The sequence below is a fragment of the Clostridiales bacterium genome, assembly GCA_017961515.1.
Taxonomy (GTDB): Bacteria; Bacillota; Clostridia; order Acetivibrionales; family RGIG10202; genus RGIG10202.
Genome location: JAGCXC010000028.1, coordinates 1 through 57,671, shown reverse-complemented (window position 1 = coordinate 57,671; position 57,671 = coordinate 1). Strand labels below are relative to the sequence as shown.

At 33.1% G+C, this 57,671-nt stretch carries 56 protein-coding genes and 2 tRNA genes (1 of these 58 running past the window's edge); 8 read left to right on the top strand and 50 right to left on the bottom strand.

Features of this window, described 5'->3' with window-relative positions; genetic code table 11:
* The 5 genes from J6Y29_01885 to J6Y29_01865 form a co-directional block, all read right to left on the bottom strand.
* Positions 1–909, bottom strand: partial view of an alpha amylase gene (locus J6Y29_01885; protein MBP5426641.1) — the start only. 1,110 nt of this gene lie to the left of the window's left edge; only the first 909 of its 2,019 coding nucleotides appear in the window; the start codon lies at positions 907–909; the stop codon falls past the left edge of the window.
* A gap of 31 nt (positions 910–940) precedes the next feature.
* The gene (locus J6Y29_01880; GenBank protein MBP5426640.1) at positions 941–1,792 is read right to left on the bottom strand and encodes an ABC transporter permease subunit; all 852 of its coding nucleotides are present in this window, start codon (positions 1,790–1,792) and stop codon (positions 941–943) included.
* A gap of 2 nt (positions 1,793–1,794) precedes the next feature.
* Positions 1,795–2,673 carry a sugar ABC transporter permease gene (locus J6Y29_01875; GenBank protein MBP5426639.1) on the bottom strand — a complete coding sequence of 293 codons (879 nt, stop codon included), beginning with the start codon at positions 2,671–2,673 and terminating at the stop codon, positions 1,795–1,797.
* Positions 2,674–2,763: 90 nt separating this feature from the next.
* Positions 2,764–4,017 (bottom strand): extracellular solute-binding protein, encoded by a 1,254-nt coding sequence (locus J6Y29_01870; protein ID MBP5426638.1) that lies wholly within the window; start codon positions 4,015–4,017, stop codon positions 2,764–2,766.
* A 325-nt stretch (positions 4,018–4,342) separates the two neighbouring features.
* Positions 4,343–5,005: a YdcF family protein gene (locus J6Y29_01865; GenBank protein ID MBP5426637.1), complete on the bottom strand. Its 663-nt coding sequence runs from the start codon at positions 5,003–5,005 to the stop codon at positions 4,343–4,345.
* A 496-nt stretch (positions 5,006–5,501) separates the two neighbouring features.
* Here J6Y29_01865 and J6Y29_01860 point away from each other — a divergent pair, with 496 nt between their 5' ends.
* Positions 5,502–6,143 carry a LexA family transcriptional regulator gene (locus J6Y29_01860; GenBank protein MBP5426636.1) on the top strand — a complete coding sequence of 214 codons (642 nt, stop codon included), beginning with the start codon at positions 5,502–5,504 and terminating at the stop codon, positions 6,141–6,143.
* Between the two features lie 287 nt (positions 6,144–6,430).
* Here J6Y29_01860 and J6Y29_01855 read toward each other — a convergent pair whose 3' ends face one another.
* Positions 6,431–7,369 (bottom strand): magnesium transporter CorA family protein, encoded by a 939-nt coding sequence (locus J6Y29_01855; GenBank protein MBP5426635.1) that lies wholly within the window; start codon positions 7,367–7,369, stop codon positions 6,431–6,433.
* A 280-nt stretch (positions 7,370–7,649) separates the two neighbouring features.
* Complete coding sequence (gene ypeB / locus J6Y29_01850; GenBank protein ID MBP5426634.1) at positions 7,650–8,963, bottom strand: germination protein YpeB; 1,314 nt, start codon at positions 8,961–8,963, stop codon at positions 7,650–7,652.
* Positions 8,964–9,087: 124 nt separating this feature from the next.
* Between ypeB and J6Y29_01845 the strand changes: the two genes are divergently transcribed.
* A complete protein-coding gene (locus J6Y29_01845) occupies positions 9,088–10,230 on the top strand; it encodes a metallophosphoesterase (GenBank protein ID MBP5426633.1) in 1,143 nt (380 codons plus the stop codon).
* Between the two features lie 12 nt (positions 10,231–10,242).
* Positions 10,243–12,264 carry an AAA family ATPase gene (locus J6Y29_01840; protein ID MBP5426632.1) on the top strand — a complete coding sequence of 674 codons (2,022 nt, stop codon included), beginning with the start codon at positions 10,243–10,245 and terminating at the stop codon, positions 12,262–12,264.
* Positions 12,265–12,291: 27 nt separating this feature from the next.
* On the opposite strand, the gene J6Y29_01835 is transcribed toward J6Y29_01840, so the two are convergent.
* The gene (locus J6Y29_01835) at positions 12,292–13,419 is read right to left on the bottom strand and encodes a UDP-N-acetylglucosamine--LPS N-acetylglucosamine transferase (protein MBP5426631.1); all 1,128 of its coding nucleotides are present in this window, start codon (positions 13,417–13,419) and stop codon (positions 12,292–12,294) included.
* A gap of 302 nt (positions 13,420–13,721) precedes the next feature.
* On the opposite strand from J6Y29_01835, the gene J6Y29_01830 reads away from it, so the two are divergent.
* Positions 13,722–14,258, top strand: coding sequence for a DUF4364 family protein (locus J6Y29_01830; GenBank protein MBP5426630.1), 537 nt, complete (start codon positions 13,722–13,724; stop codon positions 14,256–14,258).
* A gap of 20 nt (positions 14,259–14,278) precedes the next feature.
* Positions 14,279–16,405, top strand: a complete 2,127-nt coding sequence (locus tag J6Y29_01825; GenBank protein ID MBP5426629.1) for an S-layer homology domain-containing protein — start codon at positions 14,279–14,281, stop codon at positions 16,403–16,405.
* 36 nt (positions 16,406–16,441) lie between these two features.
* Here the strand turns inward: J6Y29_01825 and murJ are convergent, their stop codons facing one another.
* From murJ to J6Y29_01765, 12 genes are all read right to left on the bottom strand, one after another.
* A complete protein-coding gene (gene murJ, locus J6Y29_01820; protein ID MBP5426628.1) occupies positions 16,442–18,022 on the bottom strand; it encodes a murein biosynthesis integral membrane protein MurJ in 1,581 nt (526 codons plus the stop codon).
* 12 nt (positions 18,023–18,034) lie between these two features.
* Positions 18,035–19,267, bottom strand: a complete 1,233-nt coding sequence (locus J6Y29_01815; protein ID MBP5426627.1) for a competence/damage-inducible protein A — start codon at positions 19,265–19,267, stop codon at positions 18,035–18,037.
* Between the two features lie 16 nt (positions 19,268–19,283).
* Complete coding sequence (locus J6Y29_01810; GenBank protein MBP5426626.1) at positions 19,284–20,144, bottom strand: YitT family protein; 861 nt, start codon at positions 20,142–20,144, stop codon at positions 19,284–19,286.
* 110 nt (positions 20,145–20,254) lie between these two features.
* Positions 20,255–20,328 (bottom strand) — tRNA-Gly (locus J6Y29_01805).
* A gap of 18 nt (positions 20,329–20,346) precedes the next feature.
* Positions 20,347–20,421 (bottom strand) — tRNA-Gly (locus J6Y29_01800).
* A 211-nt stretch (positions 20,422–20,632) separates the two neighbouring features.
* Positions 20,633–21,106: a hypothetical protein gene (locus tag J6Y29_01795; GenBank protein MBP5426625.1), complete on the bottom strand. Its 474-nt coding sequence runs from the start codon at positions 21,104–21,106 to the stop codon at positions 20,633–20,635.
* Positions 21,107–21,289: 183 nt separating this feature from the next.
* Positions 21,290–22,561, bottom strand: coding sequence for a GTPase ObgE (gene obgE / locus J6Y29_01790; GenBank protein ID MBP5426624.1), 1,272 nt, complete (start codon positions 22,559–22,561; stop codon positions 21,290–21,292).
* Between the two features lie 99 nt (positions 22,562–22,660).
* Positions 22,661–22,939, bottom strand: coding sequence for a 50S ribosomal protein L27 (gene rpmA / locus J6Y29_01785; GenBank protein MBP5426623.1), 279 nt, complete (start codon positions 22,937–22,939; stop codon positions 22,661–22,663).
* 41 nt (positions 22,940–22,980) lie between these two features.
* Positions 22,981–23,307, bottom strand: a complete 327-nt coding sequence (locus J6Y29_01780) for a ribosomal-processing cysteine protease Prp (GenBank protein MBP5426622.1) — start codon at positions 23,305–23,307, stop codon at positions 22,981–22,983.
* Positions 23,308–23,333: 26 nt separating this feature from the next.
* Positions 23,334–23,645 (bottom strand): 50S ribosomal protein L21, encoded by a 312-nt coding sequence (gene rplU / locus J6Y29_01775; protein MBP5426621.1) that lies wholly within the window; start codon positions 23,643–23,645, stop codon positions 23,334–23,336.
* Between the two features lie 117 nt (positions 23,646–23,762).
* Positions 23,763–25,127: an ankyrin repeat domain-containing protein gene (locus tag J6Y29_01770; GenBank protein MBP5426620.1), complete on the bottom strand. Its 1,365-nt coding sequence runs from the start codon at positions 25,125–25,127 to the stop codon at positions 23,763–23,765.
* Between the two features lie 107 nt (positions 25,128–25,234).
* A complete protein-coding gene (locus J6Y29_01765) occupies positions 25,235–26,416 on the bottom strand; it encodes a methionine adenosyltransferase (GenBank protein MBP5426619.1) in 1,182 nt (393 codons plus the stop codon).
* A gap of 223 nt (positions 26,417–26,639) precedes the next feature.
* Between J6Y29_01765 and J6Y29_01760 the strand changes: the two genes are divergently transcribed.
* Positions 26,640–27,233 carry a PilZ domain-containing protein gene (locus J6Y29_01760; protein MBP5426618.1) on the top strand — a complete coding sequence of 198 codons (594 nt, stop codon included), beginning with the start codon at positions 26,640–26,642 and terminating at the stop codon, positions 27,231–27,233.
* A gap of 5 nt (positions 27,234–27,238) precedes the next feature.
* Here the strand turns inward: J6Y29_01760 and J6Y29_01755 are convergent, their stop codons facing one another.
* The 21 genes from J6Y29_01755 to J6Y29_01655 all read right to left on the bottom strand — a co-directional run bounded on the left by J6Y29_01755 (position 27,239) and on the right by J6Y29_01655 (position 47,127).
* The gene (locus J6Y29_01755; protein MBP5426617.1) at positions 27,239–28,642 is read right to left on the bottom strand and encodes a nicotinate phosphoribosyltransferase; all 1,404 of its coding nucleotides are present in this window, start codon (positions 28,640–28,642) and stop codon (positions 27,239–27,241) included.
* A gap of 37 nt (positions 28,643–28,679) precedes the next feature.
* A complete protein-coding gene (locus J6Y29_01750; GenBank protein MBP5426616.1) occupies positions 28,680–29,342 on the bottom strand; it encodes a cysteine hydrolase in 663 nt (220 codons plus the stop codon).
* An 18-nt stretch (positions 29,343–29,360) separates the two neighbouring features.
* On the bottom strand, positions 29,361–31,550 hold the full coding sequence (locus J6Y29_01745; GenBank protein MBP5426615.1) for a topoisomerase IV: 2,190 nt from the start codon (positions 31,548–31,550) through the stop codon (positions 29,361–29,363).
* Between the two features lie 17 nt (positions 31,551–31,567).
* Entirely contained in the window at positions 31,568–33,535 is a 1,968-nt protein-coding gene (locus J6Y29_01740) for a DNA topoisomerase (protein ID MBP5426614.1), read from the bottom strand.
* A gap of 41 nt (positions 33,536–33,576) precedes the next feature.
* Positions 33,577–33,996, bottom strand: a complete 420-nt coding sequence (locus J6Y29_01735) for an ankyrin repeat domain-containing protein (protein MBP5426613.1) — start codon at positions 33,994–33,996, stop codon at positions 33,577–33,579.
* A gap of 71 nt (positions 33,997–34,067) precedes the next feature.
* On the bottom strand, positions 34,068–35,303 hold the full coding sequence (gene rpoD, locus J6Y29_01730) for an RNA polymerase sigma factor RpoD (GenBank protein ID MBP5426612.1): 1,236 nt from the start codon (positions 35,301–35,303) through the stop codon (positions 34,068–34,070).
* A gap of 60 nt (positions 35,304–35,363) precedes the next feature.
* Positions 35,364–37,232, bottom strand: a complete 1,869-nt coding sequence (locus tag J6Y29_01725; protein ID MBP5426611.1) for a DNA primase — start codon at positions 37,230–37,232, stop codon at positions 35,364–35,366.
* A 141-nt stretch (positions 37,233–37,373) separates the two neighbouring features.
* Positions 37,374–37,604 carry a hypothetical protein gene (locus J6Y29_01720; GenBank protein ID MBP5426610.1) on the bottom strand — a complete coding sequence of 77 codons (231 nt, stop codon included), beginning with the start codon at positions 37,602–37,604 and terminating at the stop codon, positions 37,374–37,376.
* A 36-nt stretch (positions 37,605–37,640) separates the two neighbouring features.
* The gene (locus J6Y29_01715) at positions 37,641–38,063 is read right to left on the bottom strand and encodes an ankyrin repeat domain-containing protein (GenBank protein ID MBP5426609.1); all 423 of its coding nucleotides are present in this window, start codon (positions 38,061–38,063) and stop codon (positions 37,641–37,643) included.
* 118 nt (positions 38,064–38,181) lie between these two features.
* Positions 38,182–38,658, bottom strand: a complete 477-nt coding sequence (locus J6Y29_01710; protein MBP5426608.1) for a cell division protein FtsL — start codon at positions 38,656–38,658, stop codon at positions 38,182–38,184.
* Positions 38,659–38,685: 27 nt separating this feature from the next.
* On the bottom strand, positions 38,686–39,627 hold the full coding sequence (gene rsmH / locus J6Y29_01705; protein MBP5426607.1) for a 16S rRNA (cytosine(1402)-N(4))-methyltransferase RsmH: 942 nt from the start codon (positions 39,625–39,627) through the stop codon (positions 38,686–38,688).
* A gap of 59 nt (positions 39,628–39,686) precedes the next feature.
* On the bottom strand, positions 39,687–40,118 hold the full coding sequence (gene mraZ, locus J6Y29_01700; protein ID MBP5426606.1) for a division/cell wall cluster transcriptional repressor MraZ: 432 nt from the start codon (positions 40,116–40,118) through the stop codon (positions 39,687–39,689).
* 298 nt (positions 40,119–40,416) lie between these two features.
* Positions 40,417–40,962: a uracil-DNA glycosylase gene (locus J6Y29_01695; GenBank protein ID MBP5426605.1), complete on the bottom strand. Its 546-nt coding sequence runs from the start codon at positions 40,960–40,962 to the stop codon at positions 40,417–40,419.
* 32 nt (positions 40,963–40,994) lie between these two features.
* Positions 40,995–41,624 (bottom strand): radical SAM protein, encoded by a 630-nt coding sequence (locus J6Y29_01690; protein ID MBP5426604.1) that lies wholly within the window; start codon positions 41,622–41,624, stop codon positions 40,995–40,997.
* A 12-nt stretch (positions 41,625–41,636) separates the two neighbouring features.
* Complete coding sequence (gene queD / locus J6Y29_01685; GenBank protein ID MBP5426603.1) at positions 41,637–41,996, bottom strand: 6-carboxytetrahydropterin synthase QueD; 360 nt, start codon at positions 41,994–41,996, stop codon at positions 41,637–41,639.
* A 16-nt stretch (positions 41,997–42,012) separates the two neighbouring features.
* A complete protein-coding gene (queC, locus tag J6Y29_01680) occupies positions 42,013–42,690 on the bottom strand; it encodes a 7-cyano-7-deazaguanine synthase QueC (GenBank protein ID MBP5426602.1) in 678 nt (225 codons plus the stop codon).
* A gap of 13 nt (positions 42,691–42,703) precedes the next feature.
* Complete coding sequence (locus tag J6Y29_01675) at positions 42,704–43,471, bottom strand: 2-hydroxyglutaryl-CoA dehydratase (GenBank protein ID MBP5426601.1); 768 nt, start codon at positions 43,469–43,471, stop codon at positions 42,704–42,706.
* A gap of 4 nt (positions 43,472–43,475) precedes the next feature.
* Positions 43,476–44,459 carry a 2-hydroxyacyl-CoA dehydratase gene (locus J6Y29_01670; protein MBP5426600.1) on the bottom strand — a complete coding sequence of 328 codons (984 nt, stop codon included), beginning with the start codon at positions 44,457–44,459 and terminating at the stop codon, positions 43,476–43,478.
* A gap of 86 nt (positions 44,460–44,545) precedes the next feature.
* On the bottom strand, positions 44,546–44,860 hold the full coding sequence (locus tag J6Y29_01665) for a hypothetical protein (protein MBP5426599.1): 315 nt from the start codon (positions 44,858–44,860) through the stop codon (positions 44,546–44,548).
* A 327-nt stretch (positions 44,861–45,187) separates the two neighbouring features.
* Positions 45,188–46,822: a chaperonin GroEL gene (groL, locus tag J6Y29_01660; GenBank protein MBP5426598.1), complete on the bottom strand. Its 1,635-nt coding sequence runs from the start codon at positions 46,820–46,822 to the stop codon at positions 45,188–45,190.
* 20 nt (positions 46,823–46,842) lie between these two features.
* Positions 46,843–47,127, bottom strand: a complete 285-nt coding sequence (locus tag J6Y29_01655; protein MBP5426597.1) for a co-chaperone GroES — start codon at positions 47,125–47,127, stop codon at positions 46,843–46,845.
* 317 nt (positions 47,128–47,444) lie between these two features.
* On the opposite strand from J6Y29_01655, the gene efp reads away from it, so the two are divergent.
* Positions 47,445–48,002 (top strand): elongation factor P, encoded by a 558-nt coding sequence (gene efp, locus J6Y29_01650; protein MBP5426596.1) that lies wholly within the window; start codon positions 47,445–47,447, stop codon positions 48,000–48,002.
* Between the two features lie 31 nt (positions 48,003–48,033).
* On the top strand, positions 48,034–48,483 hold the full coding sequence (locus J6Y29_01645) for a hypothetical protein (protein MBP5426595.1): 450 nt from the start codon (positions 48,034–48,036) through the stop codon (positions 48,481–48,483).
* A 97-nt stretch (positions 48,484–48,580) separates the two neighbouring features.
* Here the strand turns inward: J6Y29_01645 and J6Y29_01640 are convergent, their stop codons facing one another.
* The 9 genes from J6Y29_01640 to J6Y29_01600 all read right to left on the bottom strand — a co-directional run.
* Entirely contained in the window at positions 48,581–50,200 is a 1,620-nt protein-coding gene (locus tag J6Y29_01640; protein MBP5426594.1) for an ankyrin repeat domain-containing protein, read from the bottom strand.
* Between the two features lie 202 nt (positions 50,201–50,402).
* Positions 50,403–50,867, bottom strand: coding sequence for a hypothetical protein (locus J6Y29_01635; protein MBP5426593.1), 465 nt, complete (start codon positions 50,865–50,867; stop codon positions 50,403–50,405).
* Entirely contained in the window at positions 50,837–51,466 is a 630-nt protein-coding gene (locus J6Y29_01630) for an ankyrin repeat domain-containing protein (GenBank protein ID MBP5426592.1), read from the bottom strand. The genes J6Y29_01635 and J6Y29_01630 overlap by 31 nt, the downstream gene beginning before the upstream one ends.
* 125 nt (positions 51,467–51,591) lie before the next feature.
* Positions 51,592–52,974 carry a hypothetical protein gene (locus J6Y29_01625; protein MBP5426591.1) on the bottom strand — a complete coding sequence of 461 codons (1,383 nt, stop codon included), beginning with the start codon at positions 52,972–52,974 and terminating at the stop codon, positions 51,592–51,594.
* Between the two features lie 110 nt (positions 52,975–53,084).
* Positions 53,085–53,804 carry a hypothetical protein gene (locus J6Y29_01620; GenBank protein ID MBP5426590.1) on the bottom strand — a complete coding sequence of 240 codons (720 nt, stop codon included), beginning with the start codon at positions 53,802–53,804 and terminating at the stop codon, positions 53,085–53,087.
* Positions 53,785–54,999: an alanine racemase gene (gene alr / locus J6Y29_01615; protein MBP5426589.1), complete on the bottom strand. Its 1,215-nt coding sequence runs from the start codon at positions 54,997–54,999 to the stop codon at positions 53,785–53,787. Before alr ends, J6Y29_01620 begins: the two co-directional genes overlap by 20 nt.
* 70 nt (positions 55,000–55,069) lie before the next feature.
* Entirely contained in the window at positions 55,070–55,822 is a 753-nt protein-coding gene (locus J6Y29_01610; GenBank protein MBP5426588.1) for a L,D-transpeptidase family protein, read from the bottom strand.
* Positions 55,823–56,012: 190 nt separating this feature from the next.
* Positions 56,013–57,104: a tryptophan--tRNA ligase gene (gene trpS / locus J6Y29_01605; protein MBP5426587.1), complete on the bottom strand. Its 1,092-nt coding sequence runs from the start codon at positions 57,102–57,104 to the stop codon at positions 56,013–56,015.
* A gap of 225 nt (positions 57,105–57,329) precedes the next feature.
* Positions 57,330–57,671, bottom strand: a 342-nt coding sequence (locus tag J6Y29_01600) for an ankyrin repeat domain-containing protein (GenBank protein ID MBP5426586.1), incomplete at its 5' end; no start/stop codon positions are given.

The window sequence follows — 57,671 nt, the reverse complement described above, 5'->3', positions numbered from 1 at the left end:
TGTGGTTAAATGAAAATAACTTTCTATTAAATCCAATATGTTTTCACCTGTATTATTATGCCTCTCTATCAATTGCTCCCATTTGTAAGGGTCTTCATCTTTAGGACACATTCTAAACTGTTTCAAATAATTTTTAAGATCAGGCGTTTTATATAAATCATGCACTGTTTTTTCCGATACATCAACTTTTTGGTCTAAACTAGGTATCTTAAATATACTAAATGTATCCTTATACTTTAAATCTATCCAATAAAACCAATCCGGATGCTCTACTATCAAATCATTATCCCTTGCAACTGTTCTAAATACGAAGTCTACCATAACCCTTATACCCATGATATGACAAGCTTCAACGAAAGCTTTAAATTCTACTCCTAGCATTTCTTTATCCTGACCTAACAATTCCTCATGCAAGTTTTCATCAAGCTTATATATATTTTTTATCGAATATGGACTTCCTATCTCCCCTCTTTTATACTGATTACTGTACTCAAATACAGGTAACAAATATATTATATCTATATTATATTGCTTCAAGTATGGAAGCAAACATAAAGACTTTACAAAAGATCCTTGCAAAACTTCTCCACTTTTGTAATGATCCCATGCCGTAAACATTCTAGGAAGCATACTATATACTGTACTCTCAAACACATTAACTGAATTCTTTGCATTAACATCCAATGCTTTATCATATCTTTTTTTCTTATTTGCATTGCTTAATATACCCTGCTCAATTGTATATATCATAAAGTCATATGGATTAACTATTATCTCATTTTCTGCATTCTTGGCTGTCTTAAATTTATTATACCCCAATACGTTCCAATCTCTTGGAATATAATAATCTCTTTTAAAACCTCGTTTCCTACTTTTCAACTTATCTAGTATGGCAAGTAAATTTTCCACTTCTCTTCTGTCTCCTCCTAAGTTCTACTGTCTAACCTTTAACTCCACCCAATGTCAACCCACTTATCATAAATTTAGACAATGATATAAATACAATAATAACTGGTACCGCTGTTACTAAACTTGCTGCAGCAAAAACTCCCCAGTCTGTATTAAATTGCCCTGATAAATTAGTAAGTGCTATTGGCAATGTATACATAGAATCAGTCGTTAAAACTACTCTCGCTACAATATACTCATTCCATGCATTAGTAAATGCGAATAATGCTGCAACCCCTATTGCTGGCAACGACAATGGTACTATTATTCTAAAAAATATTTGTCTTAAATTGGCTCCATCTACATACGCACTCTCTTCAATTGATATAGGTACTGTATCAAAAAATCCTTTTAGCGTCCAAACACAAAAAGGAACTGCTGTCGCAACGTAAGGGATTACCAGCGACCAAAGATGACCTATAAAATGCAAATTTATAAGTAGTATAAATGTTGGCAATAGCAACATAGGCGCAGGAAATATCTGTGTTATCAAAAATGATGTTAATAACACTCCTTTTCCCTTAAATTTATACCTCGAAAATGCATAAGCTGCTGTAACTGACAGCAATATAGTAATAATAGTCGCAGCTAATGAAACTAATAAACTGTTTTTCAACCAATTAAAAAAATCTCTTTCAAATAATATTATTCTAAAATTCTCTAATGTTGCATTATCTGGTATTATCCTCAAACTCTTAGAATACAACATACTTCCAGGCCTTAATGCCACTGATAAAATATTCATTAAAGGGTATAAAGATATAAAACACATAAATATCAATATGGCATAAAAAAACACTATCTTACCTAATTTGTCATTTCTATTAAAATATTCACTTCTCATTTTTAATCTTCAACCCCTTTTCCTCCATTATTTGCCTTTATAAATACCGATGAAAATAATGCTAAAAACAAGAATATAACAACTGATTTTGCCGCTGCTGATCCATAGTTATAATAATTAAATGCTTCCCTATAAACTCTAGATACTAATATTTCAGTTTCAGCATTTTCTATACCAGCGGTCATGATAAATATTACATTTACCATATTAAAAGTCCACATTGTACTTAATATAATGGAAGGAACTAATACCGGCTTCAATAGCGGCAAAGTAATGTTTTTTAATTTATTCCACGCATTAACACCGTCTAACTCTGCTGCCTCATATATTTCCGCTGGAATACTCTGTAATCCTCCTAGTGATATAGCCATCATAAAAGGAAATCCTAACCAAATATTTGTAATTATCGCCGCGATAAATGTCCATCTTGGCTCTGATAACCAAGGAATTATTATCCCTATTCTTTCTAAGAATATCGAAATCGCTCCATATTGAGCCATAAACATATTCTTCCATGTTAAAACTGCTATGTATTGTGGTATTGCCCAAGGAACCATAAGCATTACTCTAAAAAAATTCTTCCCTGGAAGTTTCCTATTTAATACAAGTGCTAGAAATAACCCTATTGATACTGAAAAAAACAAATTTACAACGGTCCAAACTATTGTCCTTATAAAATCCTTATACAAGGTCACATCGGCTAAAACCGCCTTATAGTTCGCTAAACCATTAAAATTAGGCCTTTGCATCAAATTTACAAGATTCATATTTGTTAATGATATACCCACTCCATAAACCAGCGGATAACCTATCATCACTAGTAAAACTAACAATGCAGGTATCATCAATAAATATGGTTGCATCTTACTTCTACCTATCACAATCTAAAGCCTCCTTTTTTTGTCTTCATCTTTGTTAAAACTAAGTGTGGCCAAACTCTCCACACTTAGTTTTAATTTGAATTTTAGTTATTACTCTCCCAAGGCACGAGCCTTATCTTCTGCAGTTTTTTGCATCTCTTTAATTGCCGCAACTGAACTAATCTTACCTGACCAAACTTTTTGGAATGTAGGTGTCATTCCATCCCAAACTGCTCTCATCTTAGTTATTATTGGCATAGGAACACATTTATCAATTTGAACCTTTAATTGCATCAACTCAGCATTTGATGAATTTTCCAAATCTTTTATTGCTTCTATATTAGTTGGTAATTCATTTAGTACTGGCACAAACTTTAACTGATTTTCCTTATCACAAACAAACTCCACAAACTTCCTTGCCGCATCTAATTTTTCTCCTGTTAAGTGCTTATTAAGCATAAGTACCTTAGACGCTACATAAGGTGTTGGATAATCCTTGTTATCTACTTTTGGTATACATGTAATACCTAAATTTATACCCGCATTTTTATATTCTTCAAATGCCCAAGGTCCATTTATTATAAATGCAGCATTTCCTGTTTTGAATAAATTGCTTGCTTGATCATACGCACACTCGCTTGGCATTATTTTATGCTCACTCTTTAATGCATATAAATACTCAACTGTTTCTTTCATCTCTGATGTATTCAATGTAATATTGTTATCTTTATCAAATACTGATCCACCAAATGCCCCTAAGAACCCAATGTAATTATATGGAGCAGTCATATCAAAAACCAAACCAAACTTATCTTTTCCATCTGAAAAAGCTTTAGCTTTATCTACTAGCTCACTCATTGTCTTTGGCGCTTCTTTTACTATGTCTTTATTATAAAGCAACGCCACTGTATTTCCTGTTATGTAAGGTATTCCATATAACGTTCCATTCAACCTTGCACCATCTAACAGCTTAGTGTCTATTTTTTCTAAAAAGTCTTTTGAAAACACCTTATCCAAATCAGCTGCTGTTTTCGCTACACCAAAAATTCCAATATTATCATCTGGACCCGCTACTATAGAAGGACCGCCCCCTCCTATAACGGCATTCTGATAATTCTGCCTTAGTGACTCTATTGTCATATGTGACCTAGCCACTTTTATATTTTCATTTTTGGATTCGAAATCTTTTATTATTTCATCCCATACTTTATCTACATTCCCTGGATCATCCTCCTCCCAAAATGTAATCTCAACCTTCTTATTAACCTTCGAATTTCCGCAACCTACTGTCAAGACTCCCACTCCAGCTATAAGTGATATCACCAATAAAGGCAAACCTACTTTGTTCATAATTTTTCTGATCATCACTGCTTCCTCCTTCTATAAAAATAAGTTAAGACTTTTGGGGTTCTGTTATTTATCAAATCCTTAAGAATTCCTTCGTTTTCTAGAATTTGTTCACCCTGCATATTATGTTTTAACTTGCCTATACATACTAAAATATACTTAAATTACAATATTTTAATATGACGTCCTGTTCATTCTATTACATTTTACACTAAAATTCAATATTAATTTTAATTTTTTTTGTATATTTTTTTATATATTTTCACTAAGTAGTAGAAAACTTTTTTTATAGTCTTATTCAATTATTCTTTTTGCAAAAATTATTTATCTACCATGAAAAAAACTATCTATCATTGGTAATATCTCCATTCCCACTCACTGGTGTAATATCTCCTATGTATATAGATTTTGGCTTAAAAACACACTTTACAAAATCCTTATTTCTTGCCAATACTTCTCTTAACTCTCTATAAACGTCTCCAAAATATTGTCTTGAATCCGCATCAACTCCATACGCCTCTACTCCCAAACTGTTTGCTATATATAGAGCTCTGTATAAATGATATTTTTGCGTTACTATCACTATTTTCTTTGCTTTGAACACTTCTTTCGCTCTATATATACTTTCATAAGAAGAAAAACCTGCATGATCCATAAATATATCTTCTGACAAAACTCCTTTTCCTATAGCAAAATTTTTCATTATATTTACTTCATCGTATTCCGGATTTTTATGATCCCCACTCATTATCATTTTAGGTGACACATTTTTTTTATATAATTCTATTCCCTTTAATAATCTGTCTTCTAATATTGGACTTGGATAATCTCCCCATACTCCTGCCCCCAAAACAACAATACAATCAATATCCTTTAAATTGGAATAATCGTTACTGTTAATAATTTGTTGTTCCGTAGAATTTTTAACATATGAATTTAACATAACTGGAAGTCCCAATATTACAATTATCATAACTATTACTCCAAATTTCATAACTTTCTTCATAAAAACCTTTCCTTTCTTTCCCACAATGAAGTCCACCTTATTCCTTTGTTAACCTACTGTTTATTTTCATTTCTGTCATTATACACTAATATACTGATAATTTCAACTTATTGGGATCTATACTATTTTTCAGGGAAATTTTCAAAAAATATCGATTAAATATGTTTTAATTTTGTCTATTATGATTATTATCATTAAAATTATTTTCTGCTTTTCTTTTTTATGTTATTTTTTATATTTTTTTATTTTTTTACTAAAATCTATTTATAGCTGTTAAATACCAGTAAAAAACATACTTTTTTTCAATTCAATTGTTTATACTATTGACAAATTCTACAAGCACTGATATAATAACTCAAGAAAGCAAAAAATAGTCTAAATTTCATATCTTTCATATTTTATATGGATTTTTTTGACATTTATTGCAGGAAATTAAGCACTATCTTACTTAGATTCTTAAGTAGTGTAAATATTTTTATAAAGGAAGGCATCTTGTATGAATGATAAATTAACTACTTTAACAGCAAAACAAAAAGAGGCGTACTTGGCCATAGAAGCTTTTATAGCTGAAAACAAGATCCCACCAACTGTTAGGGAATTGGGGGAAATTTTAGGGGAGAAAACTCCTGGTGCCGTGCAAGGTATAATTAATCGCTTAGCAGATAAGGGCGTTATAAAAAAGGAATTAGGTGTGGCTCGTTCTATTAAGTTAGTTGAGTCTAACTCAATGTATCTAAGAGTTATATATGTACCTGAATTAAGACGTATCAATAAGAGAAATATAGATGATTTTTTAACTATTTACAATATAGTTGCATATCATCCTGTTTCTGCTGATATTTTTGGTGATGTCGCAAGTGAAAGTTTCTTTTTAGACTGTCCAGATAATAGTCTAACAAAAAGTCATTTGCAGTATGGTGATACTTTGTTAATACACTCTACAAACAAATTTCAAAATAAAGACATTGTTTTAGTTTTCTACGACAATCATCTTTTACTAAGATATTATTTTGATTGTCCAGATGATGAAAGTAAGGTTATTTTGAAGGCTGACAGCAACTTACTTAACAAGGAAGTATTTGATAGAGATGAGGTTGTTGTAATTGGAAAACTTATTTCTAAAATTCAATTGTTTTAATTTTTGTACAATTAGGATACTCAGCGATAGTATATCTATTGTTGGGTCTTTTTTTAGACAAACAAATGGTCAATCAAAATTTTATTGACCATTTATTGATATATTTTCATAACCTAAGAAGGTAGAAATTTCTCGTTCGTTAGCACAAACACATTTAAAGCACGAGCAAACCAATTTTTCGTGCCCCTCAGTTTTTTTACCATACCGACAAAAAACAAATCAAAACATGGTAATTTACCACATCACCAAAAGTTTTTAGTGTATTATTATTCAATTTTATATTTTTTTTAAAACATACCCTTCTTTACTAACCATCTCGCCGTTATAAGCGCAGTGACAATAGATATTATAATTACGTATGTAAATCCCATACTATTATACTGTAGTGGAAGCGTAACATTCATTCCGTACATACTATATATCATAGTCGGTATAGATAAAACTATAGTAACTGCAGTCAAAAACTTCATAACTATATTCAAATTATTTGATATTATAGATGCAAACGCATTCATCATACTGTTTAATATAGAACTATATATATTGGCCATCTCTATCGCCTGTTTATTCTCTATAATTACATCTTCTAACAAATCCTGATCCTCTTCGTACATACGAAGATGTTTCCATCGCAATAATTTCTCCATAACTATCTCATTTGACTTTAGAGATGTCCTAAAAAATACTAGCCCTTTTTCTAACTCTAGCTGTTTAAACACCTCTTCATTACCTGTTGATTTATGTAAACTTTTTTCTATTGCTTCCGTCTTTTTATCTATATGTTTTAGATCTTTCAAATAAGCCGATGCCACACTTTGCAAAATTTGCAATGTAAATCTTGTTTTCATAAATGTATACAAATCACGCACTTTTCTATTTTTAAAATCCTCTATTATTGGACTCTCTTTAAGGCATATAGTCAATATATGCTCATCTAACACCAATATACCAAGCGGTATTGTCTCAAACCTTAGAGCTTCCTCTGTATCGTATACTATGGGTATATCTACAATAATTAACTTTTGATCATCCTCAATGTCTATTCTTGGACGTTCTTCTTCATCCAAAGGGTCCCGCAAAAAATTAGGAAGAATATTTAGGGTCTCCTGTAAGTAGTTTAGTTCTTCCTCTGTAGGATCTATTAAATTTATCCAAGCTTTTTTTTCTAGTACATCAATCTTCTTAAGCGAATCTCCTACAGACCTTGTAATAAAAAATTCCATCATTTTTTGATCACTTCCTTTTGCATTCATTTTTTTACTCCATAAAGACTATTATATACGTTTTCGCTTATTGTGTAAAGACTAACTTTTTGGGAAATTCATCCCATCACTATAGAGTTTAAGAAAATTCTCGCCATTTTTTATTACTACTTTTTTTTTAATTTTATGGACATAAATTAAGATTACTCTCGCTAAATGTTAGATAAAAATTCATGGCCTAAAAAAAAGAATGTCTGCTTTTTTTCATCTATTAGGCATTCTTTTTCTCTTAAACTTGCAATGGTTACATTGTTAGCACTCCATTTGGTGTATCTATTATCATCAACACATTTTCAACCTCTCCAGTTTCAGTGTTTATGTACACTAAAAAATCATTTTCTCCCAATTTTCCCAAAAACTCATATGTTAACACCTCTGTTTTTAATTCAGTAGGAATTATTGCTCTTTTGCTATTCAAAATTTTCACATCCTCATTTATTTTTTCTCGAGCCTCCTCTAGTTTAATTTTACTTTCCTTTATATTCCTATCCATATGTGATGCGATATATCCTCCTGCCTCAAAACCAACCACATCACCTGTATCCAATGCTACTTTCACCTTAATTAAATCAGGATAGCATATTACATCATCTTTTTTGAATGCATAATTTATTGTTGCGACATTATCTTCATTTATATAGTAAGTGTCAACCATATCTTTATAACCTCTTTTTTTTAAAAAAGTTTCAGCCTTTTCTTTGGCTTCATCTATATTTAGCTTAGCTTTACGTATACTTCTATTGCTAATCATTGAATATATTTTACCACCAACTTTCGTAACGTCCACATACGTTATCTCATCATTTGGAGAATGTAATTCAAAATTATATGTTTCAACCCATCCCTTTGTTGTGCCAACGTATTTAATATCCTTGGCTTTATCACCCAAAAATTTTTTTACAACATCTCTTGCCCTATCTTTTGAAATTTTCTTTCCGACTAAACCCTTTGGCTTTATATTGTCCACATGATCAGAAAACGGTCCATCATATATTAAGGTTGGATAATCTTGAAAATTCTTTTGTATATCGCCCAAATAATCAACTGCTGGAACATTCTTATTCAATCTTCGTAAATTACTCCATCGAAATTTCCCATCATTTATATCTTGCTCCATCTCCTTTAAAGAGTGCATCAATACCTCTGAATATGTTTTTAATTTCTGTAATGTTTTTTGTTGATCTTGTGTTAAATCTTTTTTATTAAGACTTTGCTTGTTCAAAGAATATGCAAAATCCCCCACCTGATTTAAATACTTTGACGTTTTTTTTAATGTTGCTTCCTCTATGGGTATCATATTTAAATTTTCCTGTGCCATATTAGCTTTATGCCATATCTCCTCCAAAAAATTCGAGCTTTTAGGACATGTTTTAAAAACCACTGCCTTTGTCATTATAGTCTTTATGTTATCCACGTAACCCATCATATCGTAAAATGCCCTATTATAATTATTATTCAATTCGCCTCTCAATTTTTTTATATCCCTATACTCATACACTAAAACTCCCGACAATAAAGCTATAAAAATAGCTAATGTTGCTATAATTTTTTTGTTCATGTAAACCTACCTCCATGCAATTGATAACTGTTATTTTGTGCCATTTGCACAAAAATTATACTTGTCTATACTTCCATTTCATATTATAATTATTGTTGTAAACCTAAAAGGAGTGATTTTTTTAATGGATACAAAAGTAGTAAGAAAAATTAAATTTTTGCATTGTGCAGACATTCATTTAGATTGTCCATTCTCTTCGTTGCCTAGTACTTTGGCCGAGACTAGAAATCAGGCACTAAAGGATGTCTTTTCAAATATTATCGATATTGCCGTACGTGAGGAAGTGAATTGTTTGTTCGTATGTGGGGACTTATTTGAACATAAATATGTTACTATGTCAACCATAAATTTTATTAACGAAGGTTTTAAAAAGTTACCCAATGCGAAAATATTTTTAGTCTGTGGTAATCATGATCCTTTTATAAATAACTCACATTATGCAAGTTACGACTGGGAAGAAAATGTTGTTGTATTTAAAAAACATATAAGCTATGCATATATAGATGAATTTGATACATATATATACGGATCTAGTTTTTGTGATTTTGAAGAATCTGAAAGTACGGTACCTAACTTTGATCCATTAAACAATAAGGGTATAAATATTTTATTAACTCACGGAACATTTAATATGGAATTTGCTGAAACTAAATACAATCCACTCTACATGCCATATCTTGAGGAACTAAATATGGATTACATAGGTATTGGTCATTTTCACAATAAATTTATAAGTGGTAATGTGTACAATCCTGGTAGCCCGGATCCCTTAGGTTTTGATGAAGAAGGTGAACATGGCGTATTCCTTGTAACGATAGATAAAACATCATCTCTTAAAGTAGATGCGAAATTTATACCAACCAACGTATCGTACTACAAAAATATTGAACTAAACTTACCATTTATAGACAACGATATGTTTGTAATAGACAAAATAAAGAATTCTATCCTGCCTACACTCGAGAATCCCAAGGCTACACTGATGCAACTTAAGCTTCTTGGATTTGTTCCTCGCGATGTAGCACTAGATTCAGGATATATATATAATTCTCTTTTTTATGAATTTTTCTATTTTAATTTTGTTGATGCGACTACACCTGATTACGATTGGGAATCCTTGGCTAAAGAGCCTGGGCTTCGCGGGTTATTTGTATCTAAGTTACTAGAAAAAATCGCAGCTACAGAAGATGAAGCACAAAAGAAGATTCTTTTTTCTTCTTTACATTACGGTATCAGTGCTATTGATAATAACGATGTTGATATATAGGAGATGCTTAGTATGAGAATAAAAAAAATTGATATACACGGATTTGGTAAATTAAATAATCTTTCTTTGGAGTTTGATGATAAAATAAATGTCGTGTTTGGCAACAATGAGGCCGGTAAATCCACTCTTCAAACTTTTATTAAAGCTATGTTTTTTTCCATTAAATCTAAAGAAAGAAATACAAAAAACAATTTATCAAACATGGAGAAATATAAACCTATTGATAATTCTCCATATGAAGGAACTTTAACTTATTCCTTGGATAATCTTAATGAGTATATAATTGAACGTAATTTTGATAACAACACTGCAAAGCTCTATGACTCTAACCTAACTGATGTATCATCACAGTTTGATAAAGACAAAATTACTGGATTACAGTTTGCAAAAGAACATCTAGGTCTTGGTTTATCGTCTTTTGAAGAAACATGCTTTATTGGTCAATCCAAGGTTTTTATACCTGGGGCAAACGGAAAACGCATAATTGATGATCTTTCCGATCACAGCAGTGATTCACTGGATGTTATGTCGTATGAAAGTGCTAGAGAAGCCTTAATGAATACTCTAAAAACTTCTGTTGGTACAGATAGAACTAAAAAAAGTCCTATAAACATTGTAGAGAATAAATTATCCGAACTCTATGATGAGAAAAGGTCACTTGAAGCAAAAAGAGATTATTTTTTGAAATTTAGTAATATACTTCAAAATCCTAATTTCCAAAAAAATGATTTGTCTATTCTAATCGATTCTTGTGAGGATAATGAAGATTTAAAAAATGAACTACATGAATATATGACATCTATGGAAGAATACGATAACAAATTAAACGAACTAAAAAATGTTGCTGATGGGTTAGAAAAGCAATTGGCTACTTACAAACAGATGCTCATAGATTACCAAGATACATTAAATCTTCATAAAATATTTAGACGTTTTTCTCAAGGTACTGTTGATGATTTATTATCTTCAAAAAAGAGAATCTTAGATCTTCGTAACAAATCGGAAGAATTCTCTTTAGAACTTGCAAAACTTACAAAACCTAGTTCGGTTTCTAGATTTTTGTTTCTTATTTTGTTTATATTTTTTGTAACTACCACAATTACTTTCAAAAAATATTGGCTTATAGGACCTGCGGTTGCTTCTTTCTCGTTATTCTCATTTTCAAACAAAAAATATAGTGCTGAGAAATTTAAATTTACCGCAAATAAAGAATATTTAGAAAGTCGCAAATCTGGATGTGAAAGAGAAATTATTGATCTAAATGAAGTAATAACTTCAACTATCAGTCGAGCTAATACTTCGTCTATAGAAGAATTTGTTGCTCTAAAATCTAAGTATGATTCAACTCATACCCTCTACACTTCATCCAAACAGTCTATTATCAACTGTGAGGAACGAATTAAGTCCGTTAATGAAAGCATAAACGATTATCGTAAATTGACTGCTGACATTATAAATAATTTAAAAACTAAGTTTAATATATCAACATTTAATAAAGACCTATCTGAGCTAGGCCAAAAGATCACGTCTTGTGAAGAAGAAAAATCTTCTTTGGAAGGGAAAAAACTTGCTATTAAAATAGCGTTAGATACACTTGAAGAAGCCAACAATGAGCTTAGTAATAGTTTCATTCCCACTTTAAACAGAAAGCTTTCTGACATACTTGGTAAAATCACCAATCAAAAATACACTAAGCTTTCTTGCAACAACTCATTTGACATAAATGCAAAACATGTAGATTCTATGTACATAGTTTCACCGCAATATCTAAGCGGCGGTACAGTAGATCAAATTTATTTAGCTTTACGTATAGGTCTTTGTGATGTAATTTCTGAAAGTACATCTGAATCGTTGCCTTTGATATTTGATGAGATTTTTGCTTGGTACGATGATACTCGTACCAAACTTACTATCGATTACTTAAAAGAGTTATCACTAAAACATCAAATTATCCTATTTACTTGTAAACATAGAGAGTTAGAGATGCTACAAGATACATTTGGTAATTCACTAAACATAATAAAACTCGATTAATATCGTCCTAAGCCTTTCTACATAGGCTTAGGACGTCAATTTCTTTATAAGACCATATATATCCTTGCATGCGTTAGGTTTTGCAAGGACTTTTGTTATGCGCTTCATGTTATTATACCTTACTTCATTATCTAACACCTGACACAAAAAATCCTCCAACGAATCATGCTTATCCAAACATGCTGCAACCCCGCTATTAATCAAAAATGTAGCATTTTTTTCTTCGTGACCAGGTATAGGTGATATAACACAAATAGGAATTTCTTTAATTAGCGCCTCCGCAACCGTTAGCCCTCCTGGTTTTGTTATTATACAATCTGATACATCCATAAGTTCATTTATTTCAGCTACATAACCTAATATAGATATACTTTTTTTGATATGTATATCATAAATATATTTATCCAGCTGTTTTTTTAATTTATTGTTAGTGCCTGTAACAACAACTATCTGCAATGGACGTTGAACCTTAATTAGCTTTATAAAAATATTTTCTATATCACCAAACCCAAGACTTCCTCCCATTATCAAAAATGTTGTTACATCCTCAAATCCAAATTTCTTTCGTACCAAGTTCTTATCCAACTTATATAAAAATTTGTCTTCTACTGGAATACCATACGTATATATCTTATCCCTATCTATTCCTTTATTCATTGCATCATTTAATATAAATTCATGCGGTAATATATACGCATCTGCACACCCCTTAACCCAAAGTGGATGCACCGCATAATCTGTTACAACAGCAAGCAATGGTACGCAAAGGTTCAATTTTTTCTTCGCATTCCTTGCCATTTGTAATGCAAATGGATGTGTACATATTATGATATCCGGTGTAAACTCCTTCAGCAGCTTTTTTATCTTGAACAAAAATAATTTATTTATTCTATTGCTTAAACCATTTATATTCTCACCTAACCTGTGCCCCCCATTTGTTATATCATATAATTTTCCATATATCTTAGGTGTAGTCTTTAGCATATTTATATATACATTAATTACGATCTTGTCCACAAAAAAACTAGCATACTTTAACGTATCCACTTTTAGTATGCAAGATTCCTTATCCTGATGCTTTATATATTCACTAAGTGCCTGGGCTGCTTTTGTATGTCCCGCTCCTGTAGAAACTGAAAAAAATAACGCTCTCATGTCTATTAACAATTTCTTAAAAATAAAATTGTTACTATCCCCCTTACTTATTTTTCAATTCTTTATTGGTATTTCTGTTACAGTTTTTTATTATATCATATATGTCCCAGATTGGCAAAAAAAAATTATCATTCCCGATAATTCACCATTAAGAAACATTAAATTTTCTAGTTTGACAACCAAAAATAACTTTTAGGAAAATATATCCTAAGTTTTTTTCTTAGAATAAACATTTTGTTTGGAATTTAACTCTTATTGTGATATAATTCCATTATGAACTGAAATTTAGGGAGGATTTTTTTATGCTTGATTCTAGTAAACGAGTTGCTGAGCACAAACTCATTTTATTATATATAATTGATAATTTTGAGCTACCTCTTAGCAATATTGAGATAATGGAGATTGTATTAAAAAATAAGTTTATGAGCTACTTTGTATTTCAGGAAATTTTAAGTGAACTTTGTTCCAATAGTCTTGTTGTATCAAAAACTTACAACAACAAAACATACTATTCTACTACACCAGATGGAGAAAAGAGTTTGGATTTCTTCGGAAGCGTAATTCCCAAAAGTGTATTGCATAAAATTAATACATTGATTAATATCCAAAAAGAAAGTAAAAAATTGGATTCATTTATTTTCGCAAATTATGAAGATACAGAAAATGGCGACTGCAACGTTGTATGCCGTGTAAGCCATGATACTAAATTTTTAATTGACTTAAAACTAAATTTGACCGACACTAATATTGCTAATACTATATGTGCTAACTGGAAAAAATATTTTCAAGAGATATATCCCGAAATACTTGAGATTCTCACCAAAAAAAGGTCTAATTAATTTCCAGAAAGGATGATTTTATGTTTAAGAAAATTGTTTCTGCATGTTTATCATTAGTTGTAGTTTTGGGATTGTCATGTCAAATACTTGCCCACAGTGCTGATACAGGATTATCTCATGCTATACTCTATGTTAAAAATGTTTTTGACATTTCCGACGACTATATTGACCTAAACATATCATCAAGTGATTACGGATCTTATAAAAAATGGAATCTTACTTGGCATGGTTTAAAAACTGATATTAATGTCTGTGTCACCGGAAATGATACTATATTATCTTATAACAAAAGATCAACTACTCCTGAAAACAAATATTCTTTCAATTTCTCACCTATACTATCGAAAGAAAAATTTATTGCTTGTAAGCAACAAGCAATAAATTTTTTAAACAAAGTCCTTCGAGAAAATGAAAGTTTTTATTTTTATAACATGCCAAATACTTTCTCAACAAATTCTTATAATCCTATTTTTACTGGAGTTATTAAATTAAACGGAATCGACTCTGTATTTGATTTTTCTATAACTGTTAATCTCTCTGATACAGAAGTCATTTCTTTCTTAAGAGATGAGTTTATCGGATTAAATAATGATCCAATACCTAATAATTCACCTAATATAAACTCTTCCAACGCTAAATCTATTTTCATAAACGAACTTCCTGTAACTAATATAGAATACATATTAGATCCAAATAACCCAAGTGACACTGTGGCAAAACTTGTATATACTCTACCTGACTACTCTCGTCACTATGTTAATGCAGACAGTGGAAGACTTTTTTATTATAACAACTACTATCCTCTAAACAGAGATACTGTTGTAGATTCTCCAAAGTTAAAAACTGATGTAGATAATTCTTTAAGCGAAATAGAACTTGATGCTATAAATAAAATATCTGATGTATTGCCCAGTACTGAATTAGATAAGCTTGTTAAGAGTCAAAAAGAATTAGGCATTACTAAGTATAAATTATCTTCTTATACCTATGCGAAAACTTCTACATCAAAGGATATATTTTGTAGATTAGTTTACACTTCAGATAATGATTTTGAATCACTTGGTATGTTAAATAATGATAATGCCCTAGACACTACTATATCAAAATTTGTTCTTGTAAATGCTAAAACTGGCACCATTATTTCACTCTATACTTCATATCCTTATAGAAAATCAGAGCCTTATCATCCTATTGGGGCCACTACAGACTATCATATTGATTTTCTTAAAAGATCAAAAAATAGCTTTTTTGAAAAATCCAAACTTTTTAGCTTCAACGATAATAACTTTAAATATGTTCAAATTGTAAACAACTATTTGTTTAAGCAAAACTATCTAACCTTAAGAGTTAATAAATACACCGGCTATGTTGATAGTTTCAGCGAACATTGGGATGATTCTATAACTTTTGAACAACCAAATAAAATAATAAGCTCAGCTGATGCTACAAAAATTTTACAAAACAACAGTACTGCCAAGTTGTACTACATTACTGAAATTTTAGAGGACAAAAAAGAAACTCTATTACTCGCTTATTTACTACAATATCCTAAAATAGACGGCATTTTAGCAAAAGATGGATCTTTCCTAGCATTCAATGCTCCATCTTCTAAACCTTTCACATACTTAAACATTGATACCTGCTACGCTAAAGATCGTTTAATACTTCTTGGCGAGCATGGTGTTGGGTTTGATCACTCTAAAATATTTTATGAATCCAAAGAATTAACCCAACTAGATGCACTTATCTTATTTGCTAATACTTTGGGATATTCTTTTGACTCTCGCAATATTACCATAGACAACTTTAAAAGCATTTACAATATTGCCTACGCTTATAACATAATCACTCCTTTAGAAAAGGAACCCCTTAAACCTATTTCAAGATGCCAGTTCTTAAAAATGCTATTATCTTCTAGCTACAGCTATCTTGACAACCTAAAAAATTTAAGAAACATTTTAAAATGCAATTTTATTGACTGTAATACTATATCAGACGAATATTTTCCTTACATATGCATTGCTAACGGCTTTGGATTAATCGTAGGAAACGGTGATTCGCATTTTCGTCCAAATGACACCATAACTAGATTAGATGCATGCAATATTTTATATAATTTTATGAATTTTAACACAAGTAAAATTTAATATTTTAGAATGGGAAGCATGTATAATGCTTCCCGTTTAATCTACACGTAACTTAAATTTTCTCAATACCATAGCAATCAATTCGCGTACCTCTTCCACTCCAAGAAGCCATATCGATATAAAATAAACTGTAACTCCAACTACAATGTTTATAACCAAACTTATTAATTGCACTAGCTTGCTCAAACCGACATCAGGACATAAAAACTTTAATCCCAATATCGCTACTGCCATCAACACGCTCCCCAACACTACTTTCTGGCAAAACTTAAAGACACCCCAATCAATAAGTCCACCTGTTCTTTTGTTAAACACTATAAATAAAATTATCGCATTCACTGTACTTGCCACAGAGTATGCAAGCGCCATTCCTGATACTCCTAAATTCGTATAATTACAAAATATATAACTAAGCACAAGATTTAGCACTATAGTACTTGTCCCTATATACAATGGTGTCTTCGTGTCATTATTGGCATAAAACGCTCTAGTTATTATAAGTACCAATGACTGTGCTATCAATGCTATAGAAAAATACATCAAAACATTTGCCGAAACACCCACAAACTCATCACTAAATTTATTTGTGAATTTGAAAATTGTTTGCACTATTTCTCTTCTTAGTACAACAAACCCCATAGCCGACGGTATAGTTAATAATAACGTTACTCTCAAGCTTTTTAGCCAAGTCTTTCTAAACTCATCAACTTTCCCTATCGCAACTTTTGCTGATAATGAAGGTAAAATAGCTGTAGCGATACCCTGTGCAAATATACCATACGGCATTTGCCATATTCTATCCGCCATACTAAACGCTGTTACACTTCCCTTCTTAAACAACGACGAAAAAGAACTCGATATCAAAACATTTATTTGTACTATAGAAGACGATATCATAGACGGTATTGCAAGTCTAAATAATTTTCTGAATCCCTCATGCTTTAAAAATATCTTTGGTCTATAAAATTTCATGTTTCTTGATGCAAATAAAATCTGGAATAAAAAATACAAAAATGAACTCACAGTCACACCATAAGCCACCCAACATACACCACCTCTTGTATTACTCAAAAAATAAATACTTGCCGCACAGCCTATGTTATATATACACGGTCCATAACTTGCAACCGCAAATCTGTTATATGAATTCAATATGCCATTCGAAAAACCTGCTAACATCAAAAAACACACTGACGGAAATAAGATTCTAGTTAACTTAACCGAAAGTGCCTTCTGGTATTCACTCTTAAACCCCATTGCAACCAATGGCATTATCTTAGGCGTAAATATCATTCCTAACACACAAAATACAATCATCGCAATAAGCACCATATTCATAAAAGTACTTACAGCCTTCCAGCCTTCTTCCTCTTTATCTTTTATAATATATCCAGACAACACAGGTATAAGAGCTGATGAAATCGCTCCACCAACGAGTAAGTCATACATAAGCCCCGTTATCTTAAATGCAATGGTGTATGCATCTCCAACCTCGTCTACTCCTATCATATTAGGTACTAACATTTCTCTTAAAAATCCTGTTAGTCTACTAACCACTATAGACGACATCACTATTAGGGCCGCGCCTTTTAACGTTACTTTAGATTTTTTCTCCAAATTAAAACACCTCTACTTATTTAACTTGCCTATTATTTCAAGACGTATCATATTTAATACGTTCTTGCAAGTCAATTCCCTTATTTTGTTTCTGTCTCCATTTAATCTTGTCTCTATAGCTATAGTCTTAAACTTCGTCGATAATCCTATATAAACCAAGCCTACTGGTTTTTCTTTTGTACCTCCTGTAGGCCCTGCTATACCTGTTATTGACACACCTATATCAGTATTTGATATTTCTCTAACTCCTCTTGCCATGTACTCAGCAGTTTCCTTGCTAACCGCACCAAATTTATTTAAAATGTCCTCTGGAACATTTAAATTTTCCATTTTTGCCACATTACTGTACGAAACTATCCCTCTATTAAACACTTGCGATGATCCACTAACGCTAGTTAGTTTTGCCGACAACAACCCACCTGTACAAGACTCTGCGCAGGCAACATTCTTTTTATTCTCTTGTAAGAGCTTTACTACAACTTCTTCTAACTTCTCACCATTTTCACTGTATATATATTCTCCTAAATAATCATATAACTTTCTTACCATCAAACTCAATACACTATCATCTCTTTGGCTAGTAGTTACCCTTATTAAAACTTCTCCCAATTCACAATATGTAGCTATTGTTGGATCACTTTGCGACTCTATCAAATCTGATATTCTATCGCAAACATCTGCCTCTCCTAGTCCAAATACCTTTATATACTTAGACTTTATTGATCTATTAGTCCTTTTAGCCAAATAAGGAACAATTGTATCATTCAACATGGGATTTAACTCCAAAGGTGGACCTGGTAACATAATTACCACCTTTTCTCCAACCTCTAATATAAAACCACATGCTGTCCCCACTTTATTAGGTACAACAATTGCTCCTTCCGGTACATATGCTTGCTTTCTATTATTAGGCGTATTCCTCTTTCGATTCCTTACAAAATAATCTTCTATACACGCATAAACATCTTCACTAAACTCCAGCTTTCTTCCCAATACTTGTGAAACTATCTCTTTGGTTAAATCATCTTCGGTAGGACCTAAGCCTCCTGTTAACAGAACCAAATCTGCCCTACTCAATGCAAGTTTTATCACATCCTCCATTCTAGACGGATTATCTCCAACTACACTATGATAATACACATTAACGCCTATCTCATTTAGTTTATTAGATATATACATTGCATTTGTATTAGCTATCTGTCCCATCAATAGCTCTGTACCAACAGACAAAATTTCACAATTCACGACTACTTACCTTCCTTTAATGTATATTTTTCTTTCTATTTTTACCTCCAACAACATCAGATACGTCACTTACTGTAACAAATGCATTTTTATCTAACGCTTTTATCACATCTTTAAGCTTTGCTATCTCTAAACGCGTTATAACTGAATATAATATTTGTTTTCTTCCTTTAGAATATCCACCTTTTCCTTCTAAAAAAGTAACTCCTCTTCCTAACCTTGCGGTAATAGCTTCCCCTACTTCCTCACCTTTATCTGTTATAACTAGTATAGCCTTTTCTTTTTCAAATCCTTCAACTACCATATCCATAAATTTATACGCCACAAAATATGTCACTAATGAGTACATAGCTCTATCTGGAGAGAAAACTAATCCTGCACTACTTAATATAAATAAATTGAAAAACATAACTATCTGACCAACTGAAAAAGTAGTCTTCTTATCTAAAACTATGGCCACCATTTCTGTTCCATCCAATGAACCTCCATACCTTATAACTGTACCAACGCCTATTCCTAATAAGATTCCTCCAAATACACTTGCTAAAAACACATCCTCTGTAAAGAGAAATCTACCATTTAGAACACTAAGCCACAAAGACAAAGACGTTATCGCAAATAACGATTTAACAACAAATGTTCTACCTATTTGTTTATAACCAAAAAATAAAAATGGTACATTTAGTAAAAACGTAAATAAACTAACTGGCATATTAACTAAGTGACTCACTATTATAGATATACCAACCACTCCACCGTCTATAATCTTATTGGGTATTAATATAAACTCCAGCGCTATTGCCGCCAACACTGTACCTATGAATAAGAAAAAAAACTCCTTCAAATACTTTAATGTAACATTTTGCTTAACTTCCATTATTACAACCCCTCTCCATCTTCGTACTGCTTAACTTAGCTTGACATCATTTATACCTGACAAAAAAAGGCATCGCAGAAAAACCACAATGCCTTATGTCCTCTTATGTCTGGAGCGGGTGAAGGGAATCGAAACCTCGCAGTCAGCGTGGAAGGCTGAAGTTCTACCATTGAACTACACCCGCACGCTCTAGAAGACATTATGGAGCGGGTTACGAGACTTGAACTCGCGACTTTCACCTTGGCAAGGTGACACTCTACCACTGAGTTAAACCCGCATCAAACATTTCACTTGCTAAGTTTATCATTCAAACCTTAAATTGTCAATACATTTTTTCACTTTTTCTTTAATTTTTTGATGAAAATTTCAAATACCTATTTATACCAAAAAAACTTACTGTTTTTAAATTTCAAAGTACTTTCTCAACCGATTTTAATCCAAAAAAAGGACTCTCATTTAAATTAGAGTCCTTTTAAACTAATGTCCTATTATTTTGCTTCTGATGTTATTACAAGCTTTCCTGTAGTTGTTTTCTTCCCACTTGTATATATTCCCTCATAGTCACCTGCTGGAAGTTCAAATTCATAACTTCCTTTATCTTTAAATGTCTCATCAAATTCTGCCTCTTTATTTTCGTCTTTTAACAACTCTAATATATCATGTGGTACCTCTTTAGAGTCTTTTTTATCTTTAACTAAGGACAATTTTACCCTCGCTTCTCCTTTTTCTATATCCGATTTTACAACCAACTTTTCCCCTTCTTTTACTGTTATATAACATACAGCACCGCCTTCTCTATCATTTTTAGCTACGGCTTCTATACTGTTATCTTTATTAGTTACACAACACCCTTTTGAACTACTTTCCATAATTCTATCTTTTACATACATGCCAATTTTCACTGATCCTAGCATTAACATAATTGCAACCAATGAAGTAACTATTTTACCTCTTTTATTCATGACAAATTCCCCCTTTTTTCTTTTAAATAATGCATACCGCATTATGCTTTACGATTATATCATTATATACTGAAAAATGTCAACCAAAAAGTTGCCTCGTTTGTACGCATTCGGCTTGCATGGCTAATATTGAGGAAATTTTTTATTTTTTCCAGATCAATCTTCTATCAAACAAAAAACTATTTATTTCACATAATCGAATTCAAAGTCATGAACTAAAACTGTATCTCCATCTTGTATACCAAGCTCCTCTAATCTTTTTATCACACCTTTTTTAACTAAAGCTCTCTGCAAATACTGTAATGACTCATAACTTGACAGATTCACTGAATACACAAGCTTTCTAGCCCACTCTCCACGAACTTTATACACTCCATCTTCTTGTATTATCTCTAAATCATCTTCTTTTATCGTATACTCATATTCATCGTATATCTCATCAACTACACTCACATCTTCAATAGTCTTTAGCTTCTCATGCACATACGACATAAGCTTCATTAGCCCTTCATTAGTTGCTGCAGAAACTGCAAACATTTCTACTCCCCTAGCAGTCAAATATTCTCTTAATTCATTTATTTTATTTGTATCATCCAACACATCTATCTTATTGGCCACCACAATCTGAGGCCTACTAGCTAACTTTTCATTATACTTTTTAAGTTCTTGGTTTATTACTTCAAAATCTTCTATTGCACTTCGTCCTTCCAACCCCGCTACGTCTATTACATGCAACAAAAGCTTAGTTCTTTCTACATGCTTTAAAAATTCATGTCCTAAACCAATTCCTTCATTGGCTCCCTCTATAAGCCCTGGTATATCTGCAATAGTAAAGCTTTGCCCATCACCTAAATCTACAACACCCAAATTAGGCGTAATTGTCGTAAAATGATAATCTGCAACCTTTGGATTTGCATTTGTGACCATAGACAATATGGTCGACTTACCCACATTGGGATAACCAACAAGTCCTACATCTGCTAACAACTTTAACTCCAACCTTATCCACTTTTCTTCACCTAATTCCCCTACTTTAGCAAAATTAGGGATCTGCCTTCTTGATGTAGCAAAGTGCTGATTCCCCGCACCACCTTTTCCTCCTTTTGCAACTACAACCCTTTGGTCTTCTTTCACCAAATCTGCTATTACTCTTCCTGTAGTATCATCTTTTACTATAGTCCCACTGGGTACTTCTACATATAAGTCCGAAGCACTCTTCCCAGTGCAATTCTTGCCACTACCATTTTCACCTGGGGATGCCTTATACTTCTTTTTATATCTAAAATCTGCCAGCGTTCTCATCCCACTTTTAACAATAAAAACCACATCGCCACCTTTTCCTCCGTCCCCTCCATCAGGGCCACCCTTGGCAATGTACTTTTCTCTATGGAATGAAACAGCTCCATTTCCGCCATCTCCTGCTTTTACAAATATCTTCGCACTATCTATAAACATAACTACACAGATTACCTAAAACAGTAATTTCTCCTTATCTTATTATTTTAGAATATAGAAACTCATCCTACAAAAAATGCAGGATGAGGCCCTATTACTTTAAGCTACTACAACACTTACCTTTTTCCTCTTCTTTGGAAGCCTTCCGAACGAAACCACTCCATCAGCAGTAGCAAACAAAGTATCATCTTTTCCCTTGGACACATTCTCTCCTGGATGAATTTTGGTCCCTCTTTGTCTTACTATAATCGAACCTGCCTTCACAAATTGTCCGTCTGAAGCTTTAACTCCAAGTCTTTTAGACTCACTATCACGACCGTTCTTAGAACTTCCCATTCCTTTTTTGTGCGCAAACAACTGCAAATTAATCATTAACATCATTATACACCTCCCTAAATACTGATACCATTGTACAATAACTAACTCCTACGTACAACCCTCACATATTTACCATACGATAATTCAATCTGTTTAAATCCTATTACTATAGTATCTAAAATGGTCTTTGCAATATCCTTATTTTTATTCACAATATCATCAGTTATGATACACTTCATATACCCGTCACTCGACTCCCACAAGGGTTTATCACACATATCCTCAATAGCACCTACTGCAGTATATGCTAATGCCGAAACTGCCGCGCAAACAATATCCTTTCCCATTGGAGCATATCCCGAATGACCTGATATTTCAAAACCTCGCACAAAACCAAATTCATCTTCTACTATATTAATATTAATCATTTTCTCACTTTATCCTCGCACAAAGACTAGGCATTAATCTTATCGATATGTAGCTTTGTATATAGTTGTCTGTGCCCTTGTTTTCTCTTGTAACCTTTTTTAGGTTTGTACTTAAATACAATAATCTTTTTTGACTTTCCTTGAGATAAAACTTTCGCACTTACAGTTGCTCCCTCTACATATGGAGCTCCCACATTAACAGTATCACCATCCGATACCATAAGTACCTTATCAAGAACTACTGTACTTTCTGTATTAGCATCTATCTTCTCAACAAAAATTACATCGCCCTCTTGTACTTTAAATTGCTTTCCTCCTGTTTCTACTATTGCATACACTATAACTTACACCTCCTGGGTAATACTCGCCGTTTAAGGTAACATCTATTTAAATGTATTTCTAAAAAACCTTTTCCGTGCGGCCAAATAGTATAATATCATAATACCATTTACTTGTCAAATACTTTGATTTTTATTTTTCCTTTGCATTCTTTTAACTGGCAATACAATTGACTCTATCACTTTTGTATTAGCTACACTGTTTACGTCCTCATAAAATTTATCTACTGTATCTATTATATTTTTTGTACTCCTTAACGTATCCTCTGATACCTTATTATCTTTATATAACTTCAAGATTTTTTTCTTTAAACGAATATAATCTTTACTTTTTTTTAGCTTGTGTGCAAAGCTTACAATATGATCTAGCTGATTTAGATTATCCACCACTTCTAATAAATTTTTAAAATCCTTGTTAATAGGATTATTATACTCTGGCTTATACTCCATGTAATATTCAGAAAGGCTTTTCTTTAATACATCCAAATCACCTACATGAAGTGCAATTCTTGCTCTAACTCTCACACTAGAATCGCTTAATAAAGACTTGATTAACCCATCTTCTTTCTTCCTTGACAAAATTGATATATCTACAAAATTATCTATCAATAGCTTCATAACCTCTATCATATCCATAAACTGTATTAATGTTAGATCATTTCTAGACAGCATCAACGCCATTAATGGAGTCGTCCCAAATTTATCTATAGTATCCAGATTGGCTCCTCTTTTTACAAATAATTTTGCTATACCATACATTCTTTTATCACAAGCCACTCGAAATGGTGTCCTTCCAATTTCATCAACCGAGTTAATATCAACCCCTTTATTTAATAATTCTTTTATTAAATGAGTATTTTTGCCCTCACATGCCCAATGTAGTGATTTTTCCAAATTTATGTCGGGTACTTTCATAATCAATAGTTTTGCCATATATAAATCTCCATTCTTACACGCATACCGTAATGGGCGAACATCAACACCTTTCTCTGTTCTCTTTATCCCTCCATTGTTTAACAAAAGTTCTGCCAGCTCAACATTTCTATATCTACAGGCAATACTAAGTGGTGTATCTCCCTTTATGGTGTCCATTGATGCATCAGCACCATTTTTCAATAACAGCCTAACCATTTTTATATTACTTTTGCCAGATGCTATATAGACGGGTGTTTCACCTCTTCGTGTAGGTATATTAACATCTGCACCTCTTTGCAAAAGAATTTTTACTATATCTATTGCTTCTACTTCACATGCCAAATGCAGCGGTGTAAAACCAAAACTATCTATTGTATTTACATTTATACCCTTGTCTATTACTGTATCAACTACATCAACAATATTATTTGCACAAACAAAATGAAGAAGAGTACTTCCAAATTCTTTTGAAACATAGGCATTTTGATCATCTTGATTTTTGCATACTTGATTTCGTTCCTCTCTACCACTACCAAAAATTCTAAAACATTTCAAAAATCTTTTCATTGGATATTTCCTCCCCTTTTCAAGACTAAAGAGAATGTCTTTTAGACACTCCCTTTTTTATATTATAATTTACTAATTTTTTTACTATATTATTATACCATAAATCGCTACATATTTTTACTTTGTTCTTGCAATAGTAATGCTTTATCTGTTCTCTCCCAAGTTAAATCTAAATCTACTCTACCAAAATGGCCATAAGCTGCAACCTGCTTATATATTGGCTTTCTTAAATCCAAATGCTTAATTATACCAGACGGTGTTAGGTCAAAATTCTTTCTTACTAATTCTACTAGCTTGTCTTCTTCAATAATTCCTGTACCATGTGTATCAACCAATATAGACACAGGTTTGGCCACACCAATTGCGTATGCTAGCTGCACCTCACATTTTCTAGCAAGCCCCGCTGCAACAATATTTTTGGCAACATACCTTGCCATATACGCAGCTGACCTATCCACCTTTGTTGGATCCTTTCCTGAAAAAGCTCCTCCTCCATGTTTCGCATAACCACCATATGTATCTACTATTATCTTTCTTCCTGTTAATCCTGCATCTCCTTTAGGCCCTCCAACTACAAACCTTCCTGTAGGATTTATAAAAAATTTAGTTTTATCATCCATCAAACTCTCTGGTATAACCTTCTTTATAACTTTCTCTATGATATCTTTTTCTATAGTATCATGATCTATCGCTTCATCATGCTGTGCTGATATAACAACTGTATCTACTCTAACAGGTTTATCCCCATCATATTCTACCGTAACCTGGGATTTACCATCTGGCCTTAAATAATCTAATATGTTTTCCTTACGCACCATTGTTAATCTTCGTGTCAGTTTGTGCGCCAATGATATTGGCATAGGCATAAGTTCCGGTGTCTCATCGCACGCGTATCCAAACATCATACCCTGATCACCTGCTCCAATCTCTTTTCCCATTTCACCTTTTTTCTCTTCTAGGGAATTGTCTACACCAAGTGCTATATCCTTAGATTGTTCATTTATAGCTGTTATAACTGAACAAGTATCGCAATCAAAACCATACTTTGCTCTGTCATATCCTATTTCCCTTATTGTCTCCCTCACTATGGTTGGTATATCAACGTAACACTCTGTTGTTATTTCTCCCATAACCAATACCATACCTGTTGTAGTCGCTGTCTCACAAGCCACTCGAGCATTACTATCTTGCCTAAATATTTCATCTAATATCGCATCCGAAATCTGATCACACATTTTGTCTGGATGACCTTCTGTAACAGACTCTGATGTAAAAAACTTTCTTACCATTTCAACACCCCTTATTTCTTGATTTCAACTTATTATACACTCTTTTTATAATATTTTCCACAAATATTATGAAATTTTTTCTTTAATTTCTTTTGTTAACTTCTTTCCAAAACTTTTGTTAATATTTTACTATGGATTTTTGTTATTATATGTATTATAATAATAATTAGAGACATATATTATCGATTCTTTTGTATTTAAATATTTTTTTGGAGTGATTATTATGAAAATTAATGTTGGTGTAGTTGTATCCATGAAGCATTATTCTAGTAGTCTACCTTTACAAGGGAAAGTTTTACATTGCTCTGATAATTCTGTGTCTATACATATTTTAGGTAACGATAATTCGTATTCGTTTTCAAAAAATGATCCCGTAGCCATGTCTTTTTCTTCAGAAAAAAAAATCTACGTACTAGGCGGATCCATTTTAGATTTTGATTCTAACAAGAAAATTCTTTCATTATCTATAGAAAAAATTGATCTTCTAGAGGAAAAAAGATTATTTGAAAGATTTCCTTTATCCAGAAACTGCAATATCCAAATAGGTCAATCTCTTACCAAATATCCTGGCATCATCAAAAACATGAGCCTTAATGGATTGATGATACTTTGCGATGCGGAATTCCCTATATATCAGAAATTGAAGATATCCTTTGATATAGGTAGTAAGTCCATTGATTTGACTTGTATAGTCATTAGAAAAAACAAAGTCTCACCTACACAATCAGAATACGGTTTAAAAATTCATTATGTAGATGAAACTACTCCTCGTATAATAAAAGGATTCCTACTTCATTTGAAAAAACAATTACAATAATTGGCTTACGAGTATTCATCTAATAGTTTCTTTTTCTGACTCCACAGTTTATATGACAAATCTACATAATATTTGTGAGGATTACTAAACCGTAAAACTTCACTCCATAATGTTTTGATTTGATCATCACAATATTTTCTTATGCCATCAAGACTCGGTCTACTGTACACACAGGCACCACTTTGGTATATTTGTTTGCGTATTTTTTTTGCGCTAAATCCTACCACAGTTTTTTTCTTCCATGTGTATTCCGGATCAAACAACATGTATGATTGGCTCTCATCTATTGTCTCATCCTTCAGCGTAATAACGTCCGCCATCGCTTTGTCTTTATCATATATACGCCAAATTTCCTTTACCCCCGGATTAGTTATTTTACCTTCATTCTCACTTATCTTTATCCGAGGTATAATTTTGCCATTCCTTTCTATTGCCGCTAATTTATACACTCCTCCAAACACAGGTTCTGATCTAGATGTTATTAGTCTTTCCCCTACTCCAAATGAATCTACTTTGGCATCATTATCTAAAATTTCTTTTATTATATACTCATCCAATGCGTTAGATATCACTATCTTACAATCTTTAAATCCTGCATCATCTAACATTTGCCTTGCTTTATTAGACAAATACACAATATCTCCGCTATCTATCCTAACTCCCTTTGGTCTGTATCCTCTAGGAAGAATCTCCTCATTAAACACCTTTATTGCATTTGGTATCCCCGACTTTAACACATTATATGTATCAACTAAAAGAGTACAATCATCTGGATATGATCTTGCATACGCTCTAAATGCCTCTAATTCCGACTCAAATACCTGCACCCAGCTATGGGCCATTGTACCAGCCGCAGTTACTCCAAAATCTCTGTCACTTATCGTACATGCAGTAGCAACACATCCACCTATATATGCTGCTCTTGCACCATATATAGCTCCATCATAGCCTTGTGCCCTTCTAGACCCAAACTCCATTACTGGCCTTCCTTTTGCCGCTCTCACTATTCTATTAGCTTTGGTAGCTATCAATGTTTGATGATTTATTGTGATTAAAATCATTGTCTCTAGTAATTGTGCCTGTATTATAGGACCTCTTACCGTAATAATAGGTTCATTAGGAAAGATTGGTGTTCCCTCAGGTACTGCCCACACATCACACTCAAACTTGAACTCTCTTAGATAATTTAAAAATCCTTCACTAAACAACTTTTTCTCTCTTAAATACTCAATGTCTTGCTCCTCAAATTTCAAGTCCTCTATATACTCTATCAGTTGCTCAAGTCCTGCCATTATCGCAAACCCACCATCATCGGGTATCTTTCTAAAAAACATATCAAAATAAACAACCGTATCCTTCATACCATTATCCCAATAGCCATTCGCCATCGTCATCTCATAAAAATCCATCAACAACGTCAAATTTCTCTTCACTTGCCCAAGCTCCTTAAACTATATTTTTCACTACTTCAATGCCACTATCTATCATCATATCTAATGCTATAACATTCTTAACAAATGCATCATGCCATGGTGCATCATATGTTTCCACTGCATCCACTGGCACTATAACTCTGCTTTTCTTATTATTTTTGTTAAACCACAATTTTAAAGTAATTGCGAAATCCTTCACACATATATCTGTACAACATCCAACAACTATAAAATTACAGACATTCTCATTATCACTAAGCCATTTTAGAAACTCTTCTTCTAAAAATCCATTTGTGCTATTTTTCTTTATCACATTGCTTATATCTAACTCGCTTATTATTTCTTCCTCTTCTGTTCCTTTCATACAATGCTTTGGAAACATCCTAAGCTCTTCTGAATTTTCTGTATGACAATCTGCAAACGCAAGCACTCTTATACCTAAAGCATCACATTTATCCTTTACCTTACGTATTGGATCTACTATACTTTTTATTCTACTACTTGCCAAATTCCCTCTCTTCACAAAACCATTCACCATGTCCACTACAACCAACACCGTGTCGGATTTACTCAAATTTTCTACATTCAAAACCTCTGTACTTTCCAATCCATTATACACACTCAACATGTGTAACGTACTTGCATTTACCAACTCTTGACTATTACCCAATTTCATTGTGCCACTTCCCCTAACTTAACTAAGATTATCTATACTAATTTGTTTACTATTTATATCTTCCTCCTTTAAATAATACCCAACTGCCGGTATATTCTTTGGTCTATAATAATCCGCATCCTCAAAATTTGCACTATCTAAACCAAATACATCCACCATCTTACTACCATTTTTCTCTTTCAACACCTGGACACCTATTGTGTTCCTTGTGCTTTTCGTGTTTATCATATCTGTACTAAACACTATTACTTTATTTAAACTACTACATGCAACTAACTCCATCTCATCCTTTGCATCATTTATATAAACTAATTCAGATACATCAGAGTACGCATTAGCAAGTTTCTTTCTATTTGTCTTTGTCTTGTAACTATCAAGACTCACTTTAGCAACTTTTCCATTTGAAAATCCAAATATCATATATCCCATATAGTCATCCGTTGCAACTACATGTATAATTTCTTCTCCGTTTTCTAGCGACAACAAATTACTTAGATATTCCCCCCAATTGCTTGCCTTGCAATCGACAATCTCATACATCTTCATTTTATAGACTATACACTTGTTCGAGAACAACAATAAGTCCGCTTTGTTATGTGTATCAATCTCTAAAACAATTCTGTCATCCTCTTTAAGCTTCTGCTCAGGATTACTTCTAAGCGATGTAAGAGGTATCTTTTTCAAATAATTATGTTTTGTCAAGAAAATTTTCAAGTTATAATCCTCTATCAAATGTTCCTTTTTAAGCTCTTCTACATCCTCCTGATCAATTATTTGTGTTTTTCTTGGCCTTCCATATTTCTTTGATATATTCCCTAGCTCATTTATTATGATAGCCTTTATTTTTTTATCACTCTCGTATGTACTAACAAGATCTTCTATTTCTCTCTCTAGGCTACCCACTTCCTCTACTTTATTTATTATATAGCTTTTGTTTAAATTCCTAAGCTTAATCTCCGCCACAAAATTTGCTTGAACTTGGTCTATATCAAACCCACTCATCAAATTGGGCACAACATCCTTGTCATCTTTAGTTTCCCTTACAATATGCACTGCTTTGTCGATATCTAATAAAATTTTCTTCAATCCACGAAAAAGATGAAGTTTATCCCTCTTATCTTTTAGTTCCGAGTTTATCCTTCTTTTTACACAATCAATTCTAAATAATGACCACTCTTTTATGATATCTTTAACACCTAACACACGTGGCTTTGCGTCTATCAATATATTGAAGTTACAACTAAATGAATCTTCAAGACACGTAAATCTATAAAGCTTCTTCATAAGTGCGTCAACATCCGTATTCTTTTTTACATCTATCGCTATTTTTAAACCACCTAAATCCGTCTCGTCTCTTATATCTACTATTTCTCTTATCTTCCCTGACTTAACCAATGATATAACATCATCCATTATAGCTTCTGTTGTAGTAGTATACGGTATCTCAAACACTTCTATGCAACTATTTTTCTTGTCAAATTTATATCTAGCTCGTAATTTAAAACTCCCCCTGCCTGTTTCATAGACACTTCGCATCTCTTTTTCATTAAATATTAGCTCTCCACCCGTTGAAAAGTCAGGAGCCTTCAAATATTTGAGCACATCCACTTCTTCATCTTTTAAATACTCTATTGTCGCATCTATCACTTCTTTTAGATTAAAGCTACAAATATTACTTGCCATTCCAACAGCTATACCTTGATTTGAGTTAACTAATATATTCGGAAACGTTACAGGGAATAATTGTGGCTCCTTCAATGTTCCATCATAATTGTCTACAAACTCTACTGTATCTTTATCTATATCCCTAAATATTTCCTCACATATCTCATCTAATTTAACTTCCGTGTACCTAGATGCTGCATATTTCATCTCTTTTGAATATTGCTTACCAAAGTTTCCTTTAGAATCTATGTATGGATGTAGCGTTGCACCATTTCCTCTTGTCAACCTCACCAATGTCTCATAAATAGCCGCATCTCCATGCGGATTTAATTTCATAGTCTGCCCAACTACATTAGCAGACTTCGTTCTATTCCCTTTTAATAATCCCATCTTGTACATTGTATATAACAATTTCCTATGTGATGGTTTGAATCCATCTATCTGAGGTATTGCTCTTGACACTATAACGCTCATAGCATATGGCATATAGTTTTGTTCTAGTGTGCTAACAATTTTTTGTTCAACTAAATTTTGTTCTCTCATTCTACTCCTCCATAGTTTTAACTTACATCTATATTATCAAGATACTTGTATCCATTCTCTTCTATAAACGCTTTTCTTCCTGCTAAGTTCTCTCCTAACAATAAATCAAAATAATATTCGGTATTAAATACATCATCTGGCAATACCTTTATAAGCCTTCTAGTTTCAGGATTCATTGTAGTCTCCCACATCATCTGCGGCTCATTTTCACCTAATCCCTTAGACCTTTGCAATGTATACTTACCTTTTATCCCAGACAATATCATGCTCTTCTCATATTCAGTATAAGCAAAACAAGTCTTATCCTTAGTTGTAATTTCAAACAACGGTGATTCTGCTATATATACCTTCCCCTCCTGTAACAGTGTTGGCATCACTTTATAAAACATCGCCAATATCAATGTTCTTATCTGGAATCCATCTACGTCCGCATCGGTACATATTATCACCTTTGACCACTTTAGATTATTTAAGTTAAAATTGTTAAATTCTTTATTGTTCTTAGACTTTATCTCCACTCCACAACCCAACACTCTTAGTAGATCAACTATTATTTCACTCTTAAATATTGTATCTATATCAGCCTTTAAGCAATTTAATATTTTCCCTCTAACAGCCATTATTGCCTGGAAGTCTGCATTTCTACCAAGCTTACAAGATCCCAGCGCAGAATCTCCCTCCACTATGTAAAGCTCACGTTTTTCTACATCCTTACTTCTACAATTAACAAACTTCTTAACTCTGTTTGCGATATCAATATTACCCGATAACTTTTTCTTTATGTTAACTCTTGTCTTTTCTGCCGACTCTCTACTTCTCTTATTCACCAATATTTGATCTAATATTCGATCACTCTCTAACTTATTCTCTATAAAATAAATCTCTAACTGTTCTTTAACAAAATCAGTCATAGCCTCTTGTATAAATCTATTTGTAATAGACTTTTTCGTCTGATTCTCATAACTTGTTTCAGTAGAAAACGAATTTGTTACTAGTATCAAACTGTCATATACATCGTTATAAGTTATTCGCGCTTCGTCTTTATTGTATCTACCACTGTCTTTTAAAAATTTATCTATCTCGTACACAAAAGCAGTCTTTATAGCCTTGTCTGGCGCCCCACCATGCTCTAGAAAACTTGAATTATGGTAATACTCTACACTACTTAATTGATTGCTAAAACAAAACGCTATCTCCATCTTTAACTTATACTCAGGCTTATCTTTTCTATCTCTTCCCTGAGTCTTTGTCTTTATGTACTGTACACTACTAAAGTTTTTATCCTCTGCCTTTTCTTTTACGTAGTCCACAATACCATTCTCATAATAATACTCAAACTCTTGGTCTGTTTCATAATCGTACAGCTTAAATGTTATTCCACTATTGACTACCGCTTGCTTTTTTATCACATCCTGCAAATACTCGGTAGGAATGTTTATATCTGTAAAAACATCCAAATCTGGTTTCCATGTTATTGTTGTGCCTGTTACAGATCCACTTGCTGGTGTCTTTTTTAGACCACCCTCATTCTCTCCTTTTTTGAAATGTAACTCGTAATCATAGCCATCACGCGTTACCAAAACATCCATATATTCTGAACTATATTGCGTAGCACAAGCACCTAAACCATTAAGCCCTAAGCTATACTCATAGTTTTGTCCTGTATTATTTTTATATTTACCTCCCGCATATAATTCACAAAATATTAACTCCCAATTGTATCTTTTCTCGCCCTCATTATACTCTAACGGTATGCCTCTACCATAATCTCTTACCTTCAACGAATTGTCTTTATATCTAGTAACCTCTATTAATCTACCATAGCCCTCTCTCGCTTCATCAATAGAGTTAGACAATATCTCGAAGAATGAATGTTTGCATCCCTCCATTCCATCTGACCCAAATATAACCCCAGGTCTTAACCTTACTCTATCCGCTCCTTTTAGTGATGATATACTCTCATTATCATATTGTCTATTATTCATTTTTCACCTCTCACTCCTACATCAATCACCTTATTTTTAAACTAACTTGCTTTAACATTTATATTTTTCCTACAAACTTTTATCATATTAAATATTCCTATGTTGCCTCTCCATTTAGCCAAACATTCAGGAGTTTGTCCATACAAATCCTGTGCATATACCACATTTGTATGCTTTATTAGATATTTCACAATACTTTTATTCCCAATAACTGCCGCGTAATGCATTGGCGATCTTAAATCATTATCTACCTCATTTACATTAGCGTTCGATTCTATCAAAATTCCTACTGCAATCAAATTCTCCTTTAAAACCGCATAATGTAGCATAGTTCTACCTAAATCATCTTTGCAATTGACATCTCCACAACATGCTATAAACTCTTTTAACTTGCTCTCTTTAGTCATCACATTCAAAAAAATCTTCATTAATTTATTTTCATCATCTATAACGCACTTCATCAAGCTTCTACCTCCCATGCAATAACTTACTACCCTTTTATGGCACATTTTTCAAAAAAAGTCAAAAAATATTATTCATCAAGGTAATCTTTCAATTTTTTACTTCTACTAGGATGCCTCAATTTCCTCAACGCTTTTGCCTCTATCTGCCTTATTCTCTCCCTAGTTACATTAAATTCTTTTCCTACTTCCTCTAGTGTTCTTGCTCTATCATCATCCATTCCAAAACGCAAACGCAATACTTTCTCTTCACGAGGAGTTAATGTATCTAAAACTTCCATTAAATGTTCCTTAAGAAGAGTATTAGCTGCTGCTTCAGCTGGTGCAGGAACTTCGTCGTCTGGTATAAAGTCTCCTAGATGGCTGTCCTCTTCTTCACCTATTGGTGTCTCCAATGATACCGGTTCTTGAGAAATTTTCATTATCTCCCTAACCTTCTCAACTGACATCTCCATCTCAACTGAAATTTCTTCTGGAGTAGGTTCCCTACCTAATTCTTGTAACAACTGTCTAGATACTCTTATTAATTTATTTATAGTCTCAACCATGTGTACAGGTATTCTTATTGTTCTTGCTTGATCCGCTATAGCACGAGTTATCGCTTGTCTTATCCACCACGTAGCATATGTACTAAACTTGTACCCTTTTCTGTAGTCAAACTTCTCTACAGCCTTTATCAGTCCCAAGTTACCTTCTTGTATCAAATCTAAAAACAACATTCCTCTTCCCACATATCTCTTCGCAATACTTACCACAAGCCTTAAGTTTGCTTCAGCTAACCTTTTCTTGGCCGCAACATCTCCTTCTTCCATTTTCTGTGCAAGCTCTACCTCTTCCTCCGCACTTAAAAGATGTACTTTCCCTATCTCTTTTAAGTACATCCTGACTGGATCATCCATACTAATACCATCTGGCACAGTTAAATCATACAAATCATCATCGTCATCTGAATTATTTTCATCATCGTCTTGATCCTCATCTTTAATATCATCAATACTACTATCAACATCTAAACTATCATCATCAATGTCTACCTCTTCTAAATCCTCTTCACTTGAATGTTCGACACTTATATCATCAACGTCTATATCATCATAATCTATTTCGTCATCTACTTCATTATCAACCGTATCCTTCCTTTTATCATCTCCTACTAATTCAATTCCTAATGCTTCAAATGTTTCATAGACTTTTTCTATATTTTCTGCACTAATATCAACGTCCTCAAAAGCTGTTTCAATTTCACTATAAGTAAGTGCACCTTTTTCCTGACCCTTTTTTATTAGTTCCTTAGCTATTTTTTTCATATCATTTGTTTTTAATCCTTTAATGGGTTTTGACAACTTAATACCCCCCTATTTCATATCTTAATTTTTCAGTTTTTTTAAACTAGCCATGACTTCCATCAAGTCATGTTTTAGTACCTCTTCATCTTTTTTCCTATCTTCACTACTTAATTTTTGTATTATATCACGCTGCCTCTCCATTAAACTGGCAATTCTTATTTTATTTATTATGTCCAAAATTGCTTTTTCATTATTCTCGAAATTACATTCCTCTTCGCTCATCCTAACAAGCTCTCCTGCATCAACATCATCTAATGCGCCGAGTATCTCATTTAAAGCGACACCTTCTTTATTTTTTATTCTTTCGATAACCTCAAAAAGCATGTAATCAATCTTCTCATCATGTACTGTTATTTCCTTTAGATATTTTTCCATTTTCCAATACAAACTATTGTTATTGGCCAACATTATAAGGATTAACTTCTCATAATGAGCTACATCATTTTCCTTTTTAGCAATTCCTATTCTGTTATTATTTACAATAAGCCCTGAATTATCTTTGTCACCTTTTTTACTAATCCTTTTTAGTTCCTTTAATATTGATTCCTGTGATACATCATAATCCTTAGCTATTTTATTTATATAAACATCTCTTTCGAGATTGTTATATACACCCGACAATATCTCTGCCACGGAATTTAAAAACTTTATCTTACCATCAACGCTCGCGATATCTACTTCTTCTCTTAGCTTATTAACTCTGTACTCAAAAGCTATACTGGCATCATCTACTAAATTGTTGAATACATCCTTGCCATAATTTTTGATAAATTCATCTGGGTCTTTTCCTTGTGGGATACTCAAAATCTTTACTCTTATGCCTGCGCCCTCTAGCACTTTTATCGCTCTCTCTGTCGCCTTCCTTCCTGCCATATCCATGTCATACGCAATAACAACTTCCTCTGTATATTTTTTAACCAATCTTGCTTGATCCTCTGTAAACGCTGTCCCAAGTGATGCAACTGCATTCTTCACTCCAGCTTGATGAAGCGACACCGCATCCATATACCCTTCCACTATTATCAAACTTTCTTTGCTGTATTTCTTTGCAAAATTTAATGCATACAAATTTTTTCTTTTTGAATATATCACTGTCTCTGGTGAATTCAAATACTTAGGCTCGCCATCTGCTATTATCCTTCCTCCAAAAGCAATGACATCACCCATAACATTAAATATTGGGAACATAACTCTGCCCCTAAATCTGTCATACACACTTCCATTCTTGTTTTTTAAAAACAAGCCACTTTTCTCCAAAGCTTCACCACTAAACTCATTCTTAACACTCTGATACAAATCATCCCACTCATTACTAGAATACCCTAAACCAAATTTTCTTAATGTGCCCTCACTAAGCCCTCTTTTATCCAAGTACTCTTTAGCCTCTGTTCCTTCATCAGAATGCAACACACCATAATAAAACTTCGCCGCAACTTTATTTAAATTACTAAGTTCTTTCTTTAGATTACTAAGCTTTATATCTCCTATATTCACAGTGTCTGGTATTGTTATATTAACTCTATTAGCCAAAAACTCAATCGCATCTATGAAATCCAAATTTTCTATATCCTTTATAAAATTTACTACATTGCCACCTCGTCCACATGAATAGCAATAATACATTTGCTTAGGGCCTGTAACAGAAAAAGATGCAGTCTTCTCTCTGTGGAAAGGGCACAAGCCAAACATATATTTCCCTTTCTTCTCTAACTTGACATACGTAGACACAACATCCACAATATCATTCGCTCTTATTATTTCCTCTACTAAATGGTCAGCAATGTACCTACTCATTTTTTCACCACCATGCGATTTTCCTTTGCCAAAACTTTGTTTTTTTAATACTTTAAATACAGACAATTCCTCGGTATAAGCCCCTCTTTTTTTCATCAAAGCTTATCACCGAGTTAAATTTTCCCCTACTTAAGACACATATTTCGCTCATCCAAATCGAACCCTCTCGCTAAATACTATCACACCAATTATTATTAGTCAATATATTTTTCAACAAATTTCTTATAAATATAACGTTTACACATGTCTTTCCCTATCTATATGCTTCCTTTTAGTACTTGGTCCAGCTTGCGAAATACTGTTCTCCCTTTTTACTTTTTGCCCTATAGAATTTCTCTTTTCTTTATATTCTTTTAATAATCTTTCTACTTCTTTATATTTCACGCTCTTATGTGGTTTAGCATAATCATTTGTAGTATATCCACCTTTATCCTTTGCACTAGGATTAGCTCCTCTTTTCAATAACAATTCTATGGTTTCTTTAGGTGCTTCTTCTTTACATGCTTACATTAGTGCTGTTCTCCCATCTATATCCTTTTCATTAGGATTAGCTCCTATATCTAACAATAACTCTACTACCTTTTGAGAGCTATTATTTCCACTTGCGTAAAACAATGGTGTCATTCCATATTTATTCTTCTCATCAACCTTAGAACCTCTATCTAGTAATAACTTTATTACATCTTCAGATATATTGTTTTCACCTGCATACATTAAGGCTGTCATTCCAGCCATATCTGTTATACTAGCACTTGCACCACAATCTAACAGTAAATCTATTACTTCTCTGGTTGCTTCTTTTTCAATAAAAATATTTTTCGCTTTCTTAATACCTACATAACAAACCCTGTATATACCTATAAATACATATACTCCAGGATTTTTTAATTTATTTTTTTCTGTTTTGAGAGGAATTTTATAACACAAAAACACTCCTTGTCACTTGGTGCAACAGGAATCATCACAATATTATTATAGCATACTGGATACGTAAGACTTTAACATCAAAAAAGGAAATGTATAGGATTTGACTTTCAATTTGAAATCAGAGATATCTTTTGATGTTTTCTATTTTTTGGGTCATAACCTTCACTATACCGCTTTTTTCATCCTGTGCATCAGTATACTTAACAAAATCACTCGTAGGCACTTTCACATATACAATCTGGCTTTTATCTATTGTGCTCATATTTAATTTTGTCTTTGCTTGTTCCTTCACTTTGAAAAGATTTTCTTCTTTTTCTATTGACACCCTTAAAGCTATATTGCTATTTTTTATTTGCTCATACTCTTTTAGAACTTTACTCATATTGTAATTCATCTCTGTTAATACCGAATATCTATACATCATAATCAATGCTAAAGCACAACATAAAAAAACATGCATCAATATTTTCCTCTTTTGTTTATTATTCCTCTTTTCTTGCTCTTTCCTCTTTAATAATTCATTTTCTTCATATACGTCATAATCCAACTTGCGAACAGCTGTTCCATGTACGTAATACTGTCTCTTATCAATCATAAGCTAATCCCCTCCCTCTCAAAAAGACTATATCTTCTCTAAAACTCTAAGCTTAGCACTCCTGGCCCTCGGATTCTTTTCTATCTCTTCTTTTGTTGGTATAATGGGCCTTCTTGTTATCACATTTGCTATAGGTCTCTTGCCACATACACACACCGGAAATTCTTTTGGACAAGTACATGGATTTTTCATCTGTGCAAATTTTGTCTTAACTATCCTATCTTCCAGTGAATGAAATGTTATTATCGCAAGTCTCCCTTTTGGTTTTAATACCGAAACAGCCTTATCTATAACTCTCTCTAGCACACCCAACTCATCATTTACTTCTATTCTTAATGCCTGAAATGTTCTCTTTGCTGGATGCGGGCCATCTATTCTTGCTCCTTTCGGTATTGCTTTCTTTATAATACTTACTAAATCAAGTGTAGTAGCTATATATTTTTCTTCTCTTTCACTTACTATAAATTTTGCTATCCTACTTGCCCATTTCTCTTCTCCATATTCGCTAATAACTCTCTTTAACTCTTGCTCACTATAATTATTTACTATGTACTCTGCTGTCATATCTTTATTTTGGTCCATCCTCATGTCCAGTGGAGCATCTTTTTGATAGCTAAAACCTCTACTACCTTCATCTAGCTGATATGACGACACCCCTATGTCTAACAAAATCCCATCCACTGCATAAATTTCATTCTCTTGCAAGACCTCTTGTATGTTCTCAAAATTTGTGTTGCTAACCTTCACTAAAGCTTCACTATTTAAACTCATAAGTCTTTGTTTTGCCACACTCAAAGCTTTTTGGTCTTGATCTATCCCTACTAGAATTGCTCCCTTCTTTAGCCTCTTTAATATCTCCTGTGAGTGTCCTGCTCCTCCTAATGTCCCATCTACATAGATGCCTGTTTCTTTTATATTTAAACTATCAATGCACTCATCCAGTAAAACCGGTTTGTGCTTAAAAGTTATACCCATACTCCACACCTTCTACTATTTTTTGTCATACATCATTGGGAAATTTTCTTAAGTCATATGCCAAGCATCGCCATCTTGTTAGCTATTTCATCCATATCCATATTATCATCAGACACATAATTCTCCCAATTATCTTTTGACCATATCTCAAATCTAGATGAAACCCCTATGGTGTAAACATTCTTTCCAAGCTCTGCATAGTCTCTTAAGTTTGATGGAATAAGTACTCTTCCCTGCTTATCTACCTCACATTCAGTAGCTCCCGAGAAAAAAAATCTTGTGAAATTTCTAACATACTTATCTGTCTGCGGTAACTCTCTTATCTTCTTTTCAAAATTACTCCACTCACTAAGAGAGTATCCATACAAGCAATTGTCAAGCCCTTTTGTCACAATGAATCTCTCTCCAAGTTCTTCCCTAAACTTGGCTGGTATTATTATCCTTCCTTTGGAATCTATTGTGTTTTTATACTCTCCACAGAACAATAATCATCACCACTTTTCACCACTTTTAACCACCTTACTTATAGTATATATCAAAAATATTACCAACGCAAGCCCCTTTGTGCCCAATATCACGAAATTGTACGCTAAGCACAAACATTTAACGTCGCTAAACGCTCTCTCTGCAAGCATTTTGGTGACAAATGTTACAGCAGCAAAAAATTTTCTTTACTATTTGATTTTGCACATTATAAGCCAGTTTAACGTAATTTGACGTCAATGTTTTCTCATTGACGTCAAAAAATTCACCATCTATTACCACCTTAATTTTTTTAAAAATTTAAATGTTTTTTCCCTCCTTTAACTCAATAATTTTATCTCGCACCTTCTTTAGATCCTCAAACATAGGAATCTTTTTAGACCCATCTCGCAATAGTGCAGCTGGGTGAAATGTTGGCATTATAAGTACGTTTTTCTTTTCAATCCATTTGCCACGCATTTCAGTAATTTTTACTTCACACTCTAACACATACCTCGATGCTGTGTTACCCAAACACACAATTATATTTGGTTTTTGTAAGTATACTTGATTTCGTAGATAATTTATACATATTCTTGCTTCCTCTTGTGTTGGTACTCTATTTTGAGGTGGACGACACTTTACTATGTTTGCTATATATATTTCATCTTGAGATATCCCTACTGCACAAAGGAGATTATCTAGCAACTTTCCTGCTCTCCCGACAAAAGGCTCTCCTTTCATATCCTCATCTGCACCGGGGCCTTCCCCTATAATGAGAATCCTCGCATCCTTATTACCTCTACCAAAAACAACATTGTTTCTTGTAGTAGAAAGGCAACATCTATTACAAGTTTTACACGCCATTTCTAGCTCTTCCCATGTCTTTATCAACGCTGTCACACTCCTCTTTTGTCTTTATCCCATATTATTTTGTGTATCTGCAACTGAAACCGAATATCTAGCTTATCTTGCAATATCCACTCAACTATTTTGGCATAATCAATCTTGCCAAACACAGGTGATATTATCAATTGACCACGTCGATGATACGTATTGATTACCTCCTTAGCTCTTTCATAATCAAGCCTACTTCCAACCACAAATTTTATTTCATCGCTATCTTTAAGATACTCAAAATTACTAAGTATCATTTTATTATAACATTCTGACGAATCCAATTTAACATCCATAACAAATCTATGCATATTACCAAGTTTAAACTTACTTATATCAATAGATCCATTCGTCTCTATCGATACCTCATAATCACAAAGCCTGTCCATTAGACACTGTATATCTTTTTGCAACAACGGTTCTCCTCCTGTTAAGCAAACTCTTTTACAACCAAGCTCTTCTACTCTAGCCACAATATCATCACACGACATATCGTACCCTTCATCATACGCATACTTAGTATCACAATAACTGCATCTTAAATTGCATCCCGTAAACCTAACAAAAACGGTTGGCAATCCTATTGATTTACTTTCTCCTTGTATACTCAAGAAAATTTCATTTACTTTCATAATTATCCCTCTTTATCTAGTTATTGTCGCAAAGCTTGTCGGTGTCTCCCACAAAACTATCTTCTCTAACTTACATTCTTCATTACAAAACATCTTTTCGCACTCATCCCACATCCATTTAACCATCATTTCACACGTCGGATTAAATTCAAATACTTCATTTAGATATTTGTGATCAAGTCTTGATATAATACCACTTTTTACTAATGAACTAAGCTTATTAAAATCACATATCATTCCTATTTTATTTATCTCTCCAGTAACCGTCACCTCTAGCTTATAAGTGTGACCATGCAAATTTTTACATGCACCTTCATAATCTCTCAAGTTATGCGCACTATCAAACGTAAAAATTTTTGTAACACTTATCATAATTTTATTATCACCTCTATTTAAAATTTACATCATTTTCGTACGGAATAGGATCTATGAGTCCCGCTTCTTTAAATCCACGAAGCCTTAATGTGCAGCTATCACACACACCACATGCCCTATCTTTTCCATTGTAGCAACTTGTAGAATATTGAAGTGGAGCATTAACTTTTACTGCAAGCTTCACTATCTCACCTTTAGACAAATGTAATAAAGGTGTTTCTATTTTTATAGGATTACCCTCCACCCCTCGCTTTGTCCCAACATTTATCATTTTCTGAAATGCATCAATAAATTCTTCTCTGCAATCAGGATAACCACTATAATCTACTGCATTAACACCAATAAATATTGAATCTGCACCAACAACCTCTGCGTACCCTGTAGCATAGCTTAAAAATATCATATTCCTCGCTGGTACGTACGTCACAGGTATTTCTCCATCTCCTTCAAACTTTGGAACATCAATTTTCATATCAGTTAATGCACTTCCACCTACGTTGTCCATTTTTATTATTTTATGAGTCTTTACTCCAAAGTGCTCTACTACCTTTTTTGCACACTCAAGTTCTCTATTTAACCTCTGTCCATAATCAAACGAAATTGGATAAACTTCATACCCCTCACTTATAGCATATGATATACATGTAGTACTATCTAATCCACCTGACAATAATATAACTGCTTTTTTCACAAAATCACCCTCCTTAAACTTTTCCTAAAGCCCAAACACAACACCCTATCGCTCCATTTAGCTGTGTATGCCTAGGCACTATAACATTTTTATAAATTCCTTCTTCTTTTATAAAATTTATAAACGCACTGTTTTTTGCTACTCCTCCTGTTACAACCAATGTATCTTTTCTAAAACTTGCAAGTTTCGGTTGTATCCTCTTATACAAAGAATAATTTACACCAGCTGCAAGCCTAGGCAAATCAACTCCTTCAGATATTTTGCCTATTAACTCAGACTCTGAAAAAATTGCACAAGTAGAGTTTAATTTTACTGGACCACTACTATAGCGCGTCATTTCACTAAGCTTTAAGCCCAGTACGTTCGACATATTTTCTAAATATCTACCACAAGACGCAGCACACTTATCATTTAGCAATATATCTTTCATTTTGCCTCCATCTACCAATATTATTTTGCTATCCTGTCCACCTACATCTAAAAGCACGAAATCTCTTAATCCTGTAGTGTATATTGCTCCATACAAATGCGCCTTGAGTTCAACTATTTTTTTGCCACCACTAACGTTAACATTATTTCTACCATAACCTGTACTAATTATTTGGTCGAACCCATTAAGATTTAATTTTTCAAAATCAATTTCTATTTCACCATTTGAACTAGAACAGTACTCTCTGTAGAACTTGGCTGTATCAATAATACTACTTTCTTTCATATTATCATCTTCAAATACAACAATCTTTACGCTTCTACTACCCAAATCAATTCCTACTATTTTCACAACATCACTCCAACATATCTATAAAAGATTCTATTCTCAATTTTGTCCTAGCATCAAGCTCACCTGGCCTGTCCCCTTCTATAGTCAAAACAGGTATCCCCAGTAAATCCTTTACTATAATATCTTCTATCCCTCTATAACAAAAGGCTTGTACATAATGTATAATTCCATCAATTCCTCTTAGATTAATATTCTTTTTTATATCACTAAGCCTTCCATTTAGATCATACGGATATGTATAATTTAAATACACTTGGGTTATATCATCATTACCAATCCCATCTACCATACTAAACTGTCGTTGAACTTCATTATATACTATCTTTGCATCATGCTCCTCAACGAAATCATATATATCCGTAAATATTGGCGGAACCCCCATATACCCAAGTCTCACTGATCTTTTTGGGGGATGCCGTTTTTCTACATCAGCTATAAATTTATCCAAACGACTATCAAATTCCTTATAATCACTATCGAAATCACTACACGACACTTGCCAAAGATGATTCTCAAACCCTGTTACTTTGTCGTCTCTCCATGTTAGTAAATCAACATATGCTACCTTTTTTCGTATCTTATCAAGCTCCCTTTTCACTAATACCGACTCATCCCAGGTTGTATTCAAAGAATCACATAATCGTAATATGTTCCCTTCCAATATATTATAATCCTTTGAATGAGGAAATGCAAAGGGAATCGTTTTTATACCACGTTGTTCCAACACCTCAATTAGCCCTCTTGTATTAGAACAATCACCCTCCACTACTCCTATTATTGTATCTATATCCTCTGATTGAACAACACTTGCGTACAATCCTTTTATCCATGCACATATGCTCCTTGGAAATCCATCCATCTCCGCTAATTCAACCCACGCCAACGTATTCTTATTGGTAACAAATATATTATTTAAATCAACTGGAGTGTTCCTAGATGCAATCAGTACTTCAACTGGAACACTCGTCGTAATACCTATCCTTCCCAAAACTACTACCTCATTTCATATGTTAAGTTCCTTGCACCTAAATGGTATTATACATCCTAATAATATTTTTTTCAATAGGTAGTTTTTTACCCTCCCAACTGTACACTATCACCCACTGTCACCACTGTCATATTTTCATTTGCAAACTCCATCTTCTTTAATATCCGTAGAGTGTCATCAGTTGATCCTCTATCAATTACAATAAGCCTACCATAAATTCGACTTAGGATATTATTTATATCTAGTTCTATAGTATCCTCTTGATCCTTCACAAATAATATACTATCCACAGGTATCTTACGCGAACTCTTATGTACTCGTGAAACTATTTGTCCAACAAAGCTTGACACACCATAAATAAAAAATGTGTATAAAAATATCTGCACTATTATACTAGCCATCTTGATTGCTCCTTATCTTTGTTATCATATTTTATTTATATTATGTCTATCTATATATTAAGGTGACTACGTTACAAGGAACAAATATCCTTAGCATGATTCCACTTATTTGAAGACTATATTATTTAGGAGAAATATAGTTTTAATGTTATTGTCAAAAACTTTTCTTTTGTACTTCACAACAAATACAACAAAAATATAATATATACATTTATTTAACTTTATTGCTTTAATCTCCCATTTTTTTGACTAAGCTTAGTATATAGCAAAAATACCCTTCCTTAATAAAAGTTAGGGTATTTCGGACTATATTGGTGTACAACTGTATTAGTACATACCACCCATTCCACCTTGCATTGCTGCCGCAGCTGCTGATTTGCTTGCTTCATCTGGCTTATCTGCAACTATACTCTCTGTAGTTAGTACCATGGATGCAACTGATGCCGCGTTTTGAAGTGCTGATCTTGTCACTTTCGCTGGATCAACTATACCTGCATCTATCATATTAACATATCTTTCCTCTAATGCATCAAATCCAAATCCAACTTCACTATTCTTTAATTTATCTACAATAACGGATCCTTCTAGACCAGAATTTTTTGCAATTTGTTTAACTGGTTCTTCCAAGGCTCTTAATACAATCTGCACACCTGTTCTCTCATCTCCTGAAGTTTCGTCTAATAACTTCATAACCTCTGGGATTGCATTTATGTATGATGTACCACCACCAGCTACTACTCCTTCTTCTACTGCTGCTTTTGTCGCTGCTAATGCATCTTCTATTCTCAATTTTTTCTCTTTCATCTCTGTCTCTGTTGCTGCTCCAACTTGTATTACTGCAACTCCACCGGATAATTTTGCTAATCTTTCCTGTAACTTTTCTTTATCAAAATCAGAAGTTGTCTCTTCTAGTTGCTTTCTTATTGTACTTATCCTATCCTTCAACTCATTCTTATCACCAGATCCATCAACTATAATTGTGTTCTCTTTTTGCACAATTATTTGTCTTGCTCTTCCTAATTGTGTGATTTGTGTCTCTTTTAAATCTAACCCTAATTCTTCTGTAATTACCTCTCCACCTGTTAATACAGCTATATCTCTTAACATTTCTTTTCTTCTATCTCCAAAACCTGGAGCTTTTACAGCAACACAAGTAAATGTTCCTCTTAATTTATTCACAACCAAAGTAGCTAATGCTTCTCCTTCTACATCCTCTGCTATTATCAACAACTTTTTGCCCTGTTGCACTATTTGCTCTAACAATGGCAATATATCTTGTATGTTTGTTATCTTCTTGTCAGTAATTAATACATATGGATCATCCAATACTGCTTCCATCTTCTGATTATCAGTTACCATATACGATGACAAGTATCCTCTATCAAATTGCATTCCCTCTACAACTTCTAGATTTGTTCCCATTGTCTTGGATTCTTCCACTGTTATTACTCCGTCATTTGTAACTTTCTCCATAGCGTCTGCTATCAAGCTTCCCACAAAGTCATCGTTTGCCGAAATGGATGCAACCCTTGCTATATCCTCTTTTCCATTAATACCTCTGCTAACAGATTTTATTGCTTCAACTGCTTTATCCACTGCTTTCCTTATTCCTTTTCTAACTATCATAGGATTAGCTCCAGCCGCTACATTTTTAAGTCCTTCTCTTATTAACGCTTGAGCTAATAATGTTGCTGTAGTAGTTCCATCTCCTGCAACATCATTTGTCTTTGTAGCAACTTCCTTTACTAGCTGCGCACCCATATTTTCGAATTCATCTTCCAACTCTACCTCTTTTGCTATTGTTACACCATCATTTGTTATTAGTGGTGAACCATATTTCTTATCTAAGACCACATTTCTTCCTTTTGGTCCTAGTGTCACTTTAACTGTATCTGCTAACTTGTTTATTCCAGATTCCAATGAACGTCTTGCGTCCTCTCCAAATTTTATTACCTTTGCCATATCCAAAACCTCCTACTATATTATTCAACTATCGCTAATATATCACTTTGTCTTACTATTGTGTACTCCGATCCTTCAAACTTAACTTCCGTACCTGCATACTTGCTGGTTAATACTCTATCTCCAACTTTCACTTCCATCTTAACTTCTTTTCCATCTATTATTCCGCCTGGACCTACTGCAACAACTTGGGCCACCTCTGGTTTCTCTTTTGCACTACCAGGCAACACAATACCACTTTTTGTTGTCTCTTCACTCTCAATTTTTTTTACAACAACCCTATCTAATAAAGGTTTAATCTTCATATCTAACATCCCCTTCCTTTTGTTAGCACTCATGTCTACTGAGTGCTAAAATATATTATATACTTATTTGATTTTATTACAACTTATCTATTTAGCCAAATATGACTAATCTTGTTGTGTTTTCTTCATTTTTCTCAAGATATCTTATTAATTCTTATTTTTTCTAGTACAGTAATATGTATGCTTCAAAAAAATTATAAATACCACTTGCAATCATTATTTTTTTTTGATATACTTAAATCTGTCGGTTTTTGGTAGGTCAAGAGGACACATTGCATGACCATGCATTGAGAATAGAGTTAGGAGGTCAGAAAGGTATGATTACAGCTGGTGATTTTAGGAATGGCGTTACTTTTGAGATGGATAATGATATATTTCAGATTATAGAATTCCAACATGTTAAACCTGGAAAAGGTGCAGCATTTGTTAGAACTAAACTTAAGAATATCATAACTGGTGCTACAGTTGAGAAAACATTCAATCCTTCAGATAAAATGCCAAAGGCTCATATAGAGAGAAAAGACATGGAGTACCTTTACTCGGACGGAGATTTGTATTATTTCATGGATGTTGATACATATGAGCAGATTCCATTAGGAAAGGATACTGTTGGTGATTCATTGAAATTCGTGAAAGAGAATGTAATTGTAAAAATATTGTCACATAAAGACAATGTGTTTGGAATAGAACCACCTATATTTGTCGAGCTTGAAGTTACAGATACAGAGCCTGGTTTCAAAGGAGATACAGCTACTGGAGCAACTAAGCCAGCTACTGTTGAAACAGGTGCCACAGTAAAAGTACCATTATTCGTCAACGTAGGTGATGTTATAAGAATAGATACGCGTACAGAGGAATATATGGAAAGAGTTTAGCAGATACTTAGTATAAAAGGAGGTATGAGTTATGAGTTTAATGAGCGATAAAGTTTCATACGTAAAAGGATTGGCGGATGGACTAAAAATTGATGACTCAACAAATGAAGGTAAAATATTATTACAAATATTAAACATTTTAAATGATGTTGCTTGTGCATTAGAAGATGACAGAAACGCTATAGAAGAGCTAGAAGATCAAATAGAAGGAATAGATGAAGATTTGGGAGATTTAGAGGAGTTTGTATACAGCAACAATAGAGACGATTATGATTCATGTGATTGCGATTGTGGCTGCTCTGATGATGATGACGTAAAATATATAACTGTGGAATGTCCTCATTGCAAAGAAGAAACTAGCTTTGATGTGGATATTTTTGGTGAAGATACAAATTTTGTTGAATGTCCTAACTGTCATCAAAAAATAGATGTTATCTATGAAGATGAGAATGACAATTGTGGTTGTCATTGCGATAAATAGTATTATAGAAAGTATTACGTACTATAGCTATTTGGAGTATTTGTTACCCCAAATGGCTATAGTTTTTAGTTCAATATTTTTTTGTATTCTCTCTAGATTATACGCCTCTACCCTTACTTTTACCTTTTCCTTTTATATATTTGATAGCTTCCATAAAACGTATCCTTTGTTGCACTAATTCATTCCCATATTCATCATATTTATGTACCTTATCAATTTTCTTCAAATCTGTTAAAACTTCCATTATTTTATTTAACTCTAAAGAAACTTTTGATATCTCTTTATCACTATATTTTATGGGAATATAATATAATTTATTAATAAAACTATCCATATTACTTATACTTTCATTCAAATATTTTAATATCACATTATTGTAAACTTCTTCCCTTTGTATGTCGCTTAATTTAAGTAATATTTTACAATTTGCACCTTTATCTATCAATTCTTTTGCCTCTTTAAATTTACATTCTTTACATGTATTTAGTAGCATTCTATCTTTATCATTCTTTATTTTAATATTTATTTTGTTCTCTACCACTCTAGCACTATCTACCCTATCTTTTAGTATGTCTATTATCTCTCTTGGCTTTCTACTTATACGTTTTATAGATATTTTATTCGCATTCTTTTTAAGTGTATAAAGTGTGTACATAAGCCCTGTATTTCCAAACCTGTCTTTCACATTTATATCTGCTCCTCCATCTATTAATATTTGAGCCACTTCTTTCATTCCATTTTTCCATGCCCATAATAATGGTGTATTCCCATCTTGATCTATTATATTAACCTCTGCTCCTTGTTCTACTAACTCTTTTGCCTCTATATCTCGTCCATTACGACATGCATCTATTAACATTTTACCTTTCAACGTTTTTACTATTTCTTCTTTTTCTTTTGCAGTTGCAAACATTAATGCTGTATTACCGTCTTCATCTTCAATATTTATATCTGCTCCTCCATTTATCAATGCTTTTACTATTTCATTCATTCCATCTTGACACGCGCGCATCAATGGTGTGTTTCCAAACTTATTTTGTATATTAACGTTTGCTCCTTTTCCTATCAACATTTTTACTATTTCTTCATTCCCGCCTACACACGCATGTACTAATGGCGTATTACCATCATTATCTTGCACATTAATGTTTACACCCCCATCTATTAATGCTTTTACTACCTCATTCATGCCATCTTGACATGCATACATTAATGGAATACTACCAAACTTATCTTTTAAGATTACTCCCTTTGCCAATAATGCTATCGCTATATTTTCGTTACCACTTGTACACGCATATATTAATGGCGTATTACCAAATTTATCTACTGCATTGATATTTGCACCTTTTTCTACTAATGCCTTTGTCACTTCATCCATACCTTTTTTACACGCCTCTATCAATGGTGTACCCTTGTAACTGTTTGACTCATTAACATTTGCTCCTAATTCTATCAATACTTTTGCCACTTTTCTTCCTCCATTTTTACATGCATACAACAATGGCCCATCTCCCCGAAAATTTAATCTTATACTGGAAGCTTCTCCTCTAACCATCAACTCTTTCGCTAAATTGGGTATATCTTTTCGGCACACCAATTTCCATATTTCATCAATATTCTCAATTTCCCCATTTTGGGATAATTCTTGATTTATCATCCTTTTTGCTAATGCTTCATTCTTTTTCAACAACGCCTGTTTTAATACATTATTCATACTACTTTCCTCCTTATTACACAAACACAACTATCCATGTCACACCATAAGTAAATTAAATTTGTCCCTTTACTTTTTCGACAAAAAAACCTTTTTTCAGTACATTTACAAAAAAAATACGAGCCTACCCAGTCTAGAACTACTGAGTAAACTCGCCTCTCAACCTAAAATCAAGACATTTTTAGTTTATAATTAAGAAAACTTACATGCTCCTACCCCTACCTCTTTCTTTAGTATATCTGGTAGCTTCCATAAGACGTATCCTTTGTTGCACCAATTCATTCCCGTATCCATCGTATTTATGTACCTTATCAATTTCTTTCAAATCATTTAAAACTTCCATTACTTTATTTAACTCTGAAGAAACCTTTGATATCTCCTTATCACTATCTTTTGTGGGAATATCATATAATCTATTAATGGAACTGTCCATCTTACTAATACTTTCATTTAAGTATTCTCGTATAACATCATTGTAAATTGCTCCCATCTGTGTACCATTTAATCCAAATAGTACTTTACAATCTGCACCTTTTTTTATCATTTTTTGGGCTACTTCAACATTGCCTTCTCTACATGCATCAAGCAATATTTTATCTTTTTTATCCCCTATTTTGATATTTTCTACTTTCTCAATTAATTCTTTTGATATTTTTTCTCTTTGCATTTCCTGTCCCTTTCCTTCTTCCTAACTTCATTAAATACATACATAATCTCTGTGTCTCCAATACTGTCTTTCACATTTATATCTACTCCTCCATCTATTAATATTTTAGCCACTTCTTTTATGCCATTTTTCCGTGCACACAATAATGGTGTATTCCCGTTGCCATCTACTATGTTAACATCTGCTCCTTGTTCTGTCAATGCTTTTGCCTCCATATCCCGTCCATTACTACATTCATCTATCGGCATCTTATCTTTCAACGTTTTTACTATTTCTTCTTTTTCTTTTGCAGTTGCAAACATTAATGCTGTATTACCTTCCTCATCTGCAATATTTATGTCTGCTCCTCCATTTATTAATGCTTTTGCTATATCATTCATGCCGTCTTGACACGCGTGCATCAACGGTGTATTCCCGAATTTATTTGGTATATTAACATCCGCTCCTTTTTCTATCAACATTGTCACTATCTCTTTTCTTCTATTCTTACACACATACATCAATGGTGTATTACCATCATTGTCTTTTATGTTGACATCTACTCCTTGTTCTATTAAAGCTTTTAATCTTTCTGTGTCTCCATGTATACACACATTCATTAGTTGTAAATCGCACTACTTTTCTTCATTATTCATACTACCTTCTCCTTCTTTTTACATAAATACTACACCTCAAATTTTTGCCATAAAATATTTTGTTTATTGTGTCAATATAATTTAGTACCTTATTTTTTAGTTGGAAGTATTCCTCCTATTTCAAAGCCCAATCTCCAAAATCCCACTCCATGCAAATTATACTTGTTTATCAAATCTAATTTTTCATTTATACTATCATTATCTTCGTACCATACTTCATGATACACATTATTTTTGATATACGAAAAATGTGGTGATTTGGATACAATATCCCATTCAACTTTCGCATTATTTTCATTAGCAAGCTTTACACAATTTTTTGCTGGAACTGCAACTCCCTTTCCTGAAGACCAATCATATCCGTACAATCCCAAACCTAAGATCAACTTATCTGATGGAACCACCTTAGTTGAATACTCTAATATATCTTTGACCCAATTTATTGATGCGATAGACCCTGCCTGGCTTGATATATAATGTTCATCATAAGCCATTATTATAATATAGTCCGCCACATTTCCAAGTGCTTTATAATCAAATGCATAATTCCAACTTGATGTGTGCACATCGCCAGTCTTTGCTGGGACTGACACAGTGGTTATATATCCGTGTCTTGCCAACACATCTTTTAATTCTGTTATAAATAACGTAAACAATTCTTTGTCGCTTTTTTTTATATTTTCAAAGTCTATATTCACACCACCATAACCGTTTTGAGTCAGCATAATTAATATATTGTGTATAAGGACTTGTCTCTTTGATGTATCAACTAACATATTGTGAAGTAGCTCCTGATTAAAATTGCCATTGTATATATTATGCACCACAGCAAGAGGAATTATATTATTGTTATTCGCATACTCAATAGTCTCTTGTTGTGGCTCGTCCACTATTTTTATATTTTCCATATTATCAAAACTATAATTAAATACGGCAATCATATTTATATTTTTATTACTCTGAACTGATGTATAGGATAGTTTATCATTGTTATAATATGACACTGTAAATCCCATTACAATATCTTTTGGCAATGTATCAAAGTATTCCTCTTCCGTTAACGTTACACTATTTAGCTCTCCGATCCACTCCACATTAATGTCAAGACTATTCGCAAGAAACCTAAGCGGCACCATTGCTCTACCTTCCACAATAAATGGCACCACATCTAAAACATCATTTTTCTTATTTACTACTGCACTTAAACTATCTATCTGTAAAACAATTTCATTTACTTCATCTTTTACTGTAACGGATTTATTTGACTTATCCCAAACTACCTTTCCTCCCAATGCATCCATAATCTCTCTTACTGGCACCATTGTTCTTCCGGATACTATTACAGGAGACGTGTTTAATTTGACTTTTTTGCCATTTAAAATAATATTTACATCCTCAGAATCTTTTGCATACACGGCCCTACCCGCTAGAAGTGAACTTAAAAATAAGGCTACTAGTAACTCTTTTTTCACGTTACCACTCTCCTTATGTATTTGAATTTTTTAGTCTGTACTTCTAGCTTACCACTTTCTATACCTATTTTTCAAATGTAATTAATGTAAATTCCCCACTCTTAAGATTTTTACTCCATAATCACTTTCGCTTCCATAATTTTTGTTTGACCACTCATAATAATAAATCCCATTGCGCTATCAAAATTTTTTCTATATATGTTTATATGAGCTCCTTCAACACACTCATTTATATAATGAACCTCTATATCACGCACTCTATTAGCATCAAAAAACTCGGACCCTAGTGCATTAGAAACAAATCCAACATACTTAGCGTTGTTCACATGAGCATTAGAATCTATATCATCATAGCATATTGTATAGCTATATATCTTTGTGAAATCTTCTACATTCCATCTAAATCTAGAAAATGACGTCTTGCTAAACACTACATCTTCCTCATTGATGATGGAACCAAGCGCCTTTATTTTTCTTGTAGCCATATCCATCGGGCATAGTTCCTGATGGGCCTCAAACACAATATTCCCACTATCATCACTAAATCTATGCGAAATATTTAGCCTCACCTTAGAATAATTAGATACAAAGCTTTCCGAATCAATCTCTTCCCCCAACATAGGATTTTTTTTAAAATGAATCTTTAATTTAGATATAACCCAAAAAGCGTTATAACGTTGTTTGATTCCCTCGTTTGAAATATTTAATTTGCCAAAAAGATTCGTCATATTATTCTGTATAATATTCACTGCACAAATCAATTTAAGCCTAAGATGTTTATCAACATCTGAAAATTCAATTTCTCTTTTCCTACTGTATATGCTGTCCATAAATATTCCTTTCTGTATAATTGTCCATTTCAACAAGATAATTTAGCACCGAATAAATTTTGTCATTTGATACATAAAACCTAGGTATCCTTTTTCCTATAACACATGCAACCTCATAATTAACTGTCCCAAGATCCTTCGCTATTTCATCTATTGATATGCTATTCTCCCCTTGCTCCCCTATTAACACAGCCTGCTGGCCGCACCTTATATCCCCTACTATATCTGTTACATCAGCCATACACTGATCCATACAAATTTTGCCCACTATTGGCGCAAACTGACCATTTATAAGAACTCTAGCCTTATTTGTTAGCGTTCTTAGATATCCATCAGCGTACCCTATGGGTATTGTAGCTATCTTACTCTTTCTTAACGTCTTAAAAATTCTACCGTAACTTATACAGGTACCATATTCAACATCTTTCACTAAAGTAATGTTTGCCTTTAGTGTCATAGCCGGAATAAGGTTTAATTTGCGCTTATCCACTTCGTCTGATGGATACAAGCCATATAATATTATACCAGGCCTTACCATATCAAGATGCATATGCGGAAATTCCATAATCCCTGCACTGTTACACACATGCTTTATAGGAATAAATATACCCACTCGCTTAAGTTCATTGCATATGTTCATAAACTTTTCAAATTGCATATAAGTATATGTCTGATCTTTTTCATCTGCACTAGCAAAATGCGTAAATATTCCCTCAACAATTAAATTAGGCAACTTACATATATCAATAATAGTTTTAATAGAACTATACCCTGTTAAAAAACCTACACGCCCCATACCAGTATCTATCTTTATATGAATCTTCACATTTTTGTTTAATCTTCTAGCCGCATCAGACAACGCTTTCGCAAGATCATAACTAAACACCGTTTGCGTAATACCATTTAGCACTATCTCATCACACCTTACAGGATCAGTATAACTCAAAATAAGAATTGGCGTATTAATACCCTGCTTCCTTAATTGAATAGCCTCATCTAACATGGATACCGCTAGATAAGTTACCCCATTTTCAATCAATGTTCTTGCTACTTCCAAAAATCCATGTCCATACGCATCAGCTTTCACTACTCCACAAATTTCTGCATTCTTGTTTGTGATACGTCGAATCTCTTTTAAATTATGTTTTATTGCATCTAAATTAACTTCTGCCCATGCCCTGTTCAATGAATACATATTTCTTTCCTTCTTTCCTTGCTATCGCATACGTATCTAATTATATACCTAATATCTGGGATTGTCAAAATTAACTTACAAATACCGTTGTCGCTACCGGTATATAATACACCAACCACTCACTGTCACTCATATTAGTTCTAACACAACCATTTGAAACACGCCTTCCCATTGTATAATCGATTATTTTACCTCTGCCATTTACAGGATTAGAATGTATCATATACACATCATGAAATCTTATGTAATTTTTAACCCAACAATCTCCTTTAACATACGCAAGTTTACCTGTAACATACACTTTAAATACACCTCTCACTGTTGGAGTCCTGTTCCTTCCTGTAGCACATGAAACAGTCTTTATCAAATTCCAGTTACCATTTTCTCCCAAAAACGTATGTAATACTTGTCTGTTTACATCTACCCATATTAAATAACTAGTATCACTTGTCATATCTTTGCTATTTATATATAACTCAATATCATCTTTGGTCATTTGTTCTTCATTTGTTGGTGGATCTTTAGGAATAGATAAATAGCCACTTGAAATCCAATAAGTTTTGTCATCTTTTCTAACATTATATTTTTTACCACTATCCTTATCTCGTATTATTTCTACTACATCTCCCTTTTGTAATCCAGATACATTATTCAAGACTTTTGCATAAACCGTAGACGGCGTTACCAGTGCACTTACACGCTCTACCTCTTTTTGATATTCCGACTCACAAACCCCAACTATCTCTTCGTCTGCATATACAAAATTGCATGCAAATGTCAGTACACAAAATATTAGAACAAAAACAATATTGTTCTTTTTCATAAGAACACCTCCCTACTTATTGTCAAATTATGTTGAAATTATAGAATGGTTGCTAATTGATTTGTCATATTAGTCTTGTGTGTCATATAGTATCGTCAATAATATTCCTTCTCGTGAATCACAATCGCTAAATTTTAGATAAAAAATCGGGGACTTAACTCAATAAGCCCCCATTCTTGATTTTATATGTTTAAATAATTCTTTTCCACTCACTAACAATACTTCTATCATCGAAATAATTTATATTCATAGCTTCTTGAACCCGCGCCAAAGTGGCATTAGTCTTATTTCTTGCAACATTCGTGCCTTCCCGCAATATATCATAAACCGTGTCTATGTCCCTGCTCCATTTTTTCCTGGCTATACGAATTGGATTAAGTGTCTCCTCTAATACGTTAATTAAGAATTTTTTGCACACACCATCACCCAATCCACCTTTTTTGTAGTGATCCTTCATTTCGTCTAAATTATTATAACAAGGCAAATACTCTTTAAAGTGATCGTCTTCGCACAGTGCATCAAGATATGCAAAAACCACATTTCCCTCTATATGTCCTGGATCTTCTATCCTTATATGAGTGGGATCAGTAAACATTTTGCCATTTACCTGTTTTTTTATTGTTTCCGAATCATCTGATAAATATATACAATTGCCCAAAGACTTACTCATTTTGGCTTTTCCATCTACACCTGGCAAACGCCTAGCAGACTCATTCTGCGGCAATAATACATCAGGCAAAACTAATGTATCCCCATATATACGATTAAATTTTTCTACAATTTCTCTTGTCTGCTCAATCATAGGCAGCTGATCCTCTCCCACAGGCACAAGTGTAGCATCAAATGCAGTAATATCCGCTGCCTGAGACACAGGATATGCAAAAAAACCAGCTGGCAAACCCTCATCCTCAAACCCACGCATTTTTATTTCCGCTTTAACAGTCGGATTACGTGACAATCTTGCAGTAGATACCAAATTCATATAATAAAACGTCAATGCATGTAATGCCGGTAATGCCGACTGCACACACATGTTTACCTTTTTAGGATCAAGTCCCACTGATAAGTAATCCAAAACTATATTAATAATATTATCTCTAATTTTTTTGGGATTATCAACATTATCCGTTAACGCTTGATCATCCGCAATTAATATATTTATCTCATCAAATTGTCCCTCATTTTGCAATACAACACGCTGCTTTAATGAACCCACATAGTGGCCCAAGTGTAAACATCCCGTTGGACGATCTCCAGTTAAAATAACTCTTTTCTTTTCCATAGCTCTCTGGTGCAAGGCTTCATCAATGAAGCGCACCACCCCTCCTTAATTTATATTGACATTTTCTGTTTACAATTATATAATAGCTCAAGCAAAAAAACAAGTTTTTGAAATGAGAAAATGTCCTAAAATAAATTATTCTCCCATATACTAAATATCATTTTAACCAAAGAAGGATAAAAATAACCTACTACACAATACACTGCATAAAAGGTTTAAACCCTATTATAAATTCAATCCACCAAATTTAAAAGCATAGCCTTTTTTACGTTCTTCTATTGCATCTAAATATATATTCATAAGAAGGTTATCATTTTTATTTTCAAGTATCTTTAATGCTGTCATTCCTTTTTTGTCTTCTATTTCTTCCTTTGCACCTATTTTTATCAATTCCTTTATTATTGTCGCATTTTTATTTTCGCATGCTATCATTAATGGTGTACTACCATCTTCATCTCTCACATTTACATCACAACCCATTTTTAATAAGCTTAATATGGTATCATCATTTGTATTCTTCTTACATTCCTCTAATAATGAAGAACTTGCTCCTACAGTAAAAGCATC

Bases quoted from the DNA above. Each gene is read 5' to 3' on its own strand.
- J6Y29_01770 (MBP5426620.1), bottom strand. From the start codon at position 25,127: ATGAAAAGATTTTTGAAATGTTTTAGAATTTTTGGTAGTGGTAGAGAG.
- J6Y29_01855 (MBP5426635.1), bottom strand. From the start codon at position 7,369: ATGATGGAATTTTTTATTACAAGGTCTGTAGGAGATTCGCTTAAGAAG.
- J6Y29_01860 (MBP5426636.1), top strand. From the start codon at position 5,502: ATGAATGATAAATTAACTACTTTAACAGCAAAACAAAAAGAGGCGTAC.
- J6Y29_01795 (MBP5426625.1), bottom strand. From the start codon at position 21,106: ATGAATAAAAGAGGTAAAATAGTTACTTCATTGGTTGCAATTATGTTA.
- J6Y29_01655 (MBP5426597.1), bottom strand. From the start codon at position 47,127: ATGAAGATTAAACCTTTATTAGATAGGGTTGTTGTAAAAAAAATTGAG.
- J6Y29_01840 (MBP5426632.1), top strand. From the start codon at position 10,243: ATGAGAATAAAAAAAATTGATATACACGGATTTGGTAAATTAAATAAT.
- J6Y29_01695 (MBP5426605.1), bottom strand. From the start codon at position 40,962: ATGGCGTGTAAAACTTGTAATAGATGTTGCCTTTCTACTACAAGAAAC.
- queD (MBP5426603.1), bottom strand. From the start codon at position 41,996: ATGATAAGTGTTACAAAAATTTTTACGTTTGATAGTGCGCATAACTTG.
- rpoD (MBP5426612.1), bottom strand. From the start codon at position 35,303: ATGAAAAAAATAGCTAAGGAACTAATAAAAAAGGGTCAGGAAAAAGGT.
- J6Y29_01825 (MBP5426629.1), top strand. From the start codon at position 14,279: ATGTTTAAGAAAATTGTTTCTGCATGTTTATCATTAGTTGTAGTTTTG.
- ypeB (MBP5426634.1), bottom strand. From the start codon at position 8,963: ATGAACAAAAAAATTATAGCAACATTAGCTATTTTTATAGCTTTATTG.
- J6Y29_01750 (MBP5426616.1), bottom strand. From the start codon at position 29,342: ATGAAATTGGGTAATAGTCAAGAGTTGGTAAATGCAAGTACGTTACAC.
- J6Y29_01755 (MBP5426617.1), bottom strand. From the start codon at position 28,642: ATGGATTTTTATGAGATGACGATGGCGAATGGCTATTGGGATAATGGT.
- J6Y29_01780 (MBP5426622.1), bottom strand. From the start codon at position 23,307: ATGATTAATATTAATATAGTAGAAGATGAATTTGGTTTTGTGCGAGGT.
- J6Y29_01870 (MBP5426638.1), bottom strand. From the start codon at position 4,017: ATGATCAGAAAAATTATGAACAAAGTAGGTTTGCCTTTATTGGTGATA.
- rpmA (MBP5426623.1), bottom strand. From the start codon at position 22,939: ATGTTAATGATTAATTTGCAGTTGTTTGCGCACAAAAAAGGAATGGGA.
- J6Y29_01760 (MBP5426618.1), top strand. From the start codon at position 26,640: ATGAAAATTAATGTTGGTGTAGTTGTATCCATGAAGCATTATTCTAGT.
- J6Y29_01665 (MBP5426599.1), bottom strand. From the start codon at position 44,860: ATGGCTAGTATAATAGTGCAGATATTTTTATACACATTTTTTATTTAT.
- J6Y29_01865 (MBP5426637.1), bottom strand. From the start codon at position 5,005: ATGAAGAAAGTTATGAAATTTGGAGTAATAGTTATGATAATTGTAATA.
- J6Y29_01610 (MBP5426588.1), bottom strand. From the start codon at position 55,822: ATGAAAAAGAACAATATTGTTTTTGTTCTAATATTTTGTGTACTGACA.
- obgE (MBP5426624.1), bottom strand. From the start codon at position 22,561: ATGTTTATAGATAGTGCGAAGATATTTGTAAAAGCAGGAGATGGCGGA.
- J6Y29_01740 (MBP5426614.1), bottom strand. From the start codon at position 33,535: ATGAATAATAGACAATATGATAATGAGAGTATATCATCACTAAAAGGA.
- J6Y29_01630 (MBP5426592.1), bottom strand. From the start codon at position 51,466: ATGAATGTGTGTATACATGGAGACACAGAAAGATTAAAAGCTTTAATA.
- J6Y29_01810 (MBP5426626.1), bottom strand. From the start codon at position 20,144: ATGGAAGTTAAGCAAAATGTTACATTAAAGTATTTGAAGGAGTTTTTT.
- J6Y29_01845 (MBP5426633.1), top strand. From the start codon at position 9,088: ATGGATACAAAAGTAGTAAGAAAAATTAAATTTTTGCATTGTGCAGAC.
- J6Y29_01735 (MBP5426613.1), bottom strand. From the start codon at position 33,996: ATGAAGTGCGTTATAGATGATGAAAATAAATTAATGAAGATTTTTTTG.
- J6Y29_01880 (MBP5426640.1), bottom strand. From the start codon at position 1,792: ATGAGAAGTGAATATTTTAATAGAAATGACAAATTAGGTAAGATAGTG.
- J6Y29_01835 (MBP5426631.1), bottom strand. From the start codon at position 13,419: ATGAGAGCGTTATTTTTTTCAGTTTCTACAGGAGCGGGACATACAAAA.
- J6Y29_01620 (MBP5426590.1), bottom strand. From the start codon at position 53,804: ATGGACAGCATATACAGTAGGAAAAGAGAAATTGAATTTTCAGATGTT.
- J6Y29_01645 (MBP5426595.1), top strand. From the start codon at position 48,034: ATGAGTTTAATGAGCGATAAAGTTTCATACGTAAAAGGATTGGCGGAT.
- trpS (MBP5426587.1), bottom strand. From the start codon at position 57,104: ATGGAAAAGAAAAGAGTTATTTTAACTGGAGATCGTCCAACGGGATGT.
- J6Y29_01725 (MBP5426611.1), bottom strand. From the start codon at position 37,232: ATGAAAAAAAGAGGGGCTTATACCGAGGAATTGTCTGTATTTAAAGTA.
- J6Y29_01765 (MBP5426619.1), bottom strand. From the start codon at position 26,416: ATGGTAAGAAAGTTTTTTACATCAGAGTCTGTTACAGAAGGTCATCCA.
- groL (MBP5426598.1), bottom strand. From the start codon at position 46,822: ATGGCAAAGGTAATAAAATTTGGAGAGGACGCAAGACGTTCATTGGAA.
- J6Y29_01640 (MBP5426594.1), bottom strand. From the start codon at position 50,200: ATGAATAATGTATTAAAACAGGCGTTGTTGAAAAAGAATGAAGCATTA.
- J6Y29_01710 (MBP5426608.1), bottom strand. From the start codon at position 38,658: ATGATTGATAAGAGACAGTATTACGTACATGGAACAGCTGTTCGCAAG.
- J6Y29_01690 (MBP5426604.1), bottom strand. From the start codon at position 41,624: ATGAAAGTAAATGAAATTTTCTTGAGTATACAAGGAGAAAGTAAATCA.
- J6Y29_01635 (MBP5426593.1), bottom strand. From the start codon at position 50,867: ATGCAAAGAGAAAAAATATCAAAAGAATTAATTGAGAAAGTAGAAAAT.
- alr (MBP5426589.1), bottom strand. From the start codon at position 54,999: ATGTATTCATTGAACAGGGCATGGGCAGAAGTTAATTTAGATGCAATA.
- efp (MBP5426596.1), top strand. From the start codon at position 47,445: ATGATTACAGCTGGTGATTTTAGGAATGGCGTTACTTTTGAGATGGAT.
- J6Y29_01830 (MBP5426630.1), top strand. From the start codon at position 13,722: ATGCTTGATTCTAGTAAACGAGTTGCTGAGCACAAACTCATTTTATTA.
- J6Y29_01745 (MBP5426615.1), bottom strand. From the start codon at position 31,550: ATGAGAGAACAAAATTTAGTTGAACAAAAAATTGTTAGCACACTAGAA.